General features: G+C 71.9%; 48 protein-coding genes, 2 tRNA genes and 1 riboswitch. Of the genes, 30 read left to right on the forward strand and 20 right to left on the reverse strand.

The window, feature by feature from the left end; all coding sequences use genetic code 11:
* Nucleotides 1-421 precede the first annotated feature (421 nt).
* From AC3EUV_RS27340 to nudC, 3 genes are all read left to right on the forward strand, one after another.
* Complete coding sequence (locus AC3EUV_RS27340; protein ID WP_435604116.1) at nucleotides 422-4072, forward strand: ATP-dependent helicase; 3651 nt, start codon at nucleotides 422-424, stop codon at nucleotides 4070-4072.
* A 10-nt stretch (nucleotides 4073-4082) separates the two neighbouring features.
* Nucleotides 4083-5483: a dipeptidase gene (locus tag AC3EUV_RS27345; protein WP_435604117.1), complete on the forward strand. Its 1401-nt coding sequence runs from the start codon at nucleotides 4083-4085 to the stop codon at nucleotides 5481-5483.
* Between the two features lie 73 nt (nucleotides 5484-5556).
* A complete protein-coding gene (gene nudC / locus AC3EUV_RS27350) occupies nucleotides 5557-6492 on the forward strand; it encodes an NAD(+) diphosphatase (RefSeq protein ID WP_042148358.1) in 936 nt (311 codons plus the stop codon).
* Nucleotides 6493-6652: 160 nt separating this feature from the next.
* On the opposite strand, the gene AC3EUV_RS27355 is transcribed toward nudC, so the two are convergent.
* Nucleotides 6653-6910 (reverse strand): mycoredoxin, encoded by a 258-nt coding sequence (locus AC3EUV_RS27355; protein ID WP_085923001.1) that lies wholly within the window; start codon nucleotides 6908-6910, stop codon nucleotides 6653-6655.
* Between the two features lie 560 nt (nucleotides 6911-7470).
* On the opposite strand from AC3EUV_RS27355, the gene AC3EUV_RS27360 reads away from it, so the two are divergent.
* From AC3EUV_RS27360 to AC3EUV_RS27380, 5 genes are all read left to right on the forward strand, one after another.
* A complete protein-coding gene (locus AC3EUV_RS27360) occupies nucleotides 7471-9699 on the forward strand; it encodes an ATP-dependent DNA helicase UvrD2 (RefSeq protein ID WP_432144706.1) in 2229 nt (742 codons plus the stop codon).
* Between the two features lie 145 nt (nucleotides 9700-9844).
* The gene (locus tag AC3EUV_RS27365; RefSeq protein WP_432144705.1) at nucleotides 9845-10171 is read left to right on the forward strand and encodes a hypothetical protein; all 327 of its coding nucleotides are present in this window, start codon (nucleotides 9845-9847) and stop codon (nucleotides 10169-10171) included.
* A 118-nt stretch (nucleotides 10172-10289) separates the two neighbouring features.
* Nucleotides 10290-10643 (forward strand): WhiB family transcriptional regulator, encoded by a 354-nt coding sequence (locus AC3EUV_RS27370; RefSeq protein WP_085922793.1) that lies wholly within the window; start codon nucleotides 10290-10292, stop codon nucleotides 10641-10643.
* Nucleotides 10640-10957, forward strand: coding sequence for a hypothetical protein (locus AC3EUV_RS27375; protein WP_042148370.1), 318 nt, complete (start codon nucleotides 10640-10642; stop codon nucleotides 10955-10957). Before AC3EUV_RS27370 ends, AC3EUV_RS27375 begins: the two co-directional genes overlap by 4 nt.
* Nucleotides 10958-11060: 103 nt before the next feature.
* Nucleotides 11061-11258, forward strand: a complete 198-nt coding sequence (locus AC3EUV_RS27380; protein ID WP_432144704.1) for a hypothetical protein — start codon at nucleotides 11061-11063, stop codon at nucleotides 11256-11258.
* An 87-nt stretch (nucleotides 11259-11345) separates the two neighbouring features.
* Here AC3EUV_RS27380 and AC3EUV_RS27385 read toward each other — a convergent pair whose 3' ends face one another.
* Together AC3EUV_RS27385 and AC3EUV_RS27390 are read right to left on the reverse strand one after the other, a co-directional pair.
* Entirely contained in the window at nucleotides 11346-12773 is a 1428-nt protein-coding gene (locus AC3EUV_RS27385; protein ID WP_435604118.1) for an ABC1 kinase family protein, read from the reverse strand.
* A gap of 35 nt (nucleotides 12774-12808) precedes the next feature.
* Nucleotides 12809-13957, reverse strand: a complete 1149-nt coding sequence (locus AC3EUV_RS27390; protein ID WP_432144702.1) for a ThiF family adenylyltransferase — start codon at nucleotides 13955-13957, stop codon at nucleotides 12809-12811.
* A 183-nt stretch (nucleotides 13958-14140) separates the two neighbouring features.
* Between AC3EUV_RS27390 and AC3EUV_RS27395 the strand changes: the two genes are divergently transcribed.
* From AC3EUV_RS27395 to AC3EUV_RS27410, 4 genes are all read left to right on the forward strand, one after another.
* Complete coding sequence (locus AC3EUV_RS27395) at nucleotides 14141-14767, forward strand: M48 metallopeptidase family protein (RefSeq protein ID WP_432144701.1); 627 nt, start codon at nucleotides 14141-14143, stop codon at nucleotides 14765-14767.
* 114 nt (nucleotides 14768-14881) lie between these two features.
* A complete protein-coding gene (locus AC3EUV_RS27400) occupies nucleotides 14882-16588 on the forward strand; it encodes a TerD family protein (RefSeq protein WP_432144700.1) in 1707 nt (568 codons plus the stop codon).
* A 15-nt stretch (nucleotides 16589-16603) separates the two neighbouring features.
* A complete protein-coding gene (locus AC3EUV_RS27405; RefSeq protein WP_435604119.1) occupies nucleotides 16604-17287 on the forward strand; it encodes an AIM24 family protein in 684 nt (227 codons plus the stop codon).
* 20 nt (nucleotides 17288-17307) lie between these two features.
* Nucleotides 17308-18066: an AIM24 family protein gene (locus tag AC3EUV_RS27410; RefSeq protein WP_432144699.1), complete on the forward strand. Its 759-nt coding sequence runs from the start codon at nucleotides 17308-17310 to the stop codon at nucleotides 18064-18066.
* A gap of 77 nt (nucleotides 18067-18143) precedes the next feature.
* Here the strand turns inward: AC3EUV_RS27410 and AC3EUV_RS27415 are convergent, their stop codons facing one another.
* Together AC3EUV_RS27415 and AC3EUV_RS27420 are read right to left on the reverse strand one after the other, a co-directional pair.
* On the reverse strand, nucleotides 18144-18674 hold the full coding sequence (locus tag AC3EUV_RS27415) for an NUDIX hydrolase (RefSeq protein ID WP_432144698.1): 531 nt from the start codon (nucleotides 18672-18674) through the stop codon (nucleotides 18144-18146).
* Nucleotides 18671-20134, reverse strand: coding sequence for a zinc-dependent metalloprotease (locus AC3EUV_RS27420; RefSeq protein WP_435604120.1), 1464 nt, complete (start codon nucleotides 20132-20134; stop codon nucleotides 18671-18673). The genes AC3EUV_RS27415 and AC3EUV_RS27420 overlap by 4 nt, the downstream gene beginning before the upstream one ends.
* Nucleotides 20135-20326: 192 nt before the next feature.
* On the opposite strand from AC3EUV_RS27420, the gene AC3EUV_RS27425 reads away from it, so the two are divergent.
* The 4 genes from AC3EUV_RS27425 (at nucleotide 20327) to AC3EUV_RS27440 (ending at nucleotide 23687) form a co-directional block, all read left to right on the forward strand.
* Entirely contained in the window at nucleotides 20327-21478 is a 1152-nt protein-coding gene (locus AC3EUV_RS27425; protein ID WP_388185954.1) for an SDR family oxidoreductase, read from the forward strand.
* Between the two features lie 104 nt (nucleotides 21479-21582).
* Nucleotides 21583-22062 carry a molybdenum cofactor biosynthesis protein MoaE gene (locus AC3EUV_RS27430; protein WP_432144696.1) on the forward strand — a complete coding sequence of 160 codons (480 nt, stop codon included), beginning with the start codon at nucleotides 21583-21585 and terminating at the stop codon, nucleotides 22060-22062.
* A gap of 221 nt (nucleotides 22063-22283) precedes the next feature.
* A complete protein-coding gene (locus tag AC3EUV_RS27435) occupies nucleotides 22284-22466 on the forward strand; it encodes a hypothetical protein (RefSeq protein ID WP_042148404.1) in 183 nt (60 codons plus the stop codon).
* Between the two features lie 126 nt (nucleotides 22467-22592).
* The gene (locus AC3EUV_RS27440) at nucleotides 22593-23687 is read left to right on the forward strand and encodes a YlbL family protein (protein ID WP_435604121.1); all 1095 of its coding nucleotides are present in this window, start codon (nucleotides 22593-22595) and stop codon (nucleotides 23685-23687) included.
* Nucleotides 23688-23756: 69 nt separating this feature from the next.
* Here the strand turns inward: AC3EUV_RS27440 and AC3EUV_RS27445 are convergent, their stop codons facing one another.
* Nucleotides 23757-24311, reverse strand: coding sequence for a PPA1309 family protein (locus tag AC3EUV_RS27445; protein ID WP_435604122.1), 555 nt, complete (start codon nucleotides 24309-24311; stop codon nucleotides 23757-23759).
* A 214-nt stretch (nucleotides 24312-24525) separates the two neighbouring features.
* Here AC3EUV_RS27445 and AC3EUV_RS27450 point away from each other — a divergent pair, with 214 nt between their 5' ends.
* From AC3EUV_RS27450 to AC3EUV_RS27465, 4 genes are all read left to right on the forward strand, one after another.
* Nucleotides 24526-27333 carry a UPF0182 family membrane protein gene (locus AC3EUV_RS27450; RefSeq protein WP_432144694.1) on the forward strand — a complete coding sequence of 936 codons (2808 nt, stop codon included), beginning with the start codon at nucleotides 24526-24528 and terminating at the stop codon, nucleotides 27331-27333.
* Between the two features lie 111 nt (nucleotides 27334-27444).
* Nucleotides 27445-27518: transfer RNA gene (locus AC3EUV_RS27455), tRNA-Met, on the forward strand.
* Nucleotides 27519-27724: 206 nt separating this feature from the next.
* Entirely contained in the window at nucleotides 27725-29575 is a 1851-nt protein-coding gene (locus AC3EUV_RS27460; RefSeq protein ID WP_435604123.1) for a sel1 repeat family protein, read from the forward strand.
* Nucleotides 29576-29691: 116 nt separating this feature from the next.
* Nucleotides 29692-29765: transfer RNA gene (locus AC3EUV_RS27465), tRNA-Met, on the forward strand.
* A gap of 48 nt (nucleotides 29766-29813) precedes the next feature.
* Here AC3EUV_RS27465 and AC3EUV_RS27470 read toward each other — a convergent pair.
* The 4 genes from AC3EUV_RS27470 to AC3EUV_RS27485 form a co-directional block, all read right to left on the reverse strand.
* A complete protein-coding gene (locus tag AC3EUV_RS27470) occupies nucleotides 29814-30944 on the reverse strand; it encodes an ABC transporter substrate-binding protein (RefSeq protein ID WP_435604124.1) in 1131 nt (376 codons plus the stop codon).
* A 48-nt stretch (nucleotides 30945-30992) separates the two neighbouring features.
* Complete coding sequence (locus AC3EUV_RS27475; protein WP_432144691.1) at nucleotides 30993-31883, reverse strand: ABC transporter permease; 891 nt, start codon at nucleotides 31881-31883, stop codon at nucleotides 30993-30995.
* Nucleotides 31880-32731 carry an ABC transporter ATP-binding protein gene (locus AC3EUV_RS27480; RefSeq protein WP_432144690.1) on the reverse strand — a complete coding sequence of 284 codons (852 nt, stop codon included), beginning with the start codon at nucleotides 32729-32731 and terminating at the stop codon, nucleotides 31880-31882. The genes AC3EUV_RS27475 and AC3EUV_RS27480 overlap by 4 nt, the downstream gene beginning before the upstream one ends.
* Nucleotides 32732-33031: 300 nt before the next feature.
* Nucleotides 33032-33451 (reverse strand): Fur family transcriptional regulator, encoded by a 420-nt coding sequence (locus tag AC3EUV_RS27485; protein WP_432144689.1) that lies wholly within the window; start codon nucleotides 33449-33451, stop codon nucleotides 33032-33034.
* Nucleotides 33452-33612: 161 nt separating this feature from the next.
* Between AC3EUV_RS27485 and AC3EUV_RS27490 the strand changes: the two genes are divergently transcribed.
* Nucleotides 33613-35076, forward strand: a complete 1464-nt coding sequence (locus tag AC3EUV_RS27490; RefSeq protein ID WP_432144688.1) for a catalase — start codon at nucleotides 33613-33615, stop codon at nucleotides 35074-35076.
* A 169-nt stretch (nucleotides 35077-35245) separates the two neighbouring features.
* On the opposite strand, the gene AC3EUV_RS27495 is transcribed toward AC3EUV_RS27490, so the two are convergent.
* Both AC3EUV_RS27495 and hisN read right to left on the reverse strand, forming a co-directional pair.
* Entirely contained in the window at nucleotides 35246-35647 is a 402-nt protein-coding gene (locus tag AC3EUV_RS27495) for a CBS domain-containing protein (RefSeq protein ID WP_432144714.1), read from the reverse strand.
* A gap of 150 nt (nucleotides 35648-35797) precedes the next feature.
* Nucleotides 35798-36601 (reverse strand): histidinol-phosphatase, encoded by an 804-nt coding sequence (gene hisN / locus AC3EUV_RS27500; protein WP_432144687.1) that lies wholly within the window; start codon nucleotides 36599-36601, stop codon nucleotides 35798-35800.
* Nucleotides 36602-36777: 176 nt separating this feature from the next.
* On the opposite strand from hisN, the gene AC3EUV_RS27505 reads away from it, so the two are divergent.
* A complete protein-coding gene (locus tag AC3EUV_RS27505) occupies nucleotides 36778-37506 on the forward strand; it encodes a TetR/AcrR family transcriptional regulator (protein WP_432144686.1) in 729 nt (242 codons plus the stop codon).
* A 193-nt stretch (nucleotides 37507-37699) separates the two neighbouring features.
* Here the strand turns inward: AC3EUV_RS27505 and AC3EUV_RS27510 are convergent, their stop codons facing one another.
* The 4 genes from AC3EUV_RS27510 to AC3EUV_RS27525 form a co-directional block, all read right to left on the reverse strand.
* Nucleotides 37700-38023 (reverse strand): DMT family transporter, encoded by a 324-nt coding sequence (locus AC3EUV_RS27510; RefSeq protein WP_432144713.1) that lies wholly within the window; start codon nucleotides 38021-38023, stop codon nucleotides 37700-37702.
* A 196-nt stretch (nucleotides 38024-38219) separates the two neighbouring features.
* Entirely contained in the window at nucleotides 38220-39227 is a 1008-nt protein-coding gene (gene rsgA / locus AC3EUV_RS27515; RefSeq protein ID WP_432144685.1) for a ribosome small subunit-dependent GTPase A, read from the reverse strand.
* A 14-nt stretch (nucleotides 39228-39241) separates the two neighbouring features.
* A complete protein-coding gene (gene aroA / locus AC3EUV_RS27520; protein ID WP_435604125.1) occupies nucleotides 39242-40615 on the reverse strand; it encodes a 3-phosphoshikimate 1-carboxyvinyltransferase in 1374 nt (457 codons plus the stop codon).
* Between the two features lie 165 nt (nucleotides 40616-40780).
* Entirely contained in the window at nucleotides 40781-41494 is a 714-nt protein-coding gene (locus tag AC3EUV_RS27525; protein WP_432144683.1) for a M50 family metallopeptidase, read from the reverse strand.
* 35 nt (nucleotides 41495-41529) lie between these two features.
* On the opposite strand from AC3EUV_RS27525, the gene AC3EUV_RS27530 reads away from it, so the two are divergent.
* A complete protein-coding gene (locus AC3EUV_RS27530) occupies nucleotides 41530-42363 on the forward strand; it encodes an SOS response-associated peptidase (RefSeq protein ID WP_435604126.1) in 834 nt (277 codons plus the stop codon).
* Between the two features lie 58 nt (nucleotides 42364-42421).
* Nucleotides 42422-43069 carry an alpha/beta hydrolase family protein gene (locus AC3EUV_RS27535; RefSeq protein ID WP_432144681.1) on the forward strand — a complete coding sequence of 216 codons (648 nt, stop codon included), beginning with the start codon at nucleotides 42422-42424 and terminating at the stop codon, nucleotides 43067-43069.
* 82 nt (nucleotides 43070-43151) lie between these two features.
* On the opposite strand, the gene AC3EUV_RS27540 is transcribed toward AC3EUV_RS27535, so the two are convergent.
* Nucleotides 43152-43739, reverse strand: coding sequence for a helix-turn-helix domain-containing protein (locus tag AC3EUV_RS27540; protein WP_432144680.1), 588 nt, complete (start codon nucleotides 43737-43739; stop codon nucleotides 43152-43154).
* Between the two features lie 312 nt (nucleotides 43740-44051).
* Between AC3EUV_RS27540 and AC3EUV_RS27545 the strand changes: the two genes are divergently transcribed.
* From AC3EUV_RS27545 to def, 6 genes are all read left to right on the forward strand, one after another.
* On the forward strand, nucleotides 44052-44747 hold the full coding sequence (locus tag AC3EUV_RS27545; RefSeq protein WP_218039327.1) for a sigma-70 family RNA polymerase sigma factor: 696 nt from the start codon (nucleotides 44052-44054) through the stop codon (nucleotides 44745-44747).
* Entirely contained in the window at nucleotides 44744-45157 is a 414-nt protein-coding gene (rsrA, locus tag AC3EUV_RS27550; RefSeq protein ID WP_435604127.1) for a mycothiol system anti-sigma-R factor, read from the forward strand. The genes AC3EUV_RS27545 and rsrA overlap by 4 nt, the downstream gene beginning before the upstream one ends.
* A 180-nt stretch (nucleotides 45158-45337) precedes the next feature.
* Nucleotides 45338-46771, forward strand: a complete 1434-nt coding sequence (locus tag AC3EUV_RS27555; RefSeq protein ID WP_435604128.1) for an HD-GYP domain-containing protein — start codon at nucleotides 45338-45340, stop codon at nucleotides 46769-46771.
* Nucleotides 46768-48132 (forward strand): HD-GYP domain-containing protein, encoded by a 1365-nt coding sequence (locus tag AC3EUV_RS27560; protein WP_432144677.1) that lies wholly within the window; start codon nucleotides 46768-46770, stop codon nucleotides 48130-48132. The genes AC3EUV_RS27555 and AC3EUV_RS27560 overlap by 4 nt, the downstream gene beginning before the upstream one ends.
* A 411-nt stretch (nucleotides 48133-48543) precedes the next feature.
* Entirely contained in the window at nucleotides 48544-49530 is a 987-nt protein-coding gene (locus AC3EUV_RS27565) for a tetratricopeptide repeat protein (RefSeq protein WP_435604129.1), read from the forward strand.
* Nucleotides 49531-49598: 68 nt separating this feature from the next.
* A complete protein-coding gene (gene def, locus AC3EUV_RS27570; RefSeq protein WP_432144675.1) occupies nucleotides 49599-50243 on the forward strand; it encodes a peptide deformylase in 645 nt (214 codons plus the stop codon).
* A gap of 41 nt (nucleotides 50244-50284) precedes the next feature.
* Here the strand turns inward: def and AC3EUV_RS27575 are convergent, their stop codons facing one another.
* The 3 genes from AC3EUV_RS27575 to AC3EUV_RS27585 form a co-directional block, all read right to left on the reverse strand.
* A complete protein-coding gene (locus AC3EUV_RS27575; protein WP_435604130.1) occupies nucleotides 50285-52240 on the reverse strand; it encodes a transglycosylase domain-containing protein in 1956 nt (651 codons plus the stop codon).
* 306 nt (nucleotides 52241-52546) lie between these two features.
* A complete protein-coding gene (locus AC3EUV_RS27580) occupies nucleotides 52547-53599 on the reverse strand; it encodes a ribonucleotide-diphosphate reductase subunit beta (RefSeq protein WP_432144673.1) in 1053 nt (350 codons plus the stop codon).
* Nucleotides 53599-56034, reverse strand: a complete 2436-nt coding sequence (locus AC3EUV_RS27585) for a ribonucleoside-diphosphate reductase subunit alpha (RefSeq protein WP_435604131.1) — start codon at nucleotides 56032-56034, stop codon at nucleotides 53599-53601. The genes AC3EUV_RS27580 and AC3EUV_RS27585 overlap by 1 nt, the downstream gene beginning before the upstream one ends.
* Before the next feature lie 159 nt (nucleotides 56035-56193).
* A riboswitch (cobalamin riboswitch) is annotated at nucleotides 56194-56346 on the reverse strand.
* Between the last annotated feature and the right edge of the window lie 106 nt (nucleotides 56347-56452).

Genomic DNA, 56452 nt, shown 5'->3' on the forward strand with positions numbered 1-56452 from the left:
CCTCTTCCCTCCCCCCCCCCCCCCCCCCCCCCTCCGGCCCGTCCCCTCCCGTGGGAGGAGTAGTAACGGTGAGTGGGGGCTGGCGTCCGTAGGCAGTTTCATGCGACCAGAGCGGCGCACCGGACCACCAACACGCACCCCCACCAACCGTCTTTCCCACCCACCCAACGGGAGGGGACGGGCCGGAGGGGTAGGGGTGTGGGACGTAAAGCGAAGCAGTCCCACACCCCTACCCCGGAGGGCCGTCACCGCACCCCCGACAGCCCCGCGCAGCGGACCCCGCCCGCCGCAGGCGCAACGGCGGGGGCACCGCGCAAGCGGGCATCAAACGGCGAGCAACACCCACGGCGGGAGAGCCGAGAACGTGGGAGGGCCACCCAAGCGGAGCGGATTGTCAGTGGCGGCCGTTACCGTTCTCGTTGTGTCAGCTCGCCTCACCGACCCCGAGCAGCTCAAAGAGCTGCTCGGCATCCCGTTCACCCCGGAGCAGACGGAGTGCATCACCGCCCCGCCCGCCCCGCAGGTCATCGTGGCCGGAGCCGGTTCCGGCAAGACCACGGTCATGGCCGCCCGCGTGGTGTGGCTGGTCGGCACCGGCCAGGTCGCCCCCGAACAGGTCCTCGGGCTGACCTTCACGAACAAGGCCGCAGGCGAACTCGCCGAACGCGTCCGGGCCGCGCTGCTCGCCGCCGGCGTCACCGAGCCCGACGCCCCCCCGCCTGCCGACGGCGCCCCCGACCAGCCCCCCGGCGAGCCGCGGATCTCCACCTACCACGCCTTCGCCGGCCAGCTCCTCAAGGACCACGGCCTGCGGATCGGCCTGGAGCCCGGCGCCCGGCTCCTCGCCGACGCCACCCGCTTCCAGCTCGCCGCCCGCACCCTGCGCGCCGCCCCCGGCCCCTACCCGGCGCTCACCACCTCCCTGCCCTCCCTCGTGGAGGACCTCCTCGCCCTGGACGCCGAGCTCGCCGAACACCTCGTGGACCCCGCCGCACTCCGCGCGTACGACAGCGACCTCCTCGCCACCCTCGACGGCATCAAGCTCACCAACGCCGACCTGCGCAAAGCCCCCGAAACCGCCCGCGGCCGCCAGGAACTCCTCGATCTCGTCACCGCCTACCGCAACGAGAAGCGCCGCCGGGACCTCCTCGACTTCGGCGACCAGATCGCCCACTCCGCGACCCTCGCCACCACCCGCCCGGAAGTCGGCCGCATCCTGCGCGACGAATTCCGCGTCGTCCTGCTCGACGAGTACCAGGACACCTCCGTCGCTCAACGCCTGCTGCTCTCCGGCCTGTTCGGCGCCGGCACCGGGACTGCCATCGGGCATGCCGTCACCGCCGTCGGCGACCCCTGCCAGGCCATCTACGGCTGGCGCGGCGCCTCCGTGGCCAACTTGGACGACTTCCCCGAGCACTTCCCCTTCGGGGACGGGACCCCCGCCCGCCGGTACGCCCTCAGCGAGAACCGCCGCAGCGGCGGCCGCCTCCTCGACCTCGCCAACGGCCTCGCCGCCCCCCTCCGCCGGATGCACGAAGGCGTCGAAGCGCTGCGCCCCGCCCCCGGCGCCGAACGCGACGGCCTCGTCCGCTGTGCCCTGCTGCCCACCCACGCCGAAGAGCTCACCTGGCTCGCCGACTCCCTCGCCCACCTCGTCCACACCGGCACCCCGCCCGGGGAGATCGCCGTGCTCTGCCGCACCGCCGGCGACTTCGCCCGCATCCAGGGCGAACTGGTCGCCCGGGACATCCCCGTAGAGGTCGTCGGCCTCTCCGGGCTGCTGCATCTGCCCGAGATCGCCGACCTCGTCGCCGTCTGCGAAGTGCTCCAGGACCCCACGGCCAACGCCGCCCTGGTCCGCCTGCTGATCGGCCCGCGCTGGCGGATCGGCCCCCGCGACCTCGCGCTCCTGGGACGCCGCGCCCGCACCCTCGTCCACCACGGCGGCCCGTCCGACGACCCCGGACAGCGCCTCGCAGCGGCCGTCGAAGGCGTCGACCCCGCCGAAACCATCTCGCTCGCCGACGCCCTCGACACCTTCCTGGAAGCCGACGGACCCGACGACGGCCTCCCGTTCTCCGCCGACGCCCGGGTGCGCTTCGCCTACCTCGCCACCGAACTCCGCGACCTGCGCCGCTCCCTGGGCGACCCCCTCATGGACGTGCTCCACCGGGTGCTCGCCGCCACCGGCCTGGAGGTCGAGCTGTCCGCCTCCCCGCACGCCCTCGCCGCCCGCCGCCGCGAAACCCTCGGCACCTTCCTCGACATCGCGGCCGGATTCGCCGCCAAACAGGGCGGCGAATCCCTCGACGGCGACGCCACCCTCCTCGCCTTCCTCGGCTTCCTGCGCACCGCCGTCCAGTACGAGAAGGGCCTCGACAGCTCGCTCCCCGGAGGCGACAACACCGTCAAGGTGCTCACCGCCCACAAGTCCAAGGGCCTGGAATGGGACGTGGTCGCCGTCCCCGGCCTGGTCGGCAAGCAATTCCCCAGCGAACAGGCCCGCGAGTCCTGGACCAGCCGCGCCAAGGTCCTCCCGCACGCCCTGCGCGGCGACGCGGCGACCCTGCCCGACGTCGGGGAATGGACCGCCCGCGGCCTGAAATCCTTCAAGGAGGCGATGAAGCACCACCAGGAAACCGAAGAACTCCGCCTCGGCTACGTCACCTTCACCCGCCCCCGCTCCCTGCTCCTCGGCTCCGGCCACTGGTGGGGCCCCCAACAGAAGCGGCCGCGCGGCCCGTCCGTCTTCCTGGAGGCCCTGCGCGAGCACTGCGAAGCCGGCCACGGCGAGATCGAGCACTGGGCCGAGGCCCCCGAGGACGGCGCGGAGAATCCGGCCCTCGCCGAGGCCGCCACGGAACAGGCCTGGCCCCTGCCCCTCGACCCCACCGCCACCGCCCGCCGCCGCACCGCCGCCGCCACGGTCCGCGCCCATCTGGAACGCAGGGCGGACCCAGGGGCGGCCGTCTCCGGCCCCGCCGCCCCCGCACGCTTCGCCCACGACCCCGACTGGCCGCCGGTCCCGCCGGACGACCCATGGGACGGCGACCCGTACGAGATTCCCGAGGCGGACCCGTTCGACCTTCCGGAAGCCGAGCCGTTCGACGAGGCCCCGCCGTACGGCTTCGACGACGCCCCGGCGTACGACACCCCCGAGGCGGAGGCCGAGGTCCAGGCTCCCGCCCGGCCCGAAACCGAGACCGCCCCCGCCCCCCGGACGAACCCGGACGCCCCCCGCCCCCGCATCGTCGCCCAGCGCTCCACCGAACCCGACCTCACGGGCCCGACCGACCCGGCCCACCCGGCCGTCGCCACCCACCCCGACGACACCCCCCACCCCCTCCTCCCCGAAGAGCGCCGCACCGTCGGATCCTGGGACCGCGATCTCGACGCCCTCGCCGCCGAGCTGCGCCGCGCCCGCGCGACCGTCCGCGACGTCCCGCTGCCGTCCGCACTCAGCGCCACCCAGCTCCTCCGCCTCGCCGCCGACCCGGACGGCTTCGCCCGCGAACTGGCCCGCCCCATGCCGCGCCCGCCCCAGCCCGGCGCCCGCCGCGGCACCCGCTTCCACGCCTGGGTCGAGTCCCGCTTCGAAGAACTCACGCTGCCGCTGCTCGGCCCCGACGAACTGCCGGGCGCCGAACCGGGCGAGGAGACCGAGATCGTCGACGAGCACGACCTCGAAGCCCTCAAGGAAGCCTTCGCCCGTACCCCGTACGCCCACCGCACCCCCTACCGGGTCGAGGCCCCCTTCCAGCTGACCCTCGCGGGCCGGGTCATCCGCGGCCGGATCGACGCCGTCTACAAGGAGCCCGGCCCCGACGGCGACCGCTTCGAGATCGTCGACTGGAAAACCGGCCGCGCCCACACCGCCGACCCCCTCCAGCTGGCGATCTACCGCCTCGCCTGGGCCGAGCGCCACGGCCTGGAGCCGTCCGCCGTCGACGCAGCCTTCCTCTACGTCCGCAGCGGCGAGGTCGTCAGACCCACCCGGCTCCCCGGCCGGGCCGGGCTCGAACGCATCCTGCTCGGCGAGACCGCCGACCTGCCTCCCCCGGAAGGCCGATAGGCTCGGTCGTATGAGCACAACCCCGGACAGCGCCGTCCGCGCGTATCTCACCCTCCATCGCGAGACCTTCCTCGAAGACCTCGCCGAATGGCTGCGCATCCCCTCCGTGTCCGCCGACCCGGAGCGCGCCGGCGATGTCCGCCGCAGCGCCGAGTGGCTCGCCGCGAAGCTCACCGACACCGGCTTCCCGACCACCGAGATCTGGGAGACCGGCGGCCTGCCCGCGGTCTTCGCCGAATGGCCCTCCGGCGACCCGTCCGCGCCGACCGTGCTCGTCTACGGCCACCACGACGTCCAGCCCGCCGCCCGCGAGGACGGCTGGCACACCGACCCCTTCGTGCCGCAGACCATCGATGGCAAGCTCTACGCCCGCGGCGCCGCCGACGACAAGGGCCAGGTGTTCTTCCACACCCTGGGCGTGCGCGCGCACCTCGCCGCGACCGGCCGCACCGCCCCCGCCGTCAACCTCAAGCTGCTGATCGAGGGCGAGGAGGAGTCCGGCTCACCGAACTTCCCGGCCCTGATCGAAAAGCACGCCGACCGCCTCGCCTGCGACGCGGTGATCGTCTCCGACACCGGCATGTGGTCCAAGGACACCCCCACGGTCTGCACCGGCATGCGCGGCCTGACGGACTGCCAGATCGACCTCTACGGCCCCGACCAGGACATCCACTCCGGATCGTTCGGCGGCGCCGTCCCCAACCCCGCCACCGAGGCCGCCCGGCTGGCCGCCGCCCTGCACGACGCCGACCGCCGCGTCGCCGTCCCCGGTTTCTACGACGGCATGATCGAACTCACCGACCAGGAACGGGAACTCTTCGCCGAGCTCCCCTTCGACGAGGAGGAATGGCTGCGCACCGCGCACTCCCACGCCCCCCTCGGCGAGGCCGGCAGCACGACCCTGGAACGCATCTGGGCCCGCCCCACCGCCGAGGTCAACGGCATCGGCGGTGGCTACCAAGGCCCCGGCGGCAAGACCATCGTGCCCGCCACCGCACAGCTCAAGCTGTCCTTCCGGCTGGTCGCGGGCCAGAACGCCGCCGCCGTGCAGCAGTCCGTACGCGACTGGGTCGCAGCAAGCCTCCCGGCCGGCATCCGCCACGAGATCTCCTTCTGGGGCGCCACCCGCCCCTGCCTCACCCCGCTCGACCACTCCGCGCTCCAGTCCGTCGTCCGCGCCATGGGCCGGGCCTTCGACCAGAAGATCCGCTTCACCCGCGAGGGCGGCTCCGGACCGGCCGCCGACCTCCAGGACGTCCTCGGCGTCCCGGTGCTCTTCCTCGGTATCTCCATCCCGTCCGACGGCTGGCACGCACCGAACGAAAAGGTCGAGCTCGACCTGCTGATGAAGGGCGTCGAGACCGCCGCCCACCTGTGGGGCGACCTGGCGGAGGCCTGGCAATCGGCCTGACCGCGCGCACCGCCGTACCGACCCGCGCCCGTACGCAGCAATCACCCACGCCATAGGGGGAGTTGGAACACCAGTGACCACCTGGACCGACCACAGCGCCGACCGGCCGATCACCTTCAGCGCGCCGAGCGGAATCGACCGCTCCGCCCATCACCGCCTCGACGAGGCCTGGCTGGCGGCGGCCTGGAGCCACCCGACGACGCGCGTCTTCGTGGTGTCCGGCGGCCAGGCGCTGATCGACGACACCCCCGACGGCCGCACCGAGCTGATCATGACGCCGTCCTTCGAGGCGCCGCTGACCGAGGCCCACCGCTACTACCTCGGCACCGACGACGACGGCGTCAGCTACTTCGCCCTCCAGAAGGACTCGCTGCCCGGCCGCATGGACCAGTCCGCCCGCCCGGCGGGCCTGCGCGAGGCCGGCCTGCTGCTCTCCCCCCGCGACGCCGGCCTCCTCGTGCACGCCGTCGCCCTCGAAAACTGGCAGCGGCTGCACCGCTTCTGCTCCCGCTGCGGCGAACGCACCGTCATCGCCGCCGCCGGCCACATCCGCCGCTGCCCCGCCTGTGGCGCCGAGCACTACCCGCGCACCGACCCGGCCGTGATCATGCTCGTCACCGACGAGGAGGACCGCGCACTCCTGGGCCGCCAGGTCCACTGGCCCGAGGGCCGCTTCTCCACCCTCGCGGGCTTCGTCGAGCCGGGGGAGTCCATCGAGCAGTCGGTGGCCCGCGAGGTCTTCGAGGAGGCCGGCGTCGTCGTCGGCGACGTCGAATACATCGCCAGCCAGCCCTGGCCCTTCCCCTCCAGCCTGATGCTGGGCTTCATGGCCCGCGCCACCTCCGCCGAGATCCAGGTCGACGGCGAGGAAATCGAAGAGGCCCGCTGGTTCTCCCGCGAAGACCTCCGCACCGCCTTCGAATCCGGCGAGGTCCTCCCGCCCTACGGCATCTCCATCGCCGCCCGCCTCATCGAGCTCTGGTACGGCAAGCCCCTGCCGAAGCCGTGAACGGGGACGCGGCCGGCCGAAGGGGCCGGCCGCGCCTGATGCGGTGCCTTCATGAGGGTGGCAACGTCGCTCACCGACCAGCGGACGTATCGCTGATCAGCCGGGAGCAAGGCGAGGCCCTCGCCGGAGAACGTCGGACGAGGGCTGCGACCTCCGCGGATCAGACGCCGAGCGCCTGCTTCACCTGAGCAAGGCTCGGGTTGGTCATGACGACCTCGGCGTCTCCTTGGGTGGGGACAACGCGAACCGTGGGCACCGTCTGGTTGCCGCCGTTCGCCTTCTCCACGAACGCCGCGGACTCCGGGTCGTGCTCGATGTTGATCTCGGTGTAGGCGATGCCCTCGCGGTCCATCTGGCCCTTCAACCGACGGCAGTAGCCACACCAGGTCGTGCTGTACATCGTCACAGTGCCCGCCATGCGTCCTGCGCTCCTTCACTAAGTCTTGATCCGATACCACCCGCATCCGTACCCGACGCGGCCAAGCAACTCAACGCACATCACCCCTCAGCCATTCCCGGGGGCGAAACGGCGTCGGGGGCGGGCTGGGGGACGGTCTGGGGGCGGCCTGCCAATTCCGCGGGCCCATCCTCTCCCCGGGGGCGCCCCCCGCCCCCACCCCTCCCCACCCCAACCCCCACCGACCAAAGCCGCCCCGCAAGCTGCCCCAGCTCAGCTCAGCTCAGCTCAGCCCAGCCCGGCCCGGCCCCAGCCCCACCCCGGCACCTCGCCTACGCGCCCCCTCACCCACCCTCGCCCGACGCCCCCACCTCCGCCCGCTGCCTCCGCCCGCCACCTCCGACCGCCGCTTCCGCGACGGCCGCTGCCTCCGACGACCGCGTCCGCCCGCCGCGACCAGAAAACCACCCTCCGCCCTCCCGCACCTCTCGTTGTCCACAGCGGCCCGGACCCGTACGACCGGCTCCGGCGGCTGTGGACAGCTGTCCCGGGCGTCCCGGTGGACCTGGCAGCATGGCGGGGTGACAGCAGCAACGGACTCCTCTCTCTTCCCGCAGGTGCCGGACTCGGCCGACGGAGTGCTGGACGGGCTCGACCCCGAGCAGCGCGAGGTCGCGACGGCTCTGCACGGTCCGGTGTGTGTGCTGGCCGGTGCCGGCACGGGCAAGACCCGCGCGATCACCCACCGGATCGCGTACGGGGTCCGGGCGGGGATCCTCCAGCCCGCGAGTGTGCTCGCCGTCACGTTCACGGCCCGGGCGGCCGGCGAGATGCGGGGCCGGCTGCGTCAGCTCGGTGCGGGCGGGGTCCAGGCCAGGACGTTCCACTCCGCGGCGCTGCGGCAGCTCCAGTTCTTCTGGCCGAAGGCCGTCGGCGGGGACGTCCCGCGGCTGCTGGAGCGCAAGATCCAGCTTGTCGCCGAGGCCGCCGCCCGCTGCCGTATCCGGCTCGACCGCAATGAGCTGCGCGATGTCACGGCCGAGATCGAGTGGTCCAAGGTCACCCAGACCGTCCCGGCCGACTATCCGGCGGCGGTCGCCAAGGCCGGCCGAGAGTCTCCGCGCGACCCGGCCGAGGTCGGGCAGATCTACGGCACGTACGAACAGCTCAAGCGCGACCGGGGCGCCATCGACTTCGAGGACGTGCTGCTGCTCACGGTCGGTGTGCTCCAGGACCGGCACGACATCGCCGAGCAGGTCCGTACGCAGTATCAGCACTTCGTCGTCGACGAGTACCAGGACGTCAGCCCGCTCCAGCAGCGGCTGCTGGAGCTGTGGCTGGGGGACCGCGACAACCTCTGCGTGGTCGGCGACGCCAGCCAGACGATCTACAGCTTCACCGGCGCCACCCCCGACCACCTCCTCAACTTCCGCACCCGCCACCCGAACGCGACGGTCGTCAAGCTCGTCCGCGACTACCGCTCCAGCCCCCAGGTCGTGCATCTCGCCAACGGCCTGCTCTCCCAGGCCCGTGGGCGGGCCGCCGAGCACCGCCTGGAGCTGATCTCGCAGCGGGACGCGGGCCCCGAGCCCGTCTACACGGAGTACGCCGACGAGCCTGCCGAGGCCGAGGGCACCGCCCGCCGTATCCGCGACCTGATCGCTTCCGGCGTGTCCGCCGGGGAGATCGCCGTCCTCTTCCGCATCAACGCCCAGTCCGAGGTCTATGAGCAGGCGCTGGCCGATGCCGGGGTGCCGTATCAGCTGCGGGGCGCCGAGCGGTTCTTCGAACGGCCGGAGGTGCGCGAGGCGGGCGTCAAGCTGCGGGGCGCCGCCCGCTTCGGGGGCAACGACGCGCTGCTCGACGACGCGCTGGACCTGCCGTCCGAGGTACGGGCGGTGCTCAGCGACATGGGGTGGACCAGCCGGCCGCCGGCCGGTTCCGGGGCGGTGCGGGACCGCTGGGAGTCCCTGGCCGCTCTGGTGCGGCTCGCCGAGGACTTCGCCCGGGCCCGGCCCGCGGCCACCCTCGCCGACCTCGTCGCCGAGCTGGACGAGCGGGCCAACGCGCAGCACGCCCCGACGGTCGAAGGCGTGACTCTCGCGTCCCTGCACGCCGCCAAGGGCCTGGAGTGGGAAGCCGTTTTCCTGGTCGGTCTCACCGAAGGCATGATGCCGATCACCTACGCCAAGACCGACGAGCAGATAGAGGAGGAGCGCCGGCTCCTCTACGTCGGCGTGACCCGCGCCCGGCTCCATCTGGGGCTGTCCTGGTCGCTGGCGCGCTCTCCGGGCGGCCGGGCCTCCCGCCGCCCCAGTCGGTTCCTGAGCGGCCTGCGGCCGGGCTCCGGGGCGGTGGCGGGCGGCCGCACACCGGGCGCGGCTCCAGGGGGTGTCGAGCGCGGCGACGGGCCGGCGGCGGTGACCCGGCGCACCAAGCACCGCAGCCCGGCCCGCTGCCGGGTCTGCAACAGGACGCTCACGGACCCGGGCGAGATGAAGCTGATGCGGTGTGAGGACTGCCCGTCGGAGCTGGACGAGGCGCTGTACGGGCGGCTGTGCGACTGGCGGGCCGAGCAGGCCGCGCGCTCCCGGCAGCCCGCGTACTGCATCTTCACCGACAAGACACTGATGGCGATCGCGGAGGCCGTTCCGGGAACCGAATCGGAGCTTGCGGTCATCTCAGGAGTGGGGCGGCGGAAGTTCGACCGCTACGGCAGTGATGTGCTGGCGATCTGTGCCGGCGAGGAGCTCGCGGGGGTCGCGGAGGAGGGGCCCGAAGGCGCCGCGGAAAACTCGTCGAAAAAATAGTTTGCGCCCGCGGAGCACCGCCCCATAGCCTTCAGAAGCAACGGAGACAACGGTTTCTTTCCGAGATCCGATGGATCCGTGCTGTACTTGAACACCCTGGAACGGGATTCCCGGTCCACCGAGACGCCGAGAGGAGGCGAGCCCAGTGATCAGCATCATCGAGACCAACAAAATGACCGATCTCTCGGTCGTCGCCACCTGCCCGCTCGGCTCCTCGCTCCCTGGCACCGGTCTGTCCGGCTTCGGCCGCCTGTCCGGTACCGAGGTCGCGCGCCCCGAGTCCCTCGCTGTGCTGACGCGCAGTGAGCGCACCGCGCGACCGACCGAGGCACCTGCGGCAGCCGTAGTGGCGGCATCGGCGAATGCCTTTGCCTTCGCGGCGGCCAACGGTGCCGAATCCCGGAAGCAGTACCAGACGCAGCATGAAATGTGGGCCTACCGCGGCCACGAACCCTGGAGAGATCCAGCCTGATCGGCACGATCAGGTCGGCACCTTCCAGGGCCGCGGAACCCACACCGGGATCCGCGGCCCTTTTGTTTGCCCAAGCGCCCGCCACCAGCCGGGCCGAACAGACGAGGAACACACCACCGTGCAACTCCAGACGCACACCCCGTCCGTAGCAACCGACCTGATCCCTCCGCCCGACCCCCAGGAGAACTCCTTGCTGCCCCTCACCGAGCTCGACGACGAGATCGACCGCCTCGGCGCTGCCGTTCCGTGCCGGACCTACGACCCGGAGGTCTTCTTCGCCGAGTCCCCGGCCGACGTCGAGTACGCCAAGGCGCTGTGCCAGACCTGCCCCGTCCGTGAGGCCTGTCTCGCCGGTGCCAAGGACCGCCGTGAGCCGTGGGGCGTCTGGGGCGGCGAGCTCTTCGTCCAGGGCGTTGTCGTGCCGCGGAAGCGGCCGCGTGGCCGTCCGCGCAAGAACCCGGTCGCGGCATGAACACCATCGGCACAGGAACGATCGACCGTCCCCTCACACGGGATCCCCAGAAGCAGGACCTCACGATGAACCCCACCTTCACCGACACACCCGTCCCCGTGAACACCGACGTGATCGAGTCGCGTCAGAACAGGAACCACGCCATGCAACTCATCCCAGAAGCCCTGGCTCGTGCTCATATGCACGAACGCCTCCGGGAGGCCGAATCGGAACGCAGGGCTCATCGGCTCGCCGCCGCGCGGCGTATGCAGCGGCGCGCCGAGCGCGCGTCGCTGCGTGCCCGTCGTGCGCTGGCGATGGCCGTGATGCAGTGACGGCGGTGCGCTGATACCGCCACAAACGGGGTCCGTCCGACAGGGCGGGCCCCGTGGTGCGTTATATCCCGCTTCCTGCGGTTGGCGGGGATATCGTCGGACGGTGGACCAGAAGACGCATGAACAGGCGGAGTTGGCCGACGGGAACACGGTGTGCGCCGGCTGCGGTGCGGTGGCCGAGGGCACCCCGCCGACCTGGATCTGCTCCGTCGAGAACGGTGAACGCCGCTACTTCTGCGACGACTGCGCGCGGGAGAACCTCCGGGCCATTGAGGGACGCCTGGATTCGACCTGGTGGTGAGGCCCCTCGACGCCGAGGCCGGGCGCCGGGCCGCCGTGCCCGCTCCGCCGGCGAGGCGGGCGACCCGGTGCGGCCCGGCGGGCGGGCTCAGGCGGTGGACCCTTCGACGGCCTCCTCGCCGATCTCCACGCCGACGACGGTCTCGAAGCCGGTGAGCACCGAGCCCCCCGGCTCCTCCTCCGGTACAAAACCGGGCATCCATGCCTCGAGTTCGTCACGCAGCCGTACTGTCGCCCCCAACTGACACAGCACCCCGATCGTGCTCAAGGTGACCCGGTGGATCAGAAGGTACGCGGGCGGCAGATTGAGTTGTTTGCCCAACTGGTGGGCGGGCGAGCGCGGGTCACCGACCCGGGCCGCCTGCCGGCGCATCCAGCCCCGGGTGAAGGTGAACTCGTCCACCTGCGCGGGTTCGATGATCGGCAGCAGATACTCCAGCACCGCGTCCGGGTCCAGCTCGATGGACTCCTTGACGAAGCCTTCCTCGCACAGCAGCTGGTAGACGGCGTCGGCCTCGCCGTCCAGCGTCATCCGCAGGGACGTACCGATCGTCGGCGGCAGCCCGTCGGGGAGCCGGTCGACGGTGCCGAAGTCCAGCACCCCCAGCCGCCACTCCTCGACCGGTCCGTCCGGGAAGTCCCCGGCCAGCAGCCGGAAGTTGCCCGGATGCGGGTCGGCGTGCAGCAGGCCCGTACGGGCGGGGCCGGAGAAGAGGAAGCGCGCCAGGAGCTGGCCGGCCCGGTCCCGCTGTTCGTCGGTGCCGTCCGCGATCACCTCGGACAGCGGCACCCCTGCCATCCACTCCGTTACCAGCACCTGGTCGCACTGGTGGACCACGGCCGGCACCACCACATCCGGGTCGCCGGCGAACTCCTCGGCATGGGCCCGCTGGGCCTCCGCCTCCAGGGAGTAGTCCAGCTCCTCCGACACCCGGTCGCGCAGCTCGGTGATCAGCGGCTTGATGTCCATGCCCGGGACCAGCGGACCCAGCAGCCGGGCGAACCGGCTCAGCTGCGACAGATCCGACAGCAGCGCCTGACCGGCCCCCGGATACTGCACCTTGACGGCCACCTCGCGGCCGTCGTGCCACACGCCCCGGTGCACCTGCCCGATCGAGGCCGCCGCGGCCGGTTTGTCCTCGAACTCCTCGAACAGCTCCTGCCAGTCCTCGCCGAGCTGCTCCGCCAGCACCGCGTGCACCGTGCTCGTCGGCATCGGCGGCGCCGCTTCCTGAAGTTTCGTCAGCGCCGCGCGGTACGGGCCGGCGATCTCCTCGGGCAGCGCCGACTCGAAGACGGACAGCGCCTGCCCGAACTTCATCGCCCCGCCCTTCAGCTCACCGAGCACCTTGAAGAGCTGTTCCGCGGTGCGCTGTTGCAGCTCACGGCCGACGATCTCGGCGGATCTGCCACCGATCCGCTTGCCCAGGCCCCAGGTGGCGCGGCCGGCGAACCCCAGTGGCAGCGCGGCCAGCTTGGCGGTGCGGGTGACCGCCTTGCGGGGAAGATCAGACATGCGCCCCTCCAACTCACACTGTCCCCCAACCGGGGTTACTCCGTCATTGTGGCGTGTTCGGGCCGCGGATCCGAGGCGCCTGCCGAAGCCGGTGCAGCGGCAGCGCCACAGCCGCAGTCCGGATGCGGCTCGATCCGCACCGTGCGCACGCTCGCACACGGCGCCGCGAGCTCCATCCGCGCACCCGTGCACGGCGGTAGTTCGCCATCGAGGAACGCCAGCGCCTGGACGGCGGCGATCCCCGCGACCGTTGTTGCCAACGCGGCATCGCAGGCCGGAACCGCGGGTGCGGCACGCCCCGACCGCCACTGCGCGAGCAACCGCGGCCAGGCCGGCTCCGCGTCCGTACGACGCAGCTCGTCGCAGCGGGCACAGGCCGAACCGCCGGGCAGCACCAACGGACCCACCACACCCGTGCCCTCGATCACCCCCGCGTAAAGATGTGGGATTCCGGCGATGAGCAACGGCTCGGACAGCACGGGGTCGGGGGCGTACGCGCCGAGACCGTCCCGCGGGGCCAGCACCACCAGCGACAGCCCGGGTTCGCCCGATTCGCTGACCGGGACCCTCGGCCGTGGGATACGGCTCCAGGGGGAGCACTGCTGAACAAGCCGTTGCGCGGCAGTGCGACGCCGCTCGCCGATCCGCTCGGCCGGCAGCCCGCCGGGCAGAACGTCCCACGGCTGGACCGTGCCGCCGTCGAACACCTCCACCCGCCCGACCCCCGAGGCCGAGAGCAGCGCCGCGACCGCGGCGCCGACCCGCCCCGACCCCTTGACCCGGGCCCGGACCGCCCGGCGCGCTCCTATCCGGCCCAGCGCGCCCGCCGGCTCCGGATGCCGCACCGAGAGGGAAGCCAGATCGGGCCGCAGTTGCTCAAAGGCGGTGTGGTCCGCCCGGACCGCCTCGGCCGCCGGGCCGCCCTCGGTGGGGGATTCCAGCAGCCCGGCCGCGCCGAGCCGGTCCACGACACCCCGCACATGCTCGGGCGGAAGGTCCAGTAACGCGGCCTCCTCGACCAGTTGCTGCATGGTGCGGGTGCCGTCGATCAGCGAGAGGAAACTGCCGGTCGCCGTATCGACCGGGCCGACCACCATCGCATGCGCCGGCGCCACCCCGAACCGCACCGTCTCCCGGTCCCGCCATCCGCGCCGCAGCGCGGGCTTGAGCATCGGATGCCTCATCTCCGCCCCCGTCCGTTGATTCGTCGTCCGGCACTCAGCATGCGCCCTGCGGCGGATCGGTGCGGAAGTTATCCACAGGCGGTGGGCAATCGTCGTACAAGCAGTGCACGCCATGGAGTGGTTCGATGGCGAACCGTCCGCGGGGCGGGACTTCCCGCCGCGCCAGCGGGTAACGTCGGGCGCGTGCCCGCCGACCCTCCCGCCCACGGTTCAGGGGAAACCCCTCTGCGCCGCGCCGCCGACACCTCGCGCGGTGCCGCCCCCGGCCCCGTGGCCCGCGGTTCGGGCACCAGCGCCGTCGAGGTGCGCCGCAGTTCACGACGGCGCAGAACGGTCTCCGCGTACCGCGAGGGTGACCGCACGGTGGTCCTGATTCCGGCCCGTATGTCCGAGGCGGAGGAGCGGCGCTGGGTCACCGTCATGCTGGACAAGCTCGCCGCCCAGGAGAGCAAGCGGATGCTGGGCGACGGCGAGCTGGCCGAGCGCGCCGAGCGGCTGTCCGGGCAATATCTCGACGGCCGGGCCCGCCCCGCCTCGGTGCGCTGGGTGACCAACCAGAACACCCGCTGGGGATCGTGCACCCCGGCCGAGGGCAGCATCCGCCTTTCGCACCGCCTCCAGGGCATGCCGGAGTACGTCATCGACTACGTCCTGCTGCACGAACTCGCCCATCTGCTCGTCCCCGGCCACGGCCCCCGGTTCTGGAGCCTGCTGGAGTCCTACGCCCGTACGGAACGGGCCCGCGGCTATCTCGAAGGGGTGGTCGCGGCCGACCGGCTGCCCCATCTGCCCGTCGCCCGCGGGGAATGACGGCGCGCAGCCCGGCGAGATCCGTCGCGCCCCGGCATCGCCCGCTGTCGGCGCCAGCGGTTAGCCTGGCCGCGCAGAGGAACTCACAGCGGGAGCGGGGGACGGGCGTTACGTATGGCCAGGGAATTCCAGCGGGGCCACAAGGCCAAAATCAGTGATCTGACGGCGGGAACGGATCTGTACGTCGGTGTGCAGATCGCCGGAGCCGGCCTGTCCTTCGACATCAGCTGCTTCGGCCTGGACGGCGACGAGCGGCTCTCCGACGACCGGTACTTCATCTTCTTCAACCAGCCCAAGTCGCCCGAGGAGTCGATCCAGCTGCTCGGCGCGCAGGCCGGCGACAGCGAGTCCTTCCGGGTCACCCTCGACAAGATCCCGCCGCACATCCAGAAGCTCTCCTTCACCGCCGCGCTGGACGGCGCCGGCCAGGTCTCGCAGATCGGCCCCGGCTACCTCCGGATCGTGGCCGGCGGCGAAGAGGTCGCCCGCTACTCCTTCGACGGCAGTGAGTTCAGCACCGAACGCGCCGTCATGCTCGGCGACTTCTACCTCAAGGACGTCTGGCGGTTCGCCGCCGTCGGCCAGGGCTTCGACGGCGGCCTCGAGGCGCTGCTGAAGAACTTCGGCGGCGAGGTCGCCGAAGAGGCCGAGGCGCAGCCCGACCCGTCCGCCACGGCACCGGACGTGCCGGGCTTCGCCCCGCCGTCCGGGCCGGCCGCCCCCGCACCGTCCTTCGGGGTGCCCGCCGCGCCGCCCGCCCCCGACTTCGGCCCGCCCCAGGGCGCGCCGCAGGAAGCACCCCCGGCCGCCCCTCAGCCCCCGCAGCCCACCGCGCCGCAGGTCCACAGCGCGCCCACGCTCGCCGCGCCCCTGGTCCCGCCGGGCCCGGTCCCGCCGCCCGGAGTGCCCGGCCAGCAGCCGCCAGCCCCGTACGGCCAGCCGGCGCCCGGTCAGGACCCCTACGGCCCGCCGCAGCCCGCACCCGGCGGCTACCCCGGCCAGCCGGCCCCGCAGGCGCCTCCTTATGGGCAGCCCGCACCGCCGCCCGGCGGATACGGCGCCCCGCAGAGCCAGCCCGCCCCCTACGGCCAGCCGGGACAGCAGCCCCCGGGCGCCCCGTACGGGGGAGGCCAGACACCGGCCGTGCCCCAGGGCGGCGGCCCCGGCCTCGGCGTCGTACTGGACAAGTACAAGGAAGCCCCCACGGGGCAGCGCTGGACCCCGCAGAACAGCAGGCTGATCCGCGTCGACCTCGGCGTCGACGGCCAGCCGGTGCTCGCCCGTCAGGGCAGCATGGTGCTCTACCAGGGCAAGGTCGACTTCGGCTACAAGGGCGCCGGCTTCCGCGGCCGGATCGTCGGCAACGCCACCGGCCAGGAAATGCAGCTGATGCGCTGCACCGGCCAGGGCCAGGTCTTCTTCGCGGAGAACAGCGCCCATGTGCACCCCATCGAGCTCCAGGGCGACGCCATCTGTGTGTCCGCCGAGGCCGTCCTGGCCTTCGACGAGTCGCTTCAGCACGAGGTCCGCCGCATCGAGGGCCACGGCATCCCCGGTGGCGCCCTGTTCACCATGCAGTTCCAGGGGAGCGGCACCGTCATCGTCAAGACCCAGGGCACCCCGGTCGTCCTGCCGGTCACCCCGACCACCTTCGCCGACGCCAACGCCATCGTGGCCTGGTCCGCCGCCTCGCAGGTGATCATCTCCAGCCAGGTGAGCCTGCGCCGGCACGCCTACCCGGGCCACTCCGGCGAGACCGTGAACCTCCAGTTCCGCGGTGCGCCCGGCAACTTCATCGTCGTCCAGCCCTACGAGGTCTGAGGGAGCCCGCACGTCATGAACCAGCAACAGCTGTCGGGCTATGTCCCGACCACGCCCGCCGCCCGTATGGAGAACCACGGCAGCGCCATGGTGAAGATCGCCATGCAGAGCGGCCAGGACGTCTTCGCCCGCACCGGCTCGATGGTCGCCTACGAAGGCTTCGTCCAGTACGAGCCGAACCCGCCCGCCGTCCGCCAGATGGCCTCCCAGTGGCTCACCGGCGAAGGCGCGCCCCTGATGAAGTGCTCCGGCGACGGCCTGCTCTACCTCGCCGACTACGGCGCCGACGTCGTCTGCATCAACCTCAACGACGACGCGCTCTCCGTCAACGGCACCAACCTCCTCGCCCTCGACGCCCACCTCCAGTGGGGCGTGCAGCGCGTCAAGGGCATGGCGAAGTTCGCCGGCCAGGGACTCTTCAACGTCCAGATCTCGGGCACCGGCTGGGTCGCGCTGACCTCCCGGGGCACGCCCATCGTCGTCGACTGCGGCCGCGGCGAGGACGAGACCTATGTGGACCCGGACGCCCTCGTCGCCTGGTCGACCCATCTGAAGATGAAGGGCAAGCGCAGCTTCAAGGCGTCCTCGATGATCGGACGCGGCAGCGGCGAGGCGTACCAACTGGGCTTCTCCGGCCAGGGGTTCGTCGTCGTCCAGCCCAGCGAGGACAGCACCGACCGGCTCCGGGCCCGGGGCTGAGGGGGAGGACCGAACACGCCATGCAGAGTCCGCTTTTCGCCTTCACCGAGGCACAGACCCAGGACCGCTACGCCCTTCAGAACAGCCAGCTGCTGCGCGTCGCCCTCCAGGGCCACGAGGACGTCCTGGCCCGTAAGGGCACGATGGTCGCCTATCAGGGACTGCTCGAATTCGACGGCAACTACCAGACGCCGGGCCAGCACCGGACCCGCGCGCACTCCGGTGAGGGCCTCGACCTGATGCGCGTCTCCGGGCAGGGCACGGTCTATCTGGCCAACCTCGCCCAGTACGTCCATGTCGTCGACGTCGACCACGACGGCCTGACCGTCGACAGCAGCTATGTCCTCGCGCTGGACTCCGGCCTCCACTGGGAGGTCGTCTCCGTCGACAGCCAGTACGGCATCTCCGGCACCGGCAAGTACCAGCTCAACATCTCCGGACGGGGCAAGGTCGCCCTGATGACCTCCGGCCAGCCGCTGATGTTGCAGGTCACGCCCGACAAGTACGTCAACGCCGACGCCGATGCGGTGGTCGCCTGGTCCGCTTCGCTGCGCGTCCAGATGCAGGCGCAGACGCACTCCTCGGGGGTGTTCCGCCGCCGCGGCAACACCGGCGAGGGCTGGGAGCTGAGCTTCCTCGGCCAGGGCTACGCACTGGTCCAGCCCAGCGAGCTGCTGCCGCCGCAGAACGCCGTGCTCGGCTCCGGTGTGGCCGCCCAGTTCGGCATGGGCCAGCAGGGCGCCCGGGGCCAGAACCAGGGCAACATCTTCACCAACTGAGCCCGCCGGCCGACCGCTGACACACTCCGGCGCCCGCCCCGGGAAGGGACGGGCGCCGGACGGCCGGCCGCTGCCGTCTAGAGCAGCGCGCGGGTGCGCTCCACCAGGCGCGCCACCGACGCATCGGCGACGCCGGGCACCTCGTCGTAGGCGAACCACCGCAGGTCCAGCGACTCGTCGCTGATCTTCGCCACCGCTCCCGCCGGCGCCAGCGCCGCATACTGCACGTCCAAATGCCAGGCGCAGGGCGTGTGATGACGGTCCAGCCGCACCGGGCCGCCGGGCAGCAGCGTCAGCCCCTGCGCGATCCCGGACTCCTCACGCGCCTCACGCAACGCCGCATCGGCCAGCGAGGCATCCTCCGGCTCACAGTGGCCGCCCATCTGGAGCCACATCTTCAGCTTGCGGTGCAGGGTGAGCAGCACCCGCCCGCCGGCCGGATCGATCACCAGCGCGCTGGCCGTGAGATGCCCGTCCTTGCAGGGCTTCCACATGCCGTCCTGATGGGCGGCGAGATGATCCAGATACGTCAGCCGCAGCTGTTCCTGATCAGGGGACGGCGCGGGCCACTCCTTGAGCACCCGCGCCGCGTCCTCGCGCAGACTCACTTGTCGCTGTCGCCCTTGCTCTCGCCGGGGGTCTCGTCCGGGCCGTCGCTCTCCCGGGTGGGCTTGCCCAGATCCGGCTTGCCGCCGCTCGCGGCCTCGCCGAGCATCTTGTCGAGCTCGGAGAAGTCCGCCTGCTCGTGGTGCACGAACCCGTCCGGGTCGTCCAGATCGGCCGCCGTCGGCAGCATGTCCGGGTGCGCCCACAGGCCGTCGCGGCCCTCCAGGCCCCGCGCGTCCGTCAGCGACGCCCACAGCCGCGAGGCGTCCCGCAGCCGCCGCGGACGCAGCTGGAGACCGATCAGCGTGGAGAACGTCTGCTCGGCGGGGCCACCGCTCGCCCGGCGCCGCCGCAGCGTCTCACGGAGCTTGTCCGCCGACGGCAGATGCGGCTTGGCGGCGGCGTGCACCACCGCGTCCACCCAGCCCTCGACGAGCGCCAGCGCGGTCTCCAGACGTGCCAGCGCCGCCTTCTGCTCCGGGGTGTCCTCGGGCTGGAACATGCCCTGCTGAAGGGCGTTCTGGAGCTCCTCGGGATGCTGCGGATCGATCTGGCCGACCACGTCCTCCAACTTGGTCGTGTCGACCTTGATCCCGCGCGCATAGCCCTCGACGGCACCGAACAGATGCGAGCGCAGCCACGGCACATGGGCGAAGAGCCGCTGGTGGGCGGCCTCGCGCAGGGCCAGATACAGCCGCACTTCCTCCTCCGGGACGCCCAGGCCCGCGCCGAACGTGGCGATGTTCCCCGGCAGCAGCGCGGCCTTGCCGGCCGGGCCCAGCGGCAGCCCGATGTCCGTCGAACCGACGACCTCGCCGGCCAGTACGCCCAGCGCCTGGCCGATCTGGGTGCCGAACATCGCGCCGCCCATGGAGCGCATCATCCCGAGCAGCGGGCCCGCCATGGCCTGCATCTCCCCGGGCAGCACATCGCCCATGGCCGCCCCGACACGCTCGGCGAGCGGGTTGACCAGGTCCTTCCACACCGGGAGGGTCTCCTCGACCCACTCGGCGCGGCTCCAGGCCACCACCGAGCCGGAGCCCGACGGCAGCGACGTCACACCGTCCAGCCACAGATCCGCCAGCCGCACGGCCTCCTCGACGGCAGTGCGCTCACCCGGCGAGAGGCTCGCGTCCTTGCTGCCGTCCTCGGCGCCCTGCGCGACGGTCTGCCGCGCGATGTCCTTGGCCATGTCCCAGTTCACCGGGCCGCCCTCGTAGGAGAGCATCTGCCCGAGCTTCTGGAAGGCGGCTCCCAGGTCTCCAGGGTTCATCTCGCCACCGGGGCCTCCCATGCCGCCGAAGAGCGCCGCGAACGGATTGTCCGCGCCGCCGCTCCCGCCGCCGAACCCGAAGGGGTCCGCGGGGCCCTGGCTACCTCCCTGGCCGCCCTTCTCCTTGCCGTTGTCGCCGTCCTCCGGCTCCTCCGGCGGAAGGCCGAATCCAAATGGGGTGTCACTCACGGGTTTCCTCGGCTCGTAGGGCCGCCGACCAGGTGGCCGACGGCGGCTGCCCGACATCACCTCCAGCGTAGACACCCGGACCGCTTCGGGGCTCGGTGCTTCGCTGTCCCGGTGGCTGCGGCAGGATGGACGCCACCTGGTGCGTACGCATGACCACACGTTCGCACTGAAGACAACCGCTGGAGACGCCCGGTGAGTTCCCCAGATCCGACCGTTCGCGCAGCGCGAAACGCTGCGGCCCAGACCGAGAAGGCAGGCAATGGCGCAGACGGCACCACGGACCGGCCGCTGCGCCGGCCCGTCGTCGCCGTCACCGGAGCCGCGTCCGGGGTCGGGGCGCTGCTGACCCGCGCCCTGGTCGCATCCGACGAGGTCAAGGAGGTGGTGGCCATCGACGAGCGGCGCGGCGACGTCGACGGGGCACACTGGCACGTCCTCGACGTCCGGGACCCCGCCATCGCCGACAAGCTGCGCGGCGCGGACGTCGTCGTCCACCTCGCGCTCGACCTCGACCTGGAGACCGACGACGCGGCGCGCACCGCCTACAACGTGCGCGGCACCCAGACCGTGCTCACCGCCGCCGCGGCCGCCGGTGTCCACCGGGTGGTGCTGTGCACCTCCGCCATGGTCTACGGGGCGCTGCCCGACAACGACGTACCCCTGGCCGAGGACGCCGAGCTGCGCGCCACCGCGGACGCCACCGGCGTCGGCGACCTGCTGGAGATCGAGCACCTGGCGCACCGCGCGCCCCGCGCCCACCCCGGCCTGAATGTGACCGTGCTGCGCCCCGCCGTCCTGGTGGGCGGCACCGACACCGCGCTGACCCGCTACTTCGAATCGCCCCGCCTCCTGGTCGTCGCCGGATCCCGCCCCGCCTGGCAGTTCTGCCATGTCGAGGACCTGGTCAGCGCCCTGGAGTACGCCGCGCTGGAGAAGGTCGACGGCGAGCTGGCGGTGGGCTGCGACGGCTGGCTGGAGCAGGAGGAGGTCGAGGAGCTGTCCGGCATCCGCCGCATGGAGCTGCCCTCCTCGGTGGCCCTGGGTGCCGCGGCCCGGCTGCACCGGATCGGCCTGACGCCGTCGCCCGCCGGGGACCTCGCCTACACGATGCACCCCTGGGTGGTCAGCGGCAGCCGGCTGCACGATGCGGGCTGGCGGCCCCGCTGGACGAACGAGGAGGTGCTGGCCGAGCTCCTGGAAGAGGTCGCCGGACGGCACACCGTCGCCGGCCGCCGGCTGGGCCGCAAGGACGCCACGGCCGCGGGTGCCGCCGGTGCCACCGTCGCCCTCCTGGGCACCGCCGCACTGGTACGGCGCGCCCGTAAGGCCCGCCGCCGCATCTGAGCCGCACCGGGCCCGCCGGGCTGGAGGAGTCTCCATACGGCGGGCCGGACGACCGGCGGAAACGGCCATTCCCGCGGCGCCCCCGGTTGCGGCACGATGGGGGCATGTCTGGCACGCCCTCCTCTTCGTCCCCCGGCCGCGACCACCCCGGTGAGCGGGCCGCGGCGGACCCGATCCGGCTCCTGGAGATCCGCGACACCCCGCTCTCCGTGGACGAGGTGTTCGCGGCCGTGGGCGACGTGGCGGCCGGCGGCACGGCCCTGTTCGTCGGCACGGTCCGCTCGCACGACAACGGCGCCGACGTCGAGGGCCTGGGCTACTCCGCGCACCCGACGGCCGAGGCGGAGATGCGCCGGATCGCCGAGAAGGTGACCGCCGACTTCCCCGTCCGTGCGCTGGCCGCCGTCCACCGGGTGGGCGATCTGCGCATCGGCGATCTGGCCGTGGTCGTCGCGGTGTCCTGCCCGCACCGGGGCGAGGCGTTCGAGGCCTGCCGCAAACTGATCGACGACCTCAAGCACGAGGTACCGATCTGGAAGCACCAGACGTTCTCCGACGGCGCCGAAGAATGGGTGGGGATGTAGCCGTTTTCGGTGACTAATCGCGCGTTCCCCGGGAAGTCGACAGAACAGACGGGGCGGGGCGTTGGCCCGGAGTCACGGGACGGTGAGCTCCGAACGTGAGGCCGAACCGGTGCCATGTGTTCCGGTTGCGTAACCCGCCCCCTGGCATGAGCGTTGACCCAGCAGATGGTTAATCTGCTTATTCGTCGATCGCGGTCGTACAAGGGGTTGGGAGGTCGCTGATGGGTGCGCTCCTCTGGTTGCTGATTCCGGTCGGCGCCGGGCTGATTGCCGCGGTGTGGAGCAGCTGGACCATGCGGAATCGCAAGACCGGGGACGTGGCAGAACTCGCGGGCTATGCCCGGTTCCGGGACGCCATGGAAAAGGAGCATTCCGTTTCCGAGCCCGCCTCGGATCCGGTCTGACTTTCGCCGTTTCTCCGCGGAAGCAAGCGCCACCCTCCGGGGTGGCGCTTTTCTGCGGGCGGGTGCCCGGCCCCGTACGGATGGCCCCGCGGGCCGGTTGTCATACCCGTCCCGTACTGTCGTTCCATGCCACGCCGCACCGCGACGCTGCTCGCCTCGATCCTGATGTTGATCGCGCTGCTCTGCGCAGGGGTGCTGATCCCCGTGCCGTACTCCGAGATGTCTCCGGGGCCGACGGTCAACACTCTTGGTGATCACGACGGCGAGCCGGTGCTTCAGATCTCCCAGCGGAAGACGTATCCGACGACGGGTCATCTCAACATGACCACCGTCCGGGTCACCGGCCCCGACTACCGCATGAACCTCTTCGAGGCGGTGTACGGCTGGCTCGGCCATGACAACGCCGTGGTGCCGCACAAGACGCTCTACCCCGAGGGGCAGACGGCCGAGCAGGCCGACCAGGAGAACGCCGAGGAGTTCAGCCAGTCCCAGGAGAGCGCCAAGGCCGCCGCGCTCAAGCAGCTGCACCTCCCGGTCGCCGCGCAGACCGTTGTCGGCTCCGTCGTCAAGGACAAGCCCGCCGAAGGACGGCTGCACGCGGGCGATGTGATCAAGGCCGTGGACGGCACGGTGGTCAAGCAGTCCGGCGACGTCGCCAAGCTCGTCACCCGGCACAAGCCGGGCGAGAAGGTCGTCTTCACGATCATCCCCGCCAAGGCGGCCGCCGCGGCGGAGAAGCAGGGCAAGAAGGCCGTGACCGGCGCGAAGCAGATCACGATCAGCACGCAGAAGGCGGACGACGGCCGCGCCATCGTGGGCATCCAGGCCGATGTGGATCACACCTTCCCGTTCCCCATCGACGTCAAGCTGGCCGATGTCGGCGGCCCGAGCGCCGGGCTGATGTTCGCGCTCGGCATCGTCGACAAGCTCACGCCCGGGGACATGACCGGCGGCAAGTTCGTGGCAGGTACGGGCACGATCGACGACAAGGGCAAGGTCGGCCCGATCGGCGGCATCGCGATGAAGACGGTCGGTGCGCGCGACAAGGGCGCGGAGTTCTTCCTGACGCCCAAGGAGAACTGTGCCGCGGCGGCCAAGGACACCCCGAAGGGGCTGACCCTGGTCAAGGTCGGCACGATAGGCGACGCCGTCAAGGCGCTGGAGAAGATCCGCAAGGGCGACACTGCCGGCTTGCCGAGCTGCGGCCCGGCAGGCCACTAGGGCCGACCCGTCCCGGGCCCCGGGAGCCGGACGTGAGCCGTCCGGCCCGGGGGACCCGGAACGCCGCGGTCAGGCCTCGAAGGTCGCGGCCAGGGCTTCCGCCAGGCCCGGCACCAGCGCCGCGCCGGTGAGGACCTCGGACGTGGAGTCCTTCTCGCGCAGCCGCAGGGCCGACTCACGGCGGCCGTCCCGCAGCACGGCCACCGTCATCCGGACCTCCTGGCGGTCCGGGTGCTCGGCGACCCACTTGGCGAGCTGCGCCTCGTCCATGCCCGCGGGCTCGGAGTCCTCGGCGGACGGCGGCAGCATCAGCCGCTCGACGGTCAGCGCACAGCCGGTGACGGCATCCGGCCAGGCAATGGTGGCCAGGAACTCGTCCAGCGGGACGCCCGCCGGGATCTCGTCCTGTTCCACGGGGGTCAGGGACGTGGTGGTGGAGTCGTCGATACCGAGCTGGGCGGCGAGCGAGGGCTCCTGCGCACGCAGCTTGGCGGTGTCGACGAGGGCGAACAGTCGGGCCGGCTGATCCCAGCCGAGCCCGGCGCTGTACTCGTCGATCTCGAGTACCGCGCGGGTCAGGGGGTCGGCGGCGAGGGGGGTGCCGTCAACGGGGAGGTTGGTCATGCTCAACATCGTGCCTTGTGTACCCCGGAAAGCGGGAACTGAGTAAAGCCTTCGTAAGTTGCATCGGTGGGTCCTACTATCGCCGGGCCTGCTCCACACGACAGCGAACTTCGAGGTGCGCACCTTGGCTTTCCAGATGCCGGACCGCGGCGGAGGCCCGACAGGGCCACGGATCAGAGTCGGCCGACCATCGCGGCGGATCCGGACCCTGCTCATGACATTGGGTGTGCTGGCCGTACTGGCCATGCTCTTCGTGATGTTTGCGGGGTTTTGGACGGATTGGCTCTGGTATCGATCGGTCAAGTACTCCTCGGTCTTCACGACCACCCTGCTGACCAAGATCGGTCTGTTCTTCGCCTTCGGCGTCGTGATGGCCGCGGCCGTCGGCGTCAACATCTGGCTGGCGCACCGGCTGCGGCCGCCGCTGAGCGCGATGTCCATGGAGCAGCAGAGCCTGGACCGCTACCGGATGAGCATCGCGCCGTTCAAGAAGTGGGCGCTGATCGCGATCACGGCGGTGGTCGGGCTGATCGCCGGAGCCTCCGCCTCCGGCGAGTGGCGCACCTGGCTCCAGTGGGTCAACGGCGTCCCCTTCGGAACGAAGGACCCGCAGTTCGGGATGGACGTCGCGTTCTACGCCTTCGATCTGCCCTGGTACCGCTTCCTGTTGAGCTTCGGCTTCGCCTGCGCGGTGCTGTGTCTGGTCGCCGCGGCGCTGACGCACTACCTCTACGGCGGGCTGCGGCTGACCAGCCCCGGTTCGCGGGCGACGGCGGCGGCGACCGGCCATCTGTCGGTGCTGCTGGGCATCTTCGTCTCGCTCAAGGCGATCGCGTACTGGCTCGACCGGTACGGCCTCGCGGTGAAGTCCAGCGGCCTGAAGTCGGCCGACAACTGGACGGGCCTGCGGTATGTCGACGCCAATGCCTATCTCCCGGCGAAGACCATCCTGTTCTTCATCGCGGCGATCTGCGCGGTGCTGTTCTTCGCCACCCTCTGGCGGCGGACCTGGCAGCTGCCGGTGATCGGCTTCGGCCTGATGGTGCTCTCGGCGGTCCTCATCGGCGGGCTGTATCCGGCGATCGTGCAGAAGTTCCAGGTCCAGCCGAACGAGCAGGCCAAGGAAGCGCCGTACATCAAGCAGAACATCAAGGCGACCCGGGACGCGTACGACATCCAGGACTCCAAGGTCACGCCGTACAAGGGCGACTACCAGCCCACCGGCAAGGCGGACAGCCAGCGGCTGCGCGACAACGCCGACACCACGGCCGCCATGCGGCTGCTCGACCCGAACGTGGTCTCGCCGGCCTTCCAGCAACAGCAGCAGGTGCGGGGGTACTACCAGTTCCCCTCCACCCTGGACGTCGACCGCTACAAGGACAAGGACGGCGCCGAGCAGGACACCGTCATCGGTCTGCGTGAGCTGAACATCGCCGGTATCCCCGAGCGCAACTGGATCAACGACCACTTCAAGTACACCCACGGCTACGGCGCGGTCGCCGCCAAGGGGACGGAGGCCGCCGAGGGCGGCGGTCCGAAGTACACGGAGTCGGATCTGCCGGCCAAGGGGCAGCTCGGGAAGTACCAGCAGCGGGTCTACTACGGCGAGAAGACCTCGCAGTACTCCATCGTCGGCGGTCCGCAGAAGGAACTGGACTACTCCGACGACAGCGGTGAGAAGAGCTACAGCTACCAGGGCAAGAGCGGCGTCAACCTCGGGAACCCGATCAACCGTGCCGCGTACGCGGTGACGTTCGGGGAGCCGCAGATCCTCTACTCCGGCGCGATCGGCGACGGCTCGCGGATCCTGTACAACCGCACGCCCAAGGAGCGGGTCGAATCCGTCGCCCCCTGGCTGACCATCGACGGCGACGCCTATCCGGCGGTCATCGACGGCCGGATCAAGTGGATCGTGGACGCCTACACCACCAGCAACGGCTATCCGTACGCCTCGCGCACCACGCTCGGCGACAGCACGGCCGATTCGCTCACCGACGGCCAGCGCGCGGTGGTGGCCCAGCAGAACCAGGTCAACTACATCCGCAACTCCGTCAAGGCGACGGTGGATGCCTACGACGGTTCGGTGAAGCTCTACCAGTGGGACGACAAGGACCCGGTCCTCAAGACCTGGATGAAGTCCTTCCCCGGCACGGTCGAGAAGAAGAGCGCCATAAGCCCGGCGCTCAAGGAGCATCTGCGCTACCCGCAGGACCTCTTCAAGGTGCAGCGCCAGCTGCTGACCACGTACCACGTCACGGACCCGGGCACCTTCTACACCGGCTCCGAGCGCTGGCAGATCCCGAACGACCCGACGACCAAGTCGGGCAACGCGGTTCCGCCGTACTACCTGAGCATGAAGATGCCGGACCAGAAGAACCGCGCGTTCTCGCTGACGACGACCTTCACGCCCAACAAGCGCGACAACCTCGGTGCGTTCATGGCCGTCGACGCCAATGCGACCAGCGGCGACTACGGCAAGATCAGATTGCTGAAGCTGCCGTCGGAGACGCCGGTGCCCGGACCGCAGCTGGTGCAGTCGAAGTTCAACTCCGATCCGGTCATCGCCAATGAGCTGAACATCCTCAAGAAGTTCGGCGACTCGGAGATCGAGTACGGCAATCTGCTGACCGTGCCACTGGACGGCGGACTGCTCTATGTCGAACCGGTGTATCTGCGCGGTGCCAACACCAACTACCCCCTTCTGAAGAAGGTGTTGGTCAGCTACGGCGACAACAAGCCCGTTCTGGAGGACTCCCTCAAGGACGCGCTGGACGTGGTCTTCGGCAAGAAGGCGCCCAGTACGGGCACGGAGCAGCCGCCGGGCGGCGGCGACACCGAGCAGCCCCCGTCCGACCAGACGGTGCAGCAGGCCCTCGCCGACGCGCAGAAGGCCTACGAGGAGGGCGAGAAGGCGCGCGCCGGAGGCGACTGGGCCGGTTACGGCGAGGCCCAGAAGAAGCTGAAGGCGGCGCTGGACCGGGCGGCGAAGGCGTCCGAGAAGGGCGGCAAGCCGGCCGGCTGAGCCTGGCCGGCCGTCTCTCCGGGCCCTGTGGCCACCGGTGCGAACCGGTGGCCACAGGGCCGCGTCGGTACGGGGGCCGTCCGCCACCGTGATACCTTGAGGGCACAACGACGCGGGGTGGAGCAGCTCGGTAGCTCGCTGGGCTCATAACCCAGAGGTCGCAGGTTCAAATCCTGTCCCCGCTACTGAAGACGAAGGCCCGGATCCTCAAGGATCCGGGCCTTCGTCATGTGTTCAGGCCGATCGCGGGAAAGGCCGGGTCGTACGGCCCATGTGGGGAAGCTGTGTGCTTGAGTTTGCCAAGTCGTCGTGTCGGGAAGTCGACAAACCGCTGAAGTGACCTCACTGGCTGCGGTATACCAGGTGTACGCGGGTTACAGGTGATGCGACGATGGGTCTTATGGGGGACAAGGCAAGGTTGTTGGAGACGGACCGGTTTGTGCATGCGCCCGACGACGGGCGCGAATCCGACCTGCAAATGGACGCGATGGAGGCCGCCGAGGCCGCCGAGGCGTCCGATGCCGTGACCGAGTCCGGCCACCGCCGGGCCGCAGAGGCGGGCGACACCGCCGCGATGAGCGCGCTCGGTGCGATGCTGCTGCGCCGCGGTGACCTCGACGGCGCCGAGCCGCATCTGCGGTCCGCGGCCGCTGCCGGGGACCGCGCCGCGGTCAACAACCTGGGCGTGCTGCTCCACCAGCGGGGCTACGGGGACGAGGCGGCCGGCTGGTGGCGGATCGCCGCCGTGGCCGGTTCCGCCGCCGCCGCACACGCCCTCGGGCGCCACTACCGCGAGCGCGGCGACGAGCCGGCCGCCGAGTACTGGCTGCGCCAGTCCGCCGAGTCCGGCCACTGCCTGGGCGCCTATGCCCTCGCCGACCTCCTGGAGCACCGCGGTGACATCGGCGCCGAGCGCTGGTTCCGTACGGCCGCCGAGCGTGGCCACCGCGAGGCCGCGTACCGCCTGGCCCGGCTCATCGAGGACGGGCGCGACGCGGACCACCGCACGGTCCCCGCGTACGGGGAGCTGAAGCAGCAGGAGGAGGCCGAGCAGTGGTACCGCCAGGCCGCGGCGCGCGGCCACCGGCGGGCCGCGCTCCAGCTGGGCGCGCTGCTGGAGGAGCGCGGTGACGTCCAGGAGGCGGGGCGCTGGTATCTGTCCGCCGCCAAGGACGGGGAGGCGCGCGCCGCCTGTGCGCTGGGCTTCCTGCTGCGCGACGCGGGGGACGAGGAGAGCGCCGCGGAATGGTGGCGGCGCGCCGCCCAGGACGGCGATGGCAACGCTGCCAACGCGCTGGGGGCGCTGCACGCCGACCGCGGTGAGCTTCAGACCGCCGAGCGCTGGTACCGCGTCGCCCTGGATGCCGGGGATGTCAACGGTGCCTACAACATCGGGCTGCTCTGCGCCGAGCAGGGCCGGGAGGGGCGCGGCGAGCAGTGGTACCGCCGGGCCGCCTACGCCGGGCACCGCGAGGCCGCCAACGCGCTGGCCATCCTGCTGCTCCAGCGCGGTGACGCCGCGGGGGCCGAGCCGTGGTTCTCCAAGGCGGCCGAGGCGGGCAGTGTGGACGCCGCGTTCAACCTCGGCATCCTCTTCGCCGGGCGGGGTGCGGAGCGTACGGCGCTCACCTGGTACGAGCGGGCGGCCGCGGCCGGGCACACCGAGGCGGCGCTCCAGGTCGCCATCGTGCAGCTGCGGGACGGTGAGCTCCAGGACGCGGAGCGGAATCTGCGCTGTGCGGCCGGTGGCGGCAGCGCCGAGGCGGCCTTCCGGCTCGCCGACCTCCTCGACCGCCAGGCGGCGGCCGCGGGCGAGGGGCTGGCGGACGGGGAGCGGGCGGCGGACGACGAGAGCGTGCAGTGGTACGAGCGGGCCGCGCGCCAGGGGCACCGTCGCGCCCAGGTGCGAGTTGGCATGTTCGCGGCGGCTCGCGGGGAGGTCGTCGAGGCCGCCGAGTGGTACCGCGCGGCGGCCGAGGCGGGGAGCCGTAACGGCGCCTTCAACCTCGGGCTGCTGCTGGCCCGTGAGGGCAGCCTGCCGGAGGCCGCCCTGTGGTGGCAGCGCGCCGCGGAGGCCGGGCACGGCCGGGCGGCGCTCCGGCTGGCGCTGCTCGCCGCCCGGCGCGGGGCGCTCGCGGAGGCACAGAGCTGGTGTGCGCACGCCGTGGAGCTGGGCCCGCCGGAGGTGGCGGAGCGGGCGGCGCGGCTGCGTACGGCGCTCCAGGAGGAGCTCAGCGCGTAACGGGCGGCAGAGGTGTCCGGGACGTCCGGGGCCGGGCCCACAGGGCCGGGTCCCGGGCCCCGCGGAAGGAATTTGCGCTGGTCGTCGGGCCGGGGTTAAGGTGTGGAACACAACGACGCGGGGTGGAGCAGCTCGGTAGCTCGCTGGGCTCATAACCCAGAGGTCGCAGGTTCAAATCCTGTCCCCGCTACTGAAGACGAAGGCCCGGATTCCTTGAGGATCCGGGCCTTCGTCGTGCTCAGTTCCGCAGCCGGTGGCCGACCGCCTCCGCGTACAGGCTGCGGTCGACGAGCCTGTTTTCCGGCAGCGGTGCTCCCTTGGTGACCCCGGCGTCGCGGTAGGCCCTCTGGAGCCGGTCCGTGGTGCCTTTGCGGATCTCCCAGTCCATCCGGAGCGAGGGCACCGAGGTCAGGATCTTCGCGTCGATGTCCAGCAGCTTCGCCAGCTCGGCGACGAAGGCCCGGTCGGCCTTGTAGTCGCCGGCGAAGTAGGTGTTGACCGTGCGGAGGTAGGCGCGCAGGAAGGCGACACCGGCGTCCGGGTCCTGTTGGCGCAGCGTCGGGCCGTAGAGGGCGCCGCCGAGGGGTTCGCCCCGGGGCTGGCCGCCGAGGAAGGCGTACCTCCCGTCGCCGTCGACCCGCCGCCAGACCGGGTCGAGCAGCCAGGCGGAGTCCACCCCGCCGCCGGTCAGGGCGGTCAGTACGTCGGCGGAGCCGAGCTGCTGGAAGGCCACGGAGTCCAGGCGGGCGCCGTGCCCGGCGAAGGTCCTGGCCATCGGGTACATGATCACGGAGCCTTTTCCGATCATGGTGCCCAGCTTCGTCCCCTTCAGGGAGACCGAAGAGGCGCGCTCCCCGTTCTTGAGGCGCACCCACAGGCCGCTCCTGGACTTCGGGGCGGGGGAGAAGTTGCCGGCCACCCAGCGGAGGTCGAAGCCGCCCTGGACGCCGTTGACGACGGCGGCCTCGGGGGCCGCCCACAGGGCGTCCAGTTCGCCCTTGGCCAGCAGCGGCAGCGCCTCCGGGGTGGGCAGGACCTTCAGCCGGACGTCCAGGCCCTCCTTCTTGAACTCGCCCCTGGCGAGCGCCAGCCGCAGCGGGGCCACGTACTCGGCGCCGAGGGTGCCGGTGGCGACCGTGAGCGTGCGGGGTTTCGCGAGCCGGCGCGGCGCGGGGGCGCCCTTGGCACAGCGGGCCGGTGTGCGGTCCGGGGCGAGGTCGGCGGGGTCGGTCCAGGCGGCCGGGCCGCAGCCCGTCACCGGCTTGATGGTGCGGGGCCGGGCGGCGGAGGGGTGGTCGTCGGGGGCGGCGCAGCCCGCGCCGAGGGCGAGTGCGGCGATCAGCGCGACAGTGGTGGTGCGGATGCGCATGGGACCTCCGTACGGGGGCGGCGTCCGGTCGGACGGGGCGGTGCGGGATCAGCTCCGGGGGCGGCCGCGGTCGCGGGGTGCCCAGGGGGTGAGGAAGCGCCCGGCCAGCCGTACGAGCTCGGAGAAGAGCACGCCGAGTACGGCCACACAGACGATGCCGACGAACATCACGTCGTTCTGGAACAGGGCGCGGGAGTCGAAGATCAGATGCCCGAGGCCGTCGGTGGCGGCGATCTGTTCCGAGGCGACGATGACCAGGACGGCCACGCCCGCGGCGATCCGGGCGCCCACGAGGACGGCGGGCAGCGAGGCGGGCAGCAGGACGTGCCGGAACATCTGCCAGGGGCCCGCGCCGAAGACCTGCCCGGCGTCGCGGTGGCCGGAGGGGATGGCCAGTACGGCCGCCATGGTCGAGATCCAGACGAAGAAGAAGACGGTGGTGGCGACGAGGGCGACCTGCGGGCCCTCGCCGAGCCCGAACATGTTGAGGAAGACCGGCAGCAGAGCCAGCTTGGGGACCACGTACAGGGCGTCCAGGAGGGGTTCGAGGGCGGCCCGTACGAGGGACAGCGAGCCCATCAGCAGGCCCAGGAGATAGCCGCTGACGGTCCCGGCGGCATAGCCGGCCAGCACGCGCCGGAGGGTGGCCCCGACGTCCGGCCACAACTCGCCGGCCAGGGCCCGGTCCCAGCCGTCGGCCAGGATCGTCGACGGCGCGGGGTAGATGCGGGCGTCGAGCCAGGCCCGGTCGGCGGCCAGCTGCCACAGCAGCACGAGCAGCAGGGGGACGGCGACGGCCAGCGAGATCTCCAGGGTGCGCCGGCGGCGGTGGGTGCGCCCGGGGCGCAGTTCCCGGGGGCCGGGGCGGCGGACGAGGAGGCGGTCGGCGGTGGCGGGACGGTCGTCCTCGCGGCCGGGCCGGGGGAGGGCGGCGGTCATACGGGGACGGCCCCCTCGGTGGTCCGGTGCGCGGGGCCGCCCCGGTCGACCTCGTCCCGCAGCAGCTGCCACAACTCCGCCTTGAGGGCGGTGAATTCGGGGGTGGTGCGGACCTCGCCGGTGCGGGGGCGGCCGAACGGCGGGCGGCGTTCGGCGATGATCCGGCCGGGGCGGGCGGACATCACCAGGACCCGGTCGCCGAGTACCAGGGCCTCTTCGAGGCTGTGGGTGATGAAGAGGGTGGTGGTGCGGGTGGTCTGGGTGAGGTCGAGCAGTTCGTCCTGGAGGACGGTGCGCAGCTGCGCGTCGAGGGCCGCGAACGGCTCGTCCATCAGCAGGATCCCGGGATCCACGGCGAGCGCGCGGGCCAGGGCGACGCGCTGGCGCATACCGCCGGAGAGCGTGGCCGGATAGGCGCCGGCGAAGTCGGCGAGTCCCATACGGGAGAGCCAGGAGCGGGCCCGTTCGTCGGCCTCCCTACGGGGCACGCGCTGGAGGTCGAGGCCGAAGCGGACATTGCCCAGCACCGTCTTCCAGTCATAGATGCCGTAGTCCTGGAAGATCATCGCGGCCGGGCGGCCGGCGCTCACCCGGAGTTCCAGTTCGCCCGCACTGGGGCGCAGCAGCCCGGCGGCGATGCGCAGCAGGGTCGACTTCCCACAGCCGGAGGGGCCGACGACACAGACGCATTCGCCCGGCGCGATCTCCGCATCGACGGGGCCGAGGGCGGCCAGTGCCCTGCGGCCGCGGCCGAAGGAGCGGGCCAGGGCGCGGGCGCGCAGGGCGGGTGGGGTGGCGGGGCCGGCGGCCGGGCGGTGCGACGCGGACGTAGGGGGCGGCTCTCCCACGGGGTGCTCCTTGCGGAGTGCGGACAGGGTGCCGCCGTGGTGCGCGGCCCGGGGCCGGTGGGGCCCGGTGGCCGGAAAGCGCGGCCCGCCGACGATATGACGGTGCGTCAGATTCGGGCAAGGGGCGTGCGGGCATGGTTGTGCGGTGTGGGGAGGCGCGGAGGGGTGAGAGTCAGGGCGCGGGCGGCGGGCCCGCCGGGCATGCGAAGGAGCCCGCGGCCGGGTGGGCGCGGGCTCGGTGGGGCGTACGAGGTGATCAGGTGCGGGGGCGGCCTGGACGGCGGCCGGTTTCCCCGGGCGTCAGGACGGGGCGCTGCACGTGGGGCAGATGCCCCGGTAGGTCACGGTGACCTCGGAGACCTGGAAGCCGTAGCGCTCCGGCTCGGGCAGGGCGGACAGCGGGTCGCCCTGGAGGTGGACGTCCCGGATCGTGCCGCACTGCGAGCAGACCAGGTGCTGGTGGTCGTGGTGGGCGTTGGGGTCGTAGCGCTTGGCCCGGCCGTCGGTGCTCACCTCCAGCACCTCGCCGAGCGACACCAGCTCGCCCAGGGTGTTGTAGACCGTCGCGCGGGAGATCTCCGGCAGCCGGGTCGACGCCAGCGCGTGCACCTCGTCGGCGGTGTAGTGGACGTGGTCCCCGTCGAGGACCTCGGCGACGACGCGTCGCTGTGCGGTCAGCCGCCAGCCGCGTCCCCGGAGCCGTTCAAGCAGGTCACTCATGCCATTCACCTATCAGTCAGATAGACCCAGCGTAGCAGTGGGGGATCCATCACCGGATCGTGTACGAGTTTCACATCCTTCTTGACTTAGACATTGTCCAATGTAGGATCGTGACCGGCGCAAGCCAAGGGCAGGTGGAGAAGACTTTTCAGGAGGCGCACGTGTCGGTAGAGAGCACCACTGGACCGCTGACCACGGAGTCCGGAGCTCCCGTCGGGGACAACCAGAACAGCGAGACGGCGGGCGTCGGCGGACCCGGCCTCATCCAGGACCAGCTCCTGATCGAGAAGCTCGCGCACTTCAACCGGGAGCGCATCCCCGAGCGCATCGTGCACGCCCGCGGCGCCGGTGCGTACGGCACCTTCACGGTCACCGCGGACGTGACCGAGTACACCCGCGCCGCGTTCCTCTCCGAGGTCGGCAAGCAGACCGAGACGTTCCTGCGCTTCTCCACGGTCGCGGGCAACCTCGGCTCCGCCGACGCGGTGCGTGACCCGCGCGGCTTCGCGCTGAAGTTCTACACCGAAGAGGGCAACTACGACCTCGTCGGCAACAACACCCCGGTGTTCTTCATCAAGGACGCCATCAAGTTCCCGGACTTCATCCACACCCAGAAGCGCGACCCGTACACCGGCTCGCAGGAGGCGGACAACGTCTGGGACTTCTGGGGTCTGTCGCCCGAGGCCACCCACCAGGTCACCTGGCTGTTCGGCGACCGCGGCATCCCCGCCTCGTACCGCCACATGAACGGCTACGGCTCGCACACCTTCCAGTGGAACAACGAGGCCGGCGAGGTCTTCTGGGTCAAGTACCACTTCAAGACCGACCAGGGCATCAAGAACCTCACGACCTCCGAGGCCGCGGAGACCTCCGGCCTCGACCCGGACAGCCACCAGCGCGATCTGCGCGAGTCCATCGAGCGCGGCGACTTCCCGAGCTGGACCGTCCAGGTGCAGATCATGCCCGCGGCCGAGGCGGCCAACTACCGCTTCAACCCCTTCGACCTGACCAAGGTCTGGCCGCACGAGGACTACCCGCCGATCGAGATCGGCAAGCTGGAGCTCAACCGCAACCCGCAGAACATCTTCGCCGAGGTCGAGCAGTCGATCTTCTCCCCGCACCACTTCGTGCCGGGCATCGGCCCGTCCCCCGACAAGATGCTCCAGGGCCGTCTGTTCGCCTACGGCGACGCGCACCGCTACCGCGTCGGCATCAACGCCGACCACCTGCCGGTCAACCGCCCGCACGCCACCGAGGCGCGCACCCACGGCCGGGACGGTGTGCTCTACGACGGCCGGCACGCCGGACAGAAGAACTACGAGCCCAACAGCTTCGGTGGCCCGGCCGAGACCGGCCGGCCCCTGTGGCAGCCGGCCGCCGTGACCGGCCCCACCGGCGAGCATGCCGCGCCCTCGCACGCGGAGGACGACGACTTCGTCCAGGCCGGCACCCTCTACCGCCTGATGGCGGAGGACGAGAAGGCGCGCCTGATCGACAACCTGGCGGGCTTCATCGCCCAGGTCTCCCGCGATGACATCGCCCAGCGGGCGATCGAGAACTTCCGCAAGGCGGACGCGGACTACGGCAAGCGGCTGGAAGCCGCGGTCCAGGCCCTGCGCGGCTGAGCGCCCGCCTTTTGCGGCTAAACCGCCGCCGCTCTCGCGGAGGTGGTGACCCGCCGTGGGGGTTGCTCAATTGTCGCTGCCGTATGTAAGCGAAGAGGCCGGATGCCATGGGGCTTCGGCCTCTTCGTGTTGCGGCTCCGGGGTGTGGGTGTCCGGAGCTGTGTGTGCGTCAGGCGGGTACGGGGCGGGCCCGCTCCGTGGTGGTCGACCAGCAGCGGATGATGTCGCGTACGGAGACCACGCCGACCGGTTCCTGGTCGTTGAGGACGATCAGATGGCGGAAGCCGCCGCGCACCATGGCGTCCGCGGCATCGTCCAGGGTCCAGTCCGGAGCGGCGAAGACCACGTCCGGGGTGGTGTGGGTCTGGGCGGTCTCCCGGTCGGGGTTCTCGCCCGCGCCGAGGGAATTGAGGATGTCGCGCTCGGTGAGGATGCCGATGCCACAGGTGTCGTTGTCGAGGACCACGGCCGAGCCGAGGCGGCGGGCTGCCATCAGCTGCGCCGCCTGGCGGAGGGTGTGAGTGGGCCCGATGGTGAGGACCACCGTGCTCATGGCGTCTTTGACGTACATGGGCATGGAGCGGAGCCACCTCCTTGGTGAATGTGCTTGCGAAGGGATTCACAAGTTCACAAAGTGGGGGATTCTCATGTTCACATGCCTCTGTCGATGCAACAAGGGGCAACTGCTGGACGGTTGTCCGAATACGCGCCCCGCCGCAGGTCAGTGCGGGGAGTCGCCGAGATAACCCAGTAGATCCTCGTGCAGCAGACCGTTCGAGGCCGCCGCGTTGCCGCTGTGCGGGCCCGGCTTGCCGTCCAGGCCGGAGAACTGTCCGCCGGCCTCCTTCACCACCACCGCACAGGCCGCCATGTCCCACAGCGACAGCTCCGGCTCCGCGCAGATGTCCACCGAACCCTCGGCGATCATCATGTACGGCCAGAAGTCCCCGTAGCCCCGGGTGCGCCAGCAGTCCCGGCTCAGGTCGAGGAAGTTGGACAGCTTGCCGCGCTCCTCCCAGCCGGTCAGCGACGAGTACGCGAACGAGGCGTCCTGGATGCGGCCGACCTGGGAGACCTTGAGCCGGGTCGCGGAGGTCAGGCTGCGGCCGGTGAAGGCGCCCAGGCCGTCGGCGGCCCACCAGCGGCGGTTGAGCGCCGGTGCCGAGACGATGCCGACCACCGGGCGGTCGCCGCCCTCCCCGCGCTCCATCAGCGCGATCAGCGTCGCCCAGACCGGGACCCCGCGGACGTAGTTCTTCGTGCCGTCGATCGGGTCGATGATCCACCGGCGCGGCCCCGCGCCCTCGCTGCCGAACTCCTCGCCGAGCACCGCGTCCCGTGGCCGGGCCCGCTGGAGCTGGCCGCGGATCAGCTCTTCGGCGGCCTTGTCCGCCTCACTCACCGGTGTCATGTCCGGTTTGGTCTCGACCTTGAGGTCGAGGGCCTTGAAGCGCTCCATGGTGGCGGCGTCCGCGGCGTCCGCGAGAACATGGCCGAGACGAAGATCATCGTGATAGTCGGGCATGTGCGAACAGTATCCATTGGTATACGCCGGAGCCACACGGCCATGCGCCGCCCGGCGTGTGGCGGCCCGCGCGCCGCCGGTGCGCCCCCGCTGCGACGACTCTTGACACCATCTGGCGGTGCGTCAATTCTGTGCGCACACCGGCTACCCGGGGCCGGCGGCCGGGGAGGCGACGGATGCCCGCAGCGCGTGAATCCTTGCTGGACGCGGCCTACACGGCGCTGACGGAACGGGCATGGACGGCCGTGCGGATGGTCGATGTCGCGGCGGCGGCCGGGGTGTCCCGGCAGACGCTCTACAACGAGTTCGGCAGCAAGGAGGGGCTGGCCCGCGCCCTCGTCCGCCGGGAGACCGACAACTACCTCGCCGGGGTCGCGCGGGCGCTGTCCCAGGCGTCCCCGGCTGCCGGCGCCCGGCGGGACGCGGCGGGCCGGGTGGCGGCCGCGGCCGCCTGGACGCTGCGGACCGCGCGTGCCAACCCCCTGGTCAGAGCGGTACTGACCGGGTGCTGGAGCGACCGGCTGCCGGCCCCCGCGGCCGCCGGGGCCGCGCCGCCACCGGCCGTCCGGCCCGGCATCCCCGCCCAGCGGACCGCGTCCGCGGGTGACGGCCCGCTGCCGGGGCCCACCGAACTCGTCGGCCGCTTCTGCGACCAGGCGGTCGCGGCGCTGGAACCCGACTGGCCCGCGGAACAGCTGCCCGCCCTGGGCACCGCCTGCGAGACCGCGGCGCGGCTGACCCTGGCCTGTGTGGTCGCTCCCGTGACGCCGGGGGCGGCACCGTCCGCGGGACGCGTACCGGCCCGGCGGTCGCGCCGGGAGCTGGAGACGGAGGCGGTGTCCCGGCTCGTACGGGGCGCCTTCGCCCGGATGCCGGCCGACGCGCAGCCGGGGGAGCGCTGCTGACGAGGTGTCAGCGGCGACCCGGGCGAGGACCAGGGCCGGGGCGGCGGACGGCCCGCGGGCGAGGGGCAGGACCGGGACGGCGGGCGTTGCGCGAGCGGGGGCCAGTACGGCGGACGACGCGCGAGCGAGGGCCGGGACGGCGGGCGTTGCGCGGGCTAGGACCAGGCCGGCGGACGACGCGCGGGCCGCCCGCTCAGTGTGCGGACCCCGACAGCTGAAGTCCGACCACCCCGGTGATGACCAGCGTGATGGAGACGATCTTCAGGGTGGAGACCACATCGCCGAGGAAGACCATGCCGTAGATCGCCGTACCGGCCGCACCGATACCCGTCCACACCGCGTACGCCGGGCCGACGTCGAGCCGGCGCAGCGCCAGCGTCAGCAGACCGAAACTGCCGAGCGCGAAGGCCGCGAAGGCGACGGTCGGGAACAGACGGGTGAAGCCGTGCGACAGCTTGAGGCAGACCGCGAAGCCGGTCTCCAGGATTCCCGCCACCACGACCAGCAGCCACGCCAACGCCATGTCCCATTGCCTCCGTCAGCCAGGGCCTGTCCGGCGGGCAGACCCCAGGGCCTGTCCCAGGTGAGCGACGACGGGGCGTCAGAATCACTCCCTACGGCCCCTTCCGGGCGATCAGGGCGTGATGGACCACTGCGCCGACCTTGGTGTGATTATGCCCTTACCTCGGACGGGCGGGGGCAAACTTCGGCGATCAGTCGCCCTCGCGTCGCTCCCGGGTGGCCAGGAGGCGGCGCAGGGAGTAGAGGCGGGCCGGATCGGCGTGGCCGTCGCTGACCCACTGGTCCAGCGCGCAGTCCGGTTCGTCGTGACTACAGGCCCGCGGGCACTCGGCGGTGCCCGGCTCCAGGTCCGGGAAGGCGTGGATGACCCGGGACGGGTCGACGTGATGCAGCCCGAAGGACCGGACGCCGGGGGTGTCGATGACCCAGCCGGAGTCGTCGGGCAGCGGCAGCGCCAGCGCGGAGGTGGTGGTGTGCCGCCCGCGGCCGGTGACCGCGTTGACATGCCCGGTGGCCCGGCGGCGCTCCGGGACCAGGGCGTTGACCAGGGTGGTCTTACCGACGCCGGAGTGCCCGACGAACGCCGTCATCCGGCCCGCGAGGGTGGCCCGGATCCGCTCGGCGGCGCTGCCGTCGGCGAGTTCGTCGCGATTGGTGACGACGTAGGGGACGCCGAGCGCGCCGTAGGACTCCAGCAGGGTGTCCGCGGACGCCAGATCGGACTTGGTCAGCACCAGCAGCGGGTCCAGGCCCGCGTCGTAGGCGGCGACCAGACAGCGGTCGATGAGCCGGGGGCGCGGCTCGGGGTCGGCGAGCGCGGTGACGATCGCGAGCTGGTCGGCGTTGGCGACCACGACCCGCTCGAACGGGTCGTCATCGTCGGCCGTACGGCGCAGCGTCGAGGAGCGCGGCTCGACCCGGACGATCCGGGCGAGGGTGTCCTTGGCGCCGCTCAGATCACCCACGACGGCGACCCGGTCGCCGACCACCGCGCTCTTGCGGCCCAGTTCACGGGCCTTCATCGCGGTGACCGTACGGCCCTCGATGAGGCAGGTCAGCCGGCCCCGGTCGACGGTCAGCACCAGGCCCTCGCCGGCGTCCTCGTGCTTGGGGCGGATGTTGGTGCGCGGGCGGTTGCCCTTGGGGTTGGGGCGGACGCGGATGTCGTCCTCGTCGGGGTTCTTTCCGTAACGGCGCATGGCGGCGTCAGCCCTCAGCCTCTCCGGCCGGGTACGGCCGCCGGGTCAAGCATGTCCGTCCACATCGCCGGGAAGTCCGGCAGCGTCTTGGCGGTGGTGGCGACGTTCTCCACCCGCACGCCGTCGACGGCCAGGCCGATGACCGCCGCGGCGGTGGCCAGCCGGTGGTCCTCGTAGGTGTGGAAGACCCCGCCGTGCAGCGGGCGCGGGCGGATGTGCAGACCGTCCGCGGTCTCGGTGACATCGCCGCCGAGCTCGTTGAGCTCCTTGGTGAGCGCGGCCAGCCGGTCGGTCTCGTGCAGCCGGAGGTGCGCCACCCCGCGCAGCGTGGAGGGGGAGTCGGCCAGCGCGGCGACCGCGGCGATGCCGGGGGTCAGCTCGCCGACCTCACTCAGGTCCACGTCGATGCCGTGGATACGGCCGCTGCCGGTGAAGGTCAGCCCCTGGTCGGTCAGCTCGCAGGAGCCGCCCATGGCCGTGAAGATCTCGCGCAGCGCGTCACCGGGCTGCGTGGTGTGCTCGGGCCAGTCCGGGATGGTGACCCGGCCGCCGGTGACCAGTGCCGCGGCGAGGAACGGCTGGGCGTTCGACAGATCCGGCTCGACGACCAGATCGCGGCCGAGCAGCGCGCCCGGGGTGACCCGCCAGACGTTGGGCTCGCCGCCCGCCTCCGGGGTGTCCACCTGCGCGCCGACGCTGCGCAGCATGTCGACGGTCATCCGGATGTGCGGCATGGAGGGCAGCGCCGCGCCCACGTGCCGGACCTCGACGCCCTGGTTGAAGCGCGGCGCGGACAGCAGCAGCGCGCTGACGAACTGGGAGGACGAGGACGCGTCGATCTCGACCCGGCCGCCGTCCAGACCGCCGCTGCCGAAGACCGTCATGGGCAGCGCCCCGCGGTTGTCGTCGTCGATCCGGGCCCCCAGGGCGCGCATCGCGTCGATCACGCCGCCGAGCGGACGCTCGTAGGAGCGCGGGTCGCCGTCGAAGCGGATCGGGCCGTCGGCGAGCGCGGCGACCGGAGGCAGGAAGCGCATGACCGTGCCGGCGTTGCCGACGTCGATGGTGGCCGGGCCGTGCAGGCCCGCCGGGATCACCCGCCAGGCCTCCCCGCCACCGGGCTGCCCGGCGGTGTCCGTGGCACCGGCGGAGCTGGAGGAAGCGGTCTCCTCGATGCCGACGCCCAGGGTGCGCAGGGCCTCGGCCATCAGGAGCGTGTCACGGGAGCGCAGCGGGCGGCGCAGCCAGCCGGGCTCGGCGGAGAGGGCGGCCAGGACCAGTCCGCGGTTGGTGACCGATTTGGAGCCGGGCACGGTGACGGTGGCATCGACGGCCCCGGAGGCGAGGGGGGCGGGCCACAGGGCGGGATGTGTGGGGCTCTCGGTCATGCCCTTACTTTAATGGCTGGGCAAGGGTGCCGATCTTGATCAAAAGCGCCGCAACCCCGGTGAAACATGGCACGGGCGGTGCGCTCACGTGCCGGAACCGCGTCCGCGGCAGAGCCGCCGGCCGGGGCGACGGCGGAACCGGCCCCCGGCGCGCGGCGGTTGACGTCAGAGGCCGAGCAGCCAGCGCCCGCCGCCGATCAGCGAGCACAGCGTCACCACGTGGAAGAGGCCGAGCCAGACGGCCGCCGGGACATGGGTCAGCCGCGACAGCTGGTCCGGATCGGAGTCCGGGGCCCCTCCCCGCCGCCGCTTCCCCTGGAGCTCGAACGGCGGCCGCACCCCGCCCAGCAGCAGGAACCACACCACCACATACGCGAACGCCGCCTGCACATCCGGCGTCGTCAGCCAGGAGACCAGGACGAACGCGGCACCGGTGAGCACGACCGTGAGCACGCCATAGGCGTTGCGGATCATGATCAGCATCGCCAGGAGCAGCGCGGCGGCCCCCCACAGCAGTGCCGTGATGTGCCCCGCGGCGAGGAGCGCGGCGCCGGCCAGACCGAGCAGCGAGGGCGCGATGTAGCCGGCCGCGGCGGTCAGCACCATGCCCAGACCGGTCGGCTTGCCCCGCGAGACGGTCAGCCCCGAGGTGTCGGAGTGCAGCCGGATGCCGTCCAGGCGGCGGCCGGTGAGCAGCGCGATCAGCCCGTGCCCGCCCTCGTGCGCGATGGTGACGGCGTTGCGCGCCAGCCGCCAGGCGGTGCGCGGGACGACGGCGCCCAGCGCGAGCACCGCCGTGGCGATCACCAGCCAGAGCGAGGGATCGGGCTGGGTCCCGAACACGCGGCTCCATATGTCCGTGAGGTGGTCGGTGTCCATGTCTCCCCTTCGTGTGGCATGGCAGTGTGGCACGCATGTGCGGTAGGTATGCAGCGAGTCGTCGCCCCGAGGAGCTGGTGGGACTCTTCGGCGTTCAGCAGTGGGAGCCGACGGAGACCCTCGCGCCGAATTGGAACGTGGCCCCGACGGACCCGGTGCACGCGGTGCTCGAACGGCCTCTCAAGGGCGCGGCGGCCGAGGACGTCCCGCCGGGCGGCCCGGCGCGCCAGCTGCGGGCGCTGAAGTGGGGCCTGGTCCCGTCGTGGTCGAAATCACCCGAGGCCGCCGCGAAGATGATCAATGCCCGGGCCGAGACGGTGCACGAGAAGCCGTCCTTCCGGCAGGCCTTCGCGACCCGTCGGTGCCTGCTGCCCGGAGACGGGTATTTCGAGTGGGTCACCGACGCCGCGGAACGGCAGCTGGAGGAGCAGGGCAGGAAGAAGCGGCCCCGTAAGCAGCCGTATTTCGTGACGCCCGCGGACGGCTCCGTGATGGCGATGGCCGGGCTGTACGAGTTCTGGCGGGACCGGACGCTGCCCGGCGACCACCCGCTGGCCTGGTGGGTGACCTGCACCGTGGTCACCACCGAGGCCGAGACCACCCCGCTGGCCGGGGCGGACGGCGGCAGCGGGCCGCAGTCGCTGGCCGAGATCCACCCCCGGATGCCGCTGGTGCTGACCCCGGACCGCTGGGACGCCTGGCTCGACCCGGCCCGTACCGACCCGGACGAGGTGCGCGCGCTGCTGACGCCGCCGCCGGCCGGGCTGATGCGCGCCTACCCCGTGCCGACCGAGGTCAGCAACGTCCGCAAGAACGGGCCCGAGCTGGTCACCGAGCTCGACGGACCCGAGGTCGGCACGCTGTTCTGAGCCGCCGCACCGGCCCGCCGCGCTGCCCTTCCCGCCGCGGCGCGGGCAGGATGGGCGTATGAGCACTGGGGCGAGCGAGACCGAGACGGTCGCGACACCGGCGGGCGAGGCCCGGATCACCTGGTACCGCGCGGCGGAGCCGGCGCGGGCCGTGGTGGCGCTGAGTCATGGCGCCGGCGGCGGTATCGAGGCGCGTGACCTGCGGGCGCTGGCGGCCGCGCTGCCGGCCCGTGGCTACTCCGTGGCGCTGGTCGAGCAGCCGTGGCGGGTGGCGGGCAAGAAGGTGGCGCCCGCGCCGAAGACCCTGGACACCGGCTGGACCGCGCTGTGGCCGGCGCTGGCGAAACCGGGGCTGCCGGTGGTCGCCGGCGGCCGGAGCGCCGGGGCCCGGGTGGCCTGCCGTACGGCGCGTGAGCTGGGGGCGCGGGCCGTAGTGGCGCTGAGCTTCCCGCTGCATCCGCCGGGGCGGCCGGAGAAGTCCCGGGCGGACGAGCTGACCGGCGCCGGGGTGCCGACGCTGGTCATCCAGGGCGGCCGGGATCCGTTCGGCCGCCCGGAGGAGTTCCCGTCGGGCACGGAGCTCACCGAGGTGGCATACGGGGACCACGGCTTCGCGGTACCGAAGAAGGCGGGCGTCGGGGAGGCGGAGTCGATGGCCGTGATCACGGACGCGGTGGCGGGCTGGCTGGACGGGTTGTTGGGCTGACGGGGCGGCTGACGGTTCGGCCGGCGGGGCGGCGCGGGCGGCTGACGGGCCGGTGGCGGCCCCCCGGCGAGCCCCGGCCCCGTCACCCCTCCTGGCCACGCGGACGGGCCCGGACATGCATCCGCTCGCCCTGTCTGCCGAAGAGGCTCAGCAGCTCCACCGGCTCGTCGCCCGCCGGGCCGAACCAGTGCGGCAGCCGGGTGTCGAACTCCGCCGCCTCCCCGGCCCGCAGCTCCACATCGCGGTCGGCCAGCAGCAGCCGCAGCCGCCCGGAGAGCACGTAGAACCACTCGTAGCCCTCGTGGGTGCGCTGCTCGCGCGGGCCGCCGACCGGGTCCAGGATCAGCTTGAACGCCTGAAGCGCGCCCGGCTGCCGGGTCAGCGGGATCGCGGTTTTGTCCCCCAGCCGCATCGGGGCCGCCCGCACCCGGGGATCGCCGACCTCCGGCGCCCCCACCAGCTCGTCCAGCGGCACCTGATGGGCCTGCGCCAGCGGCAGCAGCAGTTCGAGGGTGGCCTTGCGGCCGCCGGATTCCAGGCGCGACAGGGTGCTCACCGAGATGCCGGTCGCCTCCGAGAGCGCGGTCAGGGTCACCCCGCGCTCCTGGCGCATCCGCCGCAGCCGCGGGCCCACCTCGGCGAGTACCCGCTCGTATGCCTGATCGTTCACCCTTCTATTGCCGAAGCAGCAAGCGGATTTGTCAACCCTTCGTTCGTCCGAAGTCTTGACAGCGGACCGGGAATGCCGCGGCGAACGCGGCTGTTGTGCCAGGCGTAGTGCTCGAGTACGTCCGGTGAACGACGAGGAATGGGAGTCCGCCGCATGGGAATCGCTTGCCCGGCCCGCCCGGCCGCCGATCTGCCGTGGTCGCAGATGCAGGTCACGCAGCCCGCCCTGGCTGGAGCGGCGGCAGCACCGGATCGTCGTCTATTCTCCGAATCGGGTGGGTCCGCATCCGGATCCAGGACGGTGTTGGAGGAGGTGGGTCCGGTCACCGGTACCGACGCAGGGACCGACGGCACGGCGCAGGAGCAGGCCCAGGAGAGCGCCGCCGAGCGCAATGCGCGCTTCGAGCGGGACGCGCTCACCTTCCTGGACCAGATGTACTCCGCCGCGCTGCGCATGACGCGCAATCCGGCCGACGCGGAGGACCTGGTGCAGGAGATGTACGCAAAGGCGTATGCGTCCTTCCACCAGTTCCGGGAGGGCACCAACCTCAAGGCGTGGCTCTACCGCATTCTCACCAACACCTTCATCAACTCCTACCGCAAGAAGCAGCGTGAGCCGCAGCGCAGTGCCGCCGAGGAGATCGAGGACTGGCAACTGGCGCGCGCCGAGTCGCATATGTCGACCGGGCTGCGTTCCGCCGAGTCGCAGGCGCTCGACCACCTCCCCGACTCGGACGTGAAGGCCGCACTCCAGGCGATCCCCGAGGAATTCCGTATCGCGGTCTACCTGGCGGACGTGGAGGGCTTTGCGTACAAGGAGATCGCGGACATCATGGGGACACCCATCGGCACGGTGATGTCCCGTCTGCACCGCGGCCGGCGCCAACTGCGCGGCATGTTGGAGGATTACGCCCGTGAGCGCGGGCTGGTCCCGGCGGGGGCGGCGGCCGGTGACCCGCAGGCCGCGCAGACGTCGGACGCGCACGACCGGAAAGGCTCGGGATCATGAGCTGCGGAGAGCCGCACGAGAAGGACTGCTCAGAGGTCCTTGACCACCTCTACGAGTATCTCGACCGGGAGATGCCCGCCGGGGAGTGCGCAGATTTCCAGGTGCATCTCGACGAGTGCTCGCCGTGCCTGGAGAAGTACGGCCTGGAGCAGGCCGTGAAGAAGCTCGTCAAGCGCTGCTGCGGCCATGACGACGTCCCCAGCGATCTGCGCTCCAAGGTCATGGGGCGGATCGAGCTCATCCGGGCCGGGGAGACCGTGCCCGAGGTGAGCGTGTTCGAACAGGCCAAGAAGGAACAGGCGCAGCGCGCGCAGGAGGACGCCGCGGCGTCCGCGGCGGAGGAGGGGACCGGTCCGGCCGACGCGACCGGCTCCACCGATGCACGTACCGGGGCCGCACGGGCCGAATAACGCGGCACATCACCCCAAGGGGTGAGGGGCGGGGCCATCGTCCCGCCCGATCCGCTGAACCGCCTTCCCCGGCGCCTTTGCCCCTCTATTCTCACCGACCCGAGCGCACTGCGGATGCGGCGTGCCGGGCCCCGGCTCCGTACGAGTCCGGGGGAGCGGTGGGCAGGGCGAGGAGGCGCGATGCGAGGACTTCCGGCGGCCGCACGAGGGTATATCGGCTGCGCCGCGCCGGCCGCGGCGCTGTGTGCCGCTCCCGCCGCGGGTCTTGGCCCGCACGCTCCCTGGAGCAGTGCCGTCGCCCTGGCCACCCTGTATGCGGTGTGTGAACAGCTGCGCCGCTGCCGGCCACCGGTCGGCCGGGCCCCGTACGCCCCCGACTCCGGGGCCCCGGGCGGCTTTCCCACCGGATGGGCCGGACCCGTACTGCTCGCCGGGGTCTTTCTGCTGCCGCCGTCGCTGGCCGCGCTGGCCGCCGTCCCCGGCGCGGTGCTCGCACCGGCCGAGCCGCGCTTCGCCGCCGCCCGCCGGCTCTGGCACGCCGCCGAGCTGGCGCTGGCCTGCTGCGCGGCCGCCCAGGTGTTCCGGGTCCTCGGCCACCAGCCGCTGTCCGCACCGCAGTTCCCCGTGGTGCTGCTGCCGGCCGTGGCGGCCGCGGCCACCTTCTGCGGGGTGCTCGCCGCGCTCGACGGCGGGGTGCTGGCCGCCGCCGAGCGGCACCCCGTCCGCACCGCCTGGCGCGGGCTGCTGACCCGCTCCCTGGGGCCGCATCTGGTGCACGGTCTGGCCGGGCTGATGATGGCGGTCCTGTGGTGCAGCTCGTACGGGCCGCCGGCGGCACTGCTGGTGCTGCTGCCGATGTACCTGTCCTGCTGGGCCTTCGACCGGTACCACCGGGAACGCGCCGCCCACCAGGCCACCATCCGCGCCCTCGTCCAGGCCGTGGACATCAAGGACCGCTACACCCGCGGGCACAGCGAACGGGTCGGCCGCGCCTCGGTGATGATCGCCCGGGAGCTGGGTCTGGCGGAGGACCGTATGGAGGCGCTGCGGTTCGCCGGCATCCTGCACGACGTCGGCAAACTCGGCGTCCCCACCCGGCTGTTGCGCAAGGACGGGCCGCTGACGCCCCAGGAGCGCCGGGTCATCGAGCTGCACCCCGAGTACGGGCACGAGATCGTGCGCGGCATCGGCTTCCTGGAGGAGGCGCGGGCGGCGATCCTGCACCACCACGAGCGGCTGGACGGCACCGGCTACCCCTACGGCCTGAGGGGGCATCAGATCCCGGAGGTGGCACGGGTGGTGGCGGTCGCCGACGCCTTCGACGCGATGACCTCGACCCGTTCCTACCGCCGGGCCCGGCCGGTGCCGGTGGCCGTCGCGGAGCTGCGCAAGTGCTCCGGTGCGCAGTTCGATCCGCGGATGGTCCGCGCGCTGGTGGCCTCGCTCGACCGTCACGGCTGGCATCCGGACCTGGTGACGGCGGCGGACCCGGAGCCCGGCGCGGGGCGGTCCGGGCGGGACGACGTCCTACCGAGCGACGCCGGGGACGGGGCGCCCGTACCGGTGCCGCCCGTGCCGCTGCCCGAACGGGCCGGACGGGACGGTGGGCGATGAGCGGCCTCGCGGAGCAGCCCCGGCGTGACCGGGCGGCCGGGCACCGGGCGGCACCGGCCCCCGCGCCCGGCGTCCCGCGCGCCGCGGTGCCGGGCACCTGCGGCGGCGGCCCCGTGATCGCCGCGGTCTACGTCCCGGCCGCCGCCCTGGCCTGCTGGTCGCTGGGCCGGACGCTGTGGGACGGCCTGGCCGAGCCGCGGATCGCGCTGGCCTTCGGGGTGCTGATCACGGTGGGTGAGCTGGTGGGGCAGGGGCCCGCCCCGGCGGCCGGGGGCGCACGGGTGCCGGGGGTGCGGGAGGGCGCACCCCTCGGCGCGGCCGGCGCCCTCGCCTACGCCCTGCTCGGTGAGGCCGGCGGACGGCCGACGACCCATGGCGTCCACCAGATCGTGGCCGTGGTCCTGGCGGCCGGTCTGGTCGGCCTGGTCCCGCGGCTCGCGCGCGGCGAGGGCCCGGCGCTCGACCCGCTGGCGCGCCGGGTGCTGACCACCGGCTTCGCCGCCACCTGCTTCCAGCCCCTCTACAACACCGGGACGCTGGGCTCCTGGGTGGCCTCCGGACCGGTCTACCCGGTCTTCCTGATCGCGCTGCTGGCGCTGACCGCGCTGTGCGACGCGGTCCTGGTGGCCGCGCTCGCCCGGGCCCGCACCGGCTGGCCGTACGGGCCGCTGCTGCGCGACGAGTTGCGGGCGCTGCTCGGCATCGGCTCGGCGGTCTGCGCCACGGGGGTGGTGATCTCGCTGGCCACCGCGGTCGCCGGGCTGTGGGCGCTGCCGGTGTTCTGTCTGCCGCTGCTGCTGACCCAGTTCGCCTTCCGCCGGTTCGCGACCGTCCGCGCCACCTACCGCCAGACCATCGCCTCGCTGGCCCGCTCCACCGAGATCGCCGGCTACACCCCGCACGGCCATGCCCGCCGGGTGGCCGCGCTCAGCCGCGCCGTGGGCCGTGAACTCGGCCTGAACGAACCGGATCTGGATGTGCTCGAACATGCCGCGCTGATGCATGACATCGGCCAGCTCTCGCTGCTGGACCCGGTGCCGGACGGGGCGACCGCGCCGCTGCCGCCCGCCGAACAGCGCCGGATCGCGCTGCTGGGCGGCGCCGTGGTCCGGCAGACCGGTGTCCCCGCCGAGGTCGCGGTGATCGTCGAGCGGCAGGCCGATCCGTACCGCGAGCAGCCGGTCACGGCACGCATCGTCCGCACCGTCAACGCCTACGACGATCTGTCGGGGGAGTCCGCGGGACCTGGCGGCCCGCTGCGCGCCCTGGAGCGGCTGCGGCTGTCCACCGCGCGCGACCACGAGCCCCGGGTCGTCGAGGCGCTGGCCAGGGTCCTGGCGTGCGACGGCCGGGCCGGGTGAGACGACGGAGAGGTGTCCGGCGCGAGATCGTCCCCTTAGGGAAGATTCTCCCGGCCGCCTATGTGCCGACAACGGCGGAAATGCCCCCTTGATCGGCGCTCGGCGACCCCCTGAAGACACCCCATCCGCCCCAGCCGCCACACCCCGCCGCTGCGCCCTCGCCGGGCCCCGCAGGTCGTGGAACCCATGGGTAATGAGCGCCCTCCGAGATGGGCATGGTTGGATGCGAAGGGAGCCCCTCTCAGGGGGTTCAGGGGGTCGGCGAAGGGCAAGGAGCCGCAGGGGGACCGGCAAACCGGGCTGAGCCCGGCGGCAATCTGTGGCAGGTTGTCGAGTGGGCCCCCAGAAGGCCCCGGACGCCGCTCGGGACCCCACCTCAGCGGCATCAAGAGCAACCAGCAGGCGGGAATCGTGAAGATCTTCGGCAAGGTACGGCACCGGCCCTCCGCCTCGTGGCGGCAGGCGACCGACCGCGCTTTCACGCTGATCGGCGACGGCCGTTACGAGGACGCGGGAGCGCTGCTCACCCGCGCCGCGGACATGGAGCCGTGGCTCTCCGAGTCCTGGTTCAACCTCGCCCTGCTGCACAAGTTCCGGCACGACTGGGAACAGGCCCGGGCCGCCGGGCTGCGCGCCGTCGCGCTGCTGGACCGCGAGACCGGGGCGCCCGACTGGTGGAACGTCGGCATCGCCGCCACCGCCCTCCAGGACTGGCCGCTGGCCCGCCGCGCCTGGCAGGCGTACGGCCTCAAGGTCCCCGGCGGGGGCTCCCCGTCCGGCGAACCGCTGGGTATGGCCCTGGGCAGCGCCGCGGTCCGGCTCTCCCCGGAGGGCGAGGCCGAGGTCGTCTGGGGCCGCCGGCTGGACCCGGCCCGTATCGAGGTGCTGTCCATCCCGCTGCCGTCCTCCGGGCGGCGCTGGGGCGAGGTGGTGCTGCACGACGGCGTCCCGCACGGCGAGCGGACCACCGCCGCGGGCCCCGCGTACCCGGTCTTCGACGAGATCGAGCTGTGGGCGCCCTCCCCGGTCCCCACCTGGGTGGTTCTCCTGGAGGCCGCCACGGAGGCCGACCGGGACGCCCTGGAGCGGCTGGCGGCCGATGCGGGCTTCGCGGCCGAGGACTGGTCGTCGTCGGTGCGGCTGCTCTGCCGTACATGCTCGGAGAGCCGGATGCCCAGCGACGAGGGCGAGGGCGAGCATCTCGACCCGCACGATCACAGTGAGCCCGGCCACCCCGGCCCGCTCGGCCACCGCACCGCGGGCTCCGGCTCGCTGTGGGTGCCGGAGCGCGAATGCGGTATCGCGGCGCCGTCCGCCCTGGTCCGCGGCCTGCTGGACGGCTGGGTCGCGGACAGCCCGGACACCCGGGAGTGGCGCGATCTTGAAGAGGTCTGCTGAGGGCCCGTTCGCGCCCCCGTAGGCTGTGGGGCGACTATTCAGGGTTTTCAGGAAGGCGTACGGCGGAGATGGCCCAGCAGCCTGTGTTTGATCAAGACGGTGACCAGCGGGTGGACGACGAGTTCCTCGACGACGTCACGGACGCCGGGGAGCGGGAGGCCGCCCACCGTGAGCGCGGCACCTCGCGACCGATCACGGTCGTCGGCAATCCGGTGCTCCACAAGGAGTGCAAGGACGTCACGGCGTTCGACGACGAGCTGGCCCAGCTCATCGACGACATGTTCGCCAGCCAGCGCACCGCCGAGGGCGTGGGCCTGGCCGCCAACCAGATCGGTGTGGACCGGAAGGTCTTCGTCTACGACTGCCTGGACGACGAGGGCGTCCGGCACGTCGGTGCGGTCTGCAACCCGGTCCTGGACGAGCTGCCCGCCGAGCGCCGGATCCTGGACGACTCCAACGAGGGCTGCCTGTCCGTGCCCGGCGCCTACGCCGAGCTGCCCCGCCCCGACTACGCCGTGGTCCGCGGCCAGAACGCCAAGGGCGAGCCGGTCGCGATCCGCGGCACCGGCTACTTCGCGCGCTGCCTCCAGCACGAGACCGATCACCTTTACGGCTACCTCTACATCGACCGGCTCAGCAAGCGGGACCGCAAGGACGCGCTGAAGCAGATGTCCGAGCGGGAGCCCCGCTACCCCGTCGTCGCCAACGACTGAGACGAGCGGGCGCCCGGCTGCCGGCCGGGCGCCCGTCCGCGTCACGACCCCTGCTGATAGGCCTGCCAGACCTTCGGCGGGAGGGCCGTCCCCAGCTTGCTCTGCTCGCCGCCGACGCCCTGCATCGGCAGCAGGGCGGGGGTGCCCGCCTTGTTGCGGAACACGGTGACGGCGGTGGTCGGCTCGTTGCTGTCCCCGGCGTCGGGCGCGTGGCCGGGGCGGACGCCCTTTCCGTCCTCCGCGCCGGTGCCGGGACCGAAGTCCGGCTTCTCGGCGGACGGACTGCCGATGAACCACGCCGACTTCATCCGGTCGCCCGGCTCTGTGCGGCCGGCCGCCACCGGCTGCTGGGCGGTCGGCCTGCCGTCCCGGTTCAGGCTGAGGAAGCCCACGATCCGCAGGGCGCTCGACACGTCCTCGGCGACCCCGGCCTCAAGCACCTGCTCGGCCTCGGGACGGTCCAGCCCCGGCACCTTCTTTCCGTCGTAGGTCATGCTGGACACCGCGTACGGCTCCTGGTGCAGCCCGCCGTTGGCGAAGGTCGTATAGGCGCTCGCCATCCGGATCGCGCTGGGCGCGGAGGTGCCCAGCGGGAAGGTCTGTTCCAGCTGCGCCATGCTCTCCTTGCGCAGCCCCGCGTCCACCGCGAGATCCCGGATCCGCTCCAGCCCGATCTGCTTCCCGGCCTGGACGAAGGGCGGGCTCTGGCCCGTCATCAGGGCCCCGCCCAGCCCCTGGGCCATGGTCTTTTCGCCGTCCTCCGGCGCGGTCGTGCGGTCCTTGGTGCTGTCGGCCTCTTCCTGGAGCGCGGCCGCCAGCACGAACGGCTTGAAGGCGGACCCGGCCGGGACCGCCGTGGTGTCCGCGTTGTTGCTGAAGTGCTTGGTGGCGTCCGGACCGCCGTACAGTGCGACGATCGCCCCGTCATCGGGGCGTACGGAGGCCGCGCCGAATTGCACAAAGGTATCGGCCTTGCGGTGCTTCGGGTCGATCTCCTGCCGGCGGACCTCGTTCACGGCCTTTTCCAGGCGGTGGGTGCGCTCTTTGTCGAAGGTGGTGTAAACGTGATAGCCGCCGCGCGCCAGATCCTTGTTGGTCAGCCCGGTACGGGCCTTGATGAACTTATTGGCGACATCGAGGAGATAGCCGGTCTGGCCCGCCTGGCTGGTGGGTTTCGACAGCTTCCGGGGCTCCGGGAAGGTGCGATGCTTCGCCCGCTCTTCCTTGCTCATCTTCCCGGTGGCGACCTGCCGGTCCAGTATCCACTCCCAACGTGCCACCGCCCGCGCGTGATTGGCCTTGCTCAGCCCCGGGTCGTACTGCTCCGAACCCTTCAGCACGGCGGCCAGCACGGCGCCCTGGCTGGGATTGAGATCCTTGGCGCCAATGCCGTAATACGCGTGTGCGGCGGCCTCGATCCCATAGGAATCCCGGCCGAACCAGCTGGTGTTGAGATACCCGCGCAGAATGTCGTGCTTGGACTTCTGGTTGCTCAGCTTCAGCGCGATGATGAATTCCCGCACCTTGCGGGTGGCCGTCTGGTCCTGTGAGAGATAGGTGTTCTTCACATACTGCTGGGTGATGGTGGAGCCGCCCTGGGTCTCGCCGCCCAGGACCATGTTCTTCACGGCGCGGCCGATGCCCATGAGGGAGACCCCGGCATCGCTGTAGAACGTGGCGTTCTCCGCCGCGATCACGGAGTTCTCCACCGAGTCCGGCACCTTGTCCAGCGTGATGTTCTGCCGGTTGACCGCACCCACGCTCACCATTTCGCTGCCGTCGGACCAGTGATAGACGGTGGCTTGCTTGCCCGCCAGTTCATTCTCGTCAGGCACGTCGATCTTCGCGTAGACCACAGCTAACAGCCCGGCCAGGCCGAGCAGGCCGAGCGAGAGCGCACCGAGCCACTGACGCCATGACGGCAGCCAGCGGCGCGGGCCCTCCCGCCCCTGCCGCGGATAGTCGAGGAACCGGCGACGCCCCTTCGTTCCCTTCATGCCCGGATAGACATGGTGATCCCGGCTCTTGGTTTACCAGGTAACAGAACGCTCACAAACGGCGTGTCACCAGGGAGAACGGGCGTCGGCATGCTGCCCGGAAGATCCTGATGTGGAGCGTGATCGGCATGCTTGGGTGGCTTGTCGGTGACGGTCGGCCGGTCCGGGACCGGGCCTGGCAGCGGCGTCGCCGGTGGGACCGGACGGGCCGGAGGGCAACGAACTGAGGCAGACGAAGGGGCCCGCCACGGCATCGCGCCGCGGCGGGCCCCTTCGCCCGTACGAGAAGTCGTCCTGGAAGCCGGCCTAGAAGTCGTCGTCGAAGGAGACCGAACCCTCGACGGCGACCTGGTAGGCGGAGGCCCGGCGCTCGAAGAAGTTGGTCAGCTCCTGGACGTTCTGGAGCTCCATGAAGGAGAACGGGTTCTCCGAGCCGTAGACGGGCGCGAAGCCGAGCCGCTGGAGCCGCTGGTCCGCGACGCACTGGAGGTACTCGCGCATCGACGCGGTGTTCATGCCCGGCAGGCCCTCACCGCACAGATCCCGGCCGAACTGGAGCTCCGCCTCGACGGCCTCCTTGAGCATCTCGGTGACCTGCTGCTCCAGCTTGTCGTCGAAGAGGTCGGGCTCCTCCTGGCGGACGGTGTCCACCACCGAGAACGCGAACTCCATGTGCATGGACTCGTCGCGGAAGACCCAGTTGGTGCCGGTGGCCAGCCCGTGCAGCAGCCCGCGGGAGCGGAACCAGTAGACGTACGCGAAGGCGCCGTAGAAGAACAGCCCCTCGATGCAGGCCGCGAAGCAGATGAGGTTGAGCAGGAACCGGCGCCGGTCGGCCCGGGACTCCAGCCGGTCGATGCTCTCGACCGAGTCCATCCACTTGAAGCAGAACTCCGCCTTCTCGCGGATGGAGGGGATGTTCTCCACCGCCGCGAAGGCCGCGGCGCGGTCGTCCGGGTCGGGGAGGTAGGTGTCCAGCAGCGTCAGATAGAACTGGACGTGCACGGCCTCCTCGAAGAGCTGACGGCTCAGGTACAGCCGCGCCTCGGGGGAGTTGATGTGCTTGTACAGCGTCAGCACGAGGTTGTTGGCGACGATCGAGTCGCCGGTCGCGAAGAACGCCACCAGCCGGCCGATCATGTGCTGCTCACCCGGCGAGAGCTTGGCGAGGTCGGCGACGTCCGAGTGGAGGTCGACCTCCTCCACGGTCCAGGTGTTCTTGATGGCGTCCCGGTAGCGGTCGTAGAACTCCGGGTACCGCATCGGACGCAGGGTCAGCTCGAAGCCCGGGTCCAGGAGGTTCTTTGTGCCGGTGGTGGCGGTGTGCGCGGCGGAGGCGTTGGGGGTCTCGGTAGTCATTACTGGCAGGCCTCGCAGGACTCGGGGTTTTCCAGGGAGCAGGCGACCGCCTCGGGGTCGGTGGCCTGCTGCGGTACGGGGGCGGGAGCGGCGGCCGCGGCGCCGCGCGCCGACTGGGCGATCCGGGTCGCCGGCCGCGAACGCAGGTAGTACGTCGTCTTGATGCCGCGCTTCCAGGCGTAGGCGTACATCGAGCTGAGCTTGCCGATGGTCGGCGACGCCATGAAGAGGTTCAGCGACTGGCTCTGGTCGAGGTAGGGCGTACGCGCCGCGGCCATGTCGATCAGCGCGCGCTGCGGGATCTCCCACGCCGTGCGGTACAGCGCCCGGACCTCCTCCGGGATCCACTCGACGTCCTGCACCGAGCCGTTGGCCTCGCGCAGCGCGTCCCGGGTCCGCGCGTCCCACAGCCCCAGCGCCTTGAGCTCCTCGATCAGATACGCGTTGACCTGGAGGAACTCACCGGACAGCGTCTCGCGCTTGAAGAGGTTCGAGACCTGCGGCTCGATGCACTCGTACACGCCCGCGATGGAGGCGATGGTCGCGGTCGGCGCGATCGCCAGCAGCAGGGAGTTGCGCATGCCGGTCAGGGCGATACGGCTGCGCAGCGCCGCCCAGCGGTCGGCCCAGCGCGGCTCGGCGTTCGGGTAGTGGTCCGGGTGCAGCACGCCGCGGGCGGTGCGGGTCGCGGACCAGGCCGGGTGCGGGCCGTGCCGCTCGGCGAGGTCGGCGGACGCCTCGTAGGCGGCGAGCATGATCCGCTCGGAGATACGGGTCGACAGCTCCTGCGCCTCGGGCGAGTCGAAGGGCAGCCGCAGCCGGAAGAAGACGTCCTGGAGGCCCATCAGGCCCAGACCGACCGGGCGCCAGCGGGAGTTGGACGTCCCGGCCTGCTCGGTCGGGTAGAAGTTGATGTCCACCACACGGTCGAGGAAGGTGACGGCCGTGCGGACGGTCGCGTCCAGCCGCTCCCAGTCCATGTCGCCGTGCTCGCCCAGGTGCGCCGCGAGGTTGACCGACCCCAGGTTGCAGACCGCGGTCTCCCCGTCGTTGGTCACCTCCAGGATCTCCGTGCACAGGTTGGACGAGTGCACGACCTGGCCGGTCTCGGCGGTCTGGTTGGCGGTGCGGTTGGCGGCGTCCTTGAACGTCATCCAGCCGTTGCCGGTCTGCGCCAGGGTACGCATCATCCGGGAGTACAGCACCCGGGCCGGGATCTGCTTGAGCGCCCGGCCCTCGGCCTCCAGCTTCCGGTAGGCGGCGTCGAACGCGTCGCCCCACAGGTCCACCAGCTCCGGGGCGTCCGAGGGCGAGAACAGCGACCAGTCGGCGTCCGCCTCCACCCGGCGCATGAACTCGTCCGGGATCCAGTGCGCGATGTTCAGGTTGTGCGTACGGCGCGCCTCCTCACCGGTGTTGTCGCGCAGCTCCAGGAACTCCTCGATGTCCGCGTGCCAGGTCTCCAGGTAGACGCAGGCGGCGCCCTTGCGCCGGCCGCCCTGGTTCACGGCCGCGACCGAGGCGTCCAGGGTGCGCAGGAACGGCACGATGCCGTTGGAGTGCCCGTTGGTGCCGCGGATCAGCGAACCGCGGGCGCGGATGCGGGAGTACGAGAGGCCGATGCCGCCGGCGTGCTTGGAGAGCCGGGCGACCTGGTGGTAGCGGTCGTAGATCGAGTCCAGCTCGTCCAGCGGCGAGTCCAGCAGATAGCAGGACGACATCTGCGGGTGGCGGGTGCCGGAGTTGAAGAGGGTGGGGGAGGAGGGGAGGTAGGACAGCGAGCTGGTGAGCCGGTAGAGCTCGGCGACGTCGTCCAGAGCGCGGTCGCTATGGTCCTCGGCGAGACCGCAGGCCACCCGCAGCAGGAAGTGCTGCGGGGTCTCGATGACCTGACGGGTGGTGGGGTGCCGCAGCAGGTAGCGCGAGTGCAGGGTGCGCAGCCCGAAGTACCCGAACCGGTCATCGGCACCGTCGACCAGCGCCCGCTCGACCAGCGCGTCCAGCCGGGCGGCATGGGCCCGTACGAACTCCGCGGTCTCGTCGGCGATCAGCCCCTCGCGGTGGCCGACCTCGACGGAGGCGGAGAAGGCGACCGCCCCCTGTCCGGCCGCCTCCTCCGAGATGGCGAGGGTGAGCAGCCGCGCCGCGAGCTTGGAGTACTGCGGCTCGTCGCCGATCAGACCGGCCGCGGCATCGGTGGCCAGCGACCGCAGTTCGGCCTCGTCGGAGCCGGCGTGCCGGCCGCGCAGCGCGGCGGCGGCCACCTTGCCGGGGTCGGTCGCGGTCAGGTCCTCGGTCAGCTGGGTCAGGGTGCGCAGCAGGGCGACACCCGGCCCGTCCTCGCCCGTGCCGCTGTTGGCGGCACCGGGAGGCGTGGCCACCACGGGCGGCACGGCCTCGGCGTCTGACGCGGGCTCCGTTGGCGCGATGGTCACGCGATGCTCTCCCTCACTCGGCGGGGCCGGGAGGGAGGGACGCGACGGGCGCACGCGGGCATGCGGCACCCCGTGACGGCAGGGGTGCGCGGGCACACCGCGCGGCGTCCACCGGCCCAACCCTCGGGGCCCGGACGTATCGACGACCGCACCCCTTGCGGTGCGGACGTACCGTCGGCAGGTCCTCGGACTACACGGGCACGCGCCCAGGGCCGGTATCCACCCGGCCGAGCGCGCTCCTACACCGTTGCGGGACAGTTCCGGATTCGCACCGGATTCCCCTGCGGCGACAGCGAGGACGAGCATACATGTGGGGGTGACCTCTCACGTGCACCCCCACATCTAGTGTGTCGTGAGTGATCACACAGTGTCTGTCAGTGGCCTCGGCTAGGGTCGGTGACAGTTCTTTGTTCCGTCC

This window comes from Streptomyces sp. bgisy130 (genome assembly GCF_057708345.1).

Bases quoted from the DNA above. Each gene is read 5' to 3' on its own strand.
- AC3EUV_RS27440 (WP_435604121.1), top strand. From the start codon at position 22,593: ATGCCACGCCGCACCGCGACGCTGCTCGCCTCGATCCTGATGTTGATC.
- AC3EUV_RS27375 (WP_042148370.1), top strand. From the start codon at position 10,640: ATGAACACCATCGGCACAGGAACGATCGACCGTCCCCTCACACGGGAT.
- AC3EUV_RS27450 (WP_432144694.1), top strand. From the start codon at position 24,526: ATGACATTGGGTGTGCTGGCCGTACTGGCCATGCTCTTCGTGATGTTT.
- AC3EUV_RS27495 (WP_432144714.1), bottom strand. From the start codon at position 35,647: ATGTACGTCAAAGACGCCATGAGCACGGTGGTCCTCACCATCGGGCCC.
- AC3EUV_RS27470 (WP_435604124.1), bottom strand. From the start codon at position 30,944: ATGCGCATCCGCACCACCACTGTCGCGCTGATCGCCGCACTCGCCCTC.
- AC3EUV_RS27400 (WP_432144700.1), top strand. From the start codon at position 14,882: ATGGCCAGGGAATTCCAGCGGGGCCACAAGGCCAAAATCAGTGATCTG.
- AC3EUV_RS27530 (WP_435604126.1), top strand. From the start codon at position 41,530: ATGTGCGGTAGGTATGCAGCGAGTCGTCGCCCCGAGGAGCTGGTGGGA.
- AC3EUV_RS27580 (WP_432144673.1), bottom strand. From the start codon at position 53,599: ATGACTACCGAGACCCCCAACGCCTCCGCCGCGCACACCGCCACCACC.
- aroA (WP_435604125.1), bottom strand. From the start codon at position 40,615: ATGACCGAGAGCCCCACACATCCCGCCCTGTGGCCCGCCCCCCTCGCC.
- def (WP_432144675.1), top strand. From the start codon at position 49,599: ATGGCCCAGCAGCCTGTGTTTGATCAAGACGGTGACCAGCGGGTGGAC.
- AC3EUV_RS27445 (WP_435604122.1), bottom strand. From the start codon at position 24,311: ATGACCAACCTCCCCGTTGACGGCACCCCCCTCGCCGCCGACCCCCTG.
- AC3EUV_RS27575 (WP_435604130.1), bottom strand. From the start codon at position 52,240: ATGAAGGGAACGAAGGGGCGTCGCCGGTTCCTCGACTATCCGCGGCAG.
- AC3EUV_RS27560 (WP_432144677.1), top strand. From the start codon at position 46,768: ATGAGCGGCCTCGCGGAGCAGCCCCGGCGTGACCGGGCGGCCGGGCAC.
- AC3EUV_RS27485 (WP_432144689.1), bottom strand. From the start codon at position 33,451: ATGAGTGACCTGCTTGAACGGCTCCGGGGACGCGGCTGGCGGCTGACC.
- rsgA (WP_432144685.1), bottom strand. From the start codon at position 39,227: ATGCGCCGTTACGGAAAGAACCCCGACGAGGACGACATCCGCGTCCGC.
- AC3EUV_RS27435 (WP_042148404.1), top strand. From the start codon at position 22,284: ATGGGTGCGCTCCTCTGGTTGCTGATTCCGGTCGGCGCCGGGCTGATT.
- AC3EUV_RS27410 (WP_432144699.1), top strand. From the start codon at position 17,308: ATGCAGAGTCCGCTTTTCGCCTTCACCGAGGCACAGACCCAGGACCGC.
- AC3EUV_RS27475 (WP_432144691.1), bottom strand. From the start codon at position 31,883: ATGACCGCCGCCCTCCCCCGGCCCGGCCGCGAGGACGACCGTCCCGCC.
- AC3EUV_RS27505 (WP_432144686.1), top strand. From the start codon at position 36,778: ATGCCCGCAGCGCGTGAATCCTTGCTGGACGCGGCCTACACGGCGCTG.
- AC3EUV_RS27355 (WP_085923001.1), bottom strand. From the start codon at position 6,910: ATGGCGGGCACTGTGACGATGTACAGCACGACCTGGTGTGGCTACTGC.
- rsrA (WP_435604127.1), top strand. From the start codon at position 44,744: ATGAGCTGCGGAGAGCCGCACGAGAAGGACTGCTCAGAGGTCCTTGAC.
- AC3EUV_RS27430 (WP_432144696.1), top strand. From the start codon at position 21,583: ATGTCTGGCACGCCCTCCTCTTCGTCCCCCGGCCGCGACCACCCCGGT.
- AC3EUV_RS27535 (WP_432144681.1), top strand. From the start codon at position 42,422: ATGAGCACTGGGGCGAGCGAGACCGAGACGGTCGCGACACCGGCGGGC.
- AC3EUV_RS27405 (WP_435604119.1), top strand. From the start codon at position 16,604: ATGAACCAGCAACAGCTGTCGGGCTATGTCCCGACCACGCCCGCCGCC.
- hisN (WP_432144687.1), bottom strand. From the start codon at position 36,601: ATGCCCGACTATCACGATGATCTTCGTCTCGGCCATGTTCTCGCGGAC.
- AC3EUV_RS27525 (WP_432144683.1), bottom strand. From the start codon at position 41,494: ATGGACACCGACCACCTCACGGACATATGGAGCCGCGTGTTCGGGACC.
- AC3EUV_RS27460 (WP_435604123.1), top strand. From the start codon at position 27,725: ATGGGTCTTATGGGGGACAAGGCAAGGTTGTTGGAGACGGACCGGTTT.
- AC3EUV_RS27555 (WP_435604128.1), top strand. From the start codon at position 45,338: ATGCGAGGACTTCCGGCGGCCGCACGAGGGTATATCGGCTGCGCCGCG.
- AC3EUV_RS27345 (WP_435604117.1), top strand. From the start codon at position 4,083: ATGAGCACAACCCCGGACAGCGCCGTCCGCGCGTATCTCACCCTCCAT.
- AC3EUV_RS27390 (WP_432144702.1), bottom strand. From the start codon at position 13,957: ATGAGGCATCCGATGCTCAAGCCCGCGCTGCGGCGCGGATGGCGGGAC.
- AC3EUV_RS27385 (WP_435604118.1), bottom strand. From the start codon at position 12,773: ATGTCTGATCTTCCCCGCAAGGCGGTCACCCGCACCGCCAAGCTGGCC.